At 69.0% G+C, this 57,671-nt stretch carries 44 protein-coding genes, 5 pseudogenes and 4 CRISPR repeat arrays (1 of these 53 running past the window's edge); of the genes and pseudogenes, 29 read left to right on the forward strand and 20 right to left on the reverse strand.

Translation table 11 applies throughout. The features are described from left to right. Positions 1–195: 195 nt before the first annotated feature. The 12 genes from ACF07N_RS35320 to ACF07N_RS35375 all read left to right on the forward strand — a co-directional run bounded on the left by ACF07N_RS35320 (position 196) and on the right by ACF07N_RS35375 (position 10,901). Positions 196–567, forward strand: a complete 372-nt coding sequence (locus tag ACF07N_RS35320) for a hypothetical protein (RefSeq protein ID WP_392120857.1) — start codon at positions 196–198, stop codon at positions 565–567. Positions 568–607: 40 nt separating this feature from the next. Continuing rightward, positions 608–1,219 carry a cell envelope biogenesis protein OmpA gene (locus ACF07N_RS35325; protein WP_392120858.1) on the forward strand — a complete coding sequence of 204 codons (612 nt, stop codon included), beginning with the start codon at positions 608–610 and terminating at the stop codon, positions 1,217–1,219. Positions 1,220–1,247: 28 nt separating this feature from the next. Next, positions 1,248–2,051: a hypothetical protein gene (locus ACF07N_RS35330; RefSeq protein WP_392120860.1), complete on the forward strand. Its 804-nt coding sequence runs from the start codon at positions 1,248–1,250 to the stop codon at positions 2,049–2,051. A gap of 44 nt (positions 2,052–2,095) precedes the next feature. After that, complete coding sequence (locus ACF07N_RS35335; RefSeq protein ID WP_392120862.1) at positions 2,096–2,644, forward strand: single-stranded DNA-binding protein; 549 nt, start codon at positions 2,096–2,098, stop codon at positions 2,642–2,644. A gap of 221 nt (positions 2,645–2,865) precedes the next feature. After that, on the forward strand, positions 2,866–3,711 hold the full coding sequence (locus ACF07N_RS35340; protein WP_392120864.1) for a DNA-processing protein DprA: 846 nt from the start codon (positions 2,866–2,868) through the stop codon (positions 3,709–3,711). A 198-nt stretch (positions 3,712–3,909) separates the two neighbouring features. Then, the gene (locus tag ACF07N_RS35345) at positions 3,910–4,875 is read left to right on the forward strand and encodes a DUF6884 domain-containing protein (RefSeq protein WP_392120866.1); all 966 of its coding nucleotides are present in this window, start codon (positions 3,910–3,912) and stop codon (positions 4,873–4,875) included. Positions 4,876–5,001: 126 nt separating this feature from the next. Continuing rightward, entirely contained in the window at positions 5,002–6,222 is a 1,221-nt protein-coding gene (locus ACF07N_RS35350) for a hypothetical protein (protein ID WP_392120868.1), read from the forward strand. Positions 6,223–6,422: 200 nt separating this feature from the next. Then, positions 6,423–7,319 carry a hypothetical protein gene (locus ACF07N_RS35355; RefSeq protein WP_392120870.1) on the forward strand — a complete coding sequence of 299 codons (897 nt, stop codon included), beginning with the start codon at positions 6,423–6,425 and terminating at the stop codon, positions 7,317–7,319. A 41-nt stretch (positions 7,320–7,360) separates the two neighbouring features. Next, complete coding sequence (locus tag ACF07N_RS35360) at positions 7,361–8,374, forward strand: phosphoadenosine phosphosulfate reductase (RefSeq protein WP_392120871.1); 1,014 nt, start codon at positions 7,361–7,363, stop codon at positions 8,372–8,374. A 40-nt stretch (positions 8,375–8,414) separates the two neighbouring features. Beyond that, positions 8,415–8,756: a hypothetical protein gene (locus ACF07N_RS35365; protein ID WP_392120873.1), complete on the forward strand. Its 342-nt coding sequence runs from the start codon at positions 8,415–8,417 to the stop codon at positions 8,754–8,756. A gap of 123 nt (positions 8,757–8,879) precedes the next feature. After that, positions 8,880–9,569, forward strand: coding sequence for a hypothetical protein (locus tag ACF07N_RS35370; protein WP_392120875.1), 690 nt, complete (start codon positions 8,880–8,882; stop codon positions 9,567–9,569). Positions 9,570–10,061: 492 nt separating this feature from the next. Then, positions 10,062–10,901: a replication-relaxation family protein gene (locus tag ACF07N_RS35375; protein ID WP_392120877.1), complete on the forward strand. Its 840-nt coding sequence runs from the start codon at positions 10,062–10,064 to the stop codon at positions 10,899–10,901. A gap of 120 nt (positions 10,902–11,021) precedes the next feature. Here the strand turns inward: ACF07N_RS35375 and ACF07N_RS35380 are convergent, their stop codons facing one another. The 3 genes from ACF07N_RS35380 to ACF07N_RS35390 all read right to left on the reverse strand — a co-directional run bounded on the left by ACF07N_RS35380 (position 11,022) and on the right by ACF07N_RS35390 (position 12,430). Next, positions 11,022–11,399 carry a toxin Doc gene (locus tag ACF07N_RS35380; protein ID WP_392120954.1) on the reverse strand — a complete coding sequence of 126 codons (378 nt, stop codon included), beginning with the start codon at positions 11,397–11,399 and terminating at the stop codon, positions 11,022–11,024. Between the two features lie 2 nt (positions 11,400–11,401). Continuing rightward, positions 11,402–11,650, reverse strand: coding sequence for an antitoxin MazE7 (locus tag ACF07N_RS35385; protein WP_392120879.1), 249 nt, complete (start codon positions 11,648–11,650; stop codon positions 11,402–11,404). Between the two features lie 72 nt (positions 11,651–11,722). Further along, entirely contained in the window at positions 11,723–12,430 is a 708-nt protein-coding gene (locus ACF07N_RS35390; protein ID WP_392120881.1) for a hypothetical protein, read from the reverse strand. 56 nt (positions 12,431–12,486) lie between these two features. On the opposite strand from ACF07N_RS35390, the gene ACF07N_RS35395 reads away from it, so the two are divergent. Continuing rightward, positions 12,487–12,843, forward strand: a complete 357-nt coding sequence (locus ACF07N_RS35395; protein ID WP_392120883.1) for a hypothetical protein — start codon at positions 12,487–12,489, stop codon at positions 12,841–12,843. On the opposite strand, the gene ACF07N_RS35400 is transcribed toward ACF07N_RS35395, so the two are convergent. Further along, positions 12,833–13,653 (reverse strand): IS5 family transposase gene (locus ACF07N_RS35400; RefSeq protein WP_392120885.1). Its coding sequence is split into 2 segments (ribosomal slippage): positions 12,833–13,296 and positions 13,296–13,653, totalling 822 coding nucleotides; the frame shifts between segments, so codons are not numbered across the junction. The genes ACF07N_RS35395 and ACF07N_RS35400 overlap by 11 nt on opposite strands. A 71-nt stretch (positions 13,654–13,724) precedes the next feature. On the opposite strand from ACF07N_RS35400, the gene ACF07N_RS35405 reads away from it, so the two are divergent. Both ACF07N_RS35405 and ACF07N_RS35410 read left to right on the forward strand, forming a co-directional pair. After that, positions 13,725–14,516, forward strand: a complete 792-nt coding sequence (locus ACF07N_RS35405; RefSeq protein WP_392120887.1) for a hypothetical protein — start codon at positions 13,725–13,727, stop codon at positions 14,514–14,516. A gap of 39 nt (positions 14,517–14,555) precedes the next feature. Further along, a pseudogene (locus ACF07N_RS35410) lies at positions 14,556–15,327 on the forward strand (transposase). A gap of 598 nt (positions 15,328–15,925) precedes the next feature. Here ACF07N_RS35410 and ACF07N_RS35415 read toward each other — a convergent pair. Beyond that, positions 15,926–16,189: a DUF6300 family protein gene (locus ACF07N_RS35415; protein ID WP_392120889.1), complete on the reverse strand. Its 264-nt coding sequence runs from the start codon at positions 16,187–16,189 to the stop codon at positions 15,926–15,928. 472 nt (positions 16,190–16,661) lie between these two features. Then, a complete protein-coding gene (locus tag ACF07N_RS35420) occupies positions 16,662–16,967 on the reverse strand; it encodes a hypothetical protein (protein WP_392120891.1) in 306 nt (101 codons plus the stop codon). A 460-nt stretch (positions 16,968–17,427) separates the two neighbouring features. Here ACF07N_RS35420 and ACF07N_RS35425 point away from each other — a divergent pair, with 460 nt between their 5' ends. Beyond that, positions 17,428–18,069 carry a hypothetical protein gene (locus ACF07N_RS35425; RefSeq protein ID WP_392120892.1) on the forward strand — a complete coding sequence of 214 codons (642 nt, stop codon included), beginning with the start codon at positions 17,428–17,430 and terminating at the stop codon, positions 18,067–18,069. Between the two features lie 83 nt (positions 18,070–18,152). Here the strand turns inward: ACF07N_RS35425 and ACF07N_RS35430 are convergent, their stop codons facing one another. The 3 genes from ACF07N_RS35430 to ACF07N_RS35440 are packed head-to-tail and all read right to left on the reverse strand — an operon-like array spanning position 18,153 to position 26,647. Next, entirely contained in the window at positions 18,153–22,889 is a 4,737-nt protein-coding gene (locus ACF07N_RS35430; protein WP_392120894.1) for an RHS repeat-associated core domain-containing protein, read from the reverse strand. Further along, entirely contained in the window at positions 22,846–24,672 is a 1,827-nt protein-coding gene (locus ACF07N_RS35435) for a UvrD-helicase domain-containing protein (protein ID WP_392120896.1), read from the reverse strand. Before ACF07N_RS35435 ends, ACF07N_RS35430 begins: the two co-directional genes overlap by 44 nt. Continuing rightward, a complete protein-coding gene (locus ACF07N_RS35440) occupies positions 24,659–26,647 on the reverse strand; it encodes an ATP-dependent endonuclease (protein ID WP_392120897.1) in 1,989 nt (662 codons plus the stop codon). The genes ACF07N_RS35435 and ACF07N_RS35440 overlap by 14 nt, the downstream gene beginning before the upstream one ends. A gap of 184 nt (positions 26,648–26,831) precedes the next feature. On the opposite strand from ACF07N_RS35440, the gene ACF07N_RS35445 reads away from it, so the two are divergent. Continuing rightward, positions 26,832–27,449 carry a hypothetical protein gene (locus tag ACF07N_RS35445; protein WP_392120899.1) on the forward strand — a complete coding sequence of 206 codons (618 nt, stop codon included), beginning with the start codon at positions 26,832–26,834 and terminating at the stop codon, positions 27,447–27,449. Then, positions 27,446–28,646 (forward strand): annotated as a pseudogene (gene tgmC / locus ACF07N_RS35450) (ATP-grasp peptide maturase system methyltransferase). The gene ACF07N_RS35445 and the pseudogene tgmC overlap by 4 nt, the downstream one beginning before the upstream one ends. A 140-nt stretch (positions 28,647–28,786) precedes the next feature. Continuing rightward, positions 28,787–29,626: a CRISPR direct-repeat array (repeat unit 27 nt; unit sequence GAACACCCCCGCGTCGGCGGGGAGGAC). A gap of 17 nt (positions 29,627–29,643) precedes the next feature. Here tgmC and cas2e read toward each other — a convergent pair. The 9 genes and pseudogenes from cas2e to ACF07N_RS35495 all read right to left on the reverse strand — a co-directional run bounded on the left by cas2e (position 29,644) and on the right by ACF07N_RS35495 (position 39,716). Then, positions 29,644–29,961, reverse strand: coding sequence for a type I-E CRISPR-associated endoribonuclease Cas2e (gene cas2e, locus ACF07N_RS35455; protein ID WP_392120901.1), 318 nt, complete (start codon positions 29,959–29,961; stop codon positions 29,644–29,646). Continuing rightward, positions 29,961–30,868: pseudogene (gene cas1e / locus ACF07N_RS35460) on the reverse strand (type I-E CRISPR-associated endonuclease Cas1e). Before cas1e ends, cas2e begins: the two are co-directional and overlap by 1 nt. Before the next feature lie 540 nt (positions 30,869–31,408). Continuing rightward, a complete protein-coding gene (cas6e, locus tag ACF07N_RS35465; RefSeq protein WP_392120903.1) occupies positions 31,409–32,053 on the reverse strand; it encodes a type I-E CRISPR-associated protein Cas6/Cse3/CasE in 645 nt (214 codons plus the stop codon). Beyond that, positions 32,050–32,622 (reverse strand): type I-E CRISPR-associated protein Cas5/CasD, encoded by a 573-nt coding sequence (locus tag ACF07N_RS35470; protein ID WP_392120905.1) that lies wholly within the window; start codon positions 32,620–32,622, stop codon positions 32,050–32,052. Before ACF07N_RS35470 ends, cas6e begins: the two co-directional genes overlap by 4 nt. Further along, a complete protein-coding gene (gene cas5e / locus ACF07N_RS35475) occupies positions 32,619–33,443 on the reverse strand; it encodes a type I-E CRISPR-associated protein Cas5/CasD (protein ID WP_392120907.1) in 825 nt (274 codons plus the stop codon). Before cas5e ends, ACF07N_RS35470 begins: the two co-directional genes overlap by 4 nt. After that, the gene (cas7e, locus tag ACF07N_RS35480) at positions 33,440–34,615 is read right to left on the reverse strand and encodes a type I-E CRISPR-associated protein Cas7/Cse4/CasC (protein ID WP_392120909.1); all 1,176 of its coding nucleotides are present in this window, start codon (positions 34,613–34,615) and stop codon (positions 33,440–33,442) included. The genes cas5e and cas7e overlap by 4 nt, the downstream gene beginning before the upstream one ends. A 23-nt stretch (positions 34,616–34,638) precedes the next feature. Next, on the reverse strand, positions 34,639–35,313 hold the full coding sequence (casB, locus tag ACF07N_RS35485; protein WP_392120911.1) for a type I-E CRISPR-associated protein Cse2/CasB: 675 nt from the start codon (positions 35,311–35,313) through the stop codon (positions 34,639–34,641). Between the two features lie 28 nt (positions 35,314–35,341). Beyond that, complete coding sequence (gene casA, locus ACF07N_RS35490; RefSeq protein ID WP_392120913.1) at positions 35,342–36,952, reverse strand: type I-E CRISPR-associated protein Cse1/CasA; 1,611 nt, start codon at positions 36,950–36,952, stop codon at positions 35,342–35,344. A 64-nt stretch (positions 36,953–37,016) separates the two neighbouring features. Beyond that, the gene (locus tag ACF07N_RS35495) at positions 37,017–39,716 is read right to left on the reverse strand and encodes a CRISPR-associated endonuclease Cas3'' (protein WP_392120915.1); all 2,700 of its coding nucleotides are present in this window, start codon (positions 39,714–39,716) and stop codon (positions 37,017–37,019) included. A gap of 1,108 nt (positions 39,717–40,824) precedes the next feature. After that, a CRISPR array of direct repeats spans positions 40,825–42,313; the repeat unit is 24 nt; unit sequence GTCCTCCCCGCCGACGCGGGGGTG. A gap of 3,041 nt (positions 42,314–45,354) precedes the next feature. Beyond that, positions 45,355–48,009: a CRISPR direct-repeat array (repeat unit 31 nt; unit sequence CGTCCTCCCCGCCGACGCGGGGGTGTTCCGC). A gap of 1,187 nt (positions 48,010–49,196) precedes the next feature. Next, a CRISPR array of direct repeats spans positions 49,197–49,465; the repeat unit is 23 nt; unit sequence TCCTCCCCGCCGACGCGGGGGTG. Between the two features lie 411 nt (positions 49,466–49,876). Between ACF07N_RS35495 and ACF07N_RS35500 the strand changes: the two genes are divergently transcribed. After that, positions 49,877–50,410 carry an NUDIX hydrolase gene (locus ACF07N_RS35500; RefSeq protein WP_392120917.1) on the forward strand — a complete coding sequence of 178 codons (534 nt, stop codon included), beginning with the start codon at positions 49,877–49,879 and terminating at the stop codon, positions 50,408–50,410. Here the strand turns inward: ACF07N_RS35500 and ACF07N_RS35505 are convergent. Next, the gene (locus tag ACF07N_RS35505) at positions 50,388–51,728 is read right to left on the reverse strand and encodes a helix-turn-helix domain-containing protein (protein WP_392120919.1); all 1,341 of its coding nucleotides are present in this window, start codon (positions 51,726–51,728) and stop codon (positions 50,388–50,390) included. The genes ACF07N_RS35500 and ACF07N_RS35505 overlap by 23 nt on opposite strands. Positions 51,729–51,852: 124 nt before the next feature. Here ACF07N_RS35505 and ACF07N_RS35510 point away from each other — a divergent pair, with 124 nt between their 5' ends. From ACF07N_RS35510 to ACF07N_RS35525, 4 genes and pseudogenes are all read left to right on the forward strand, one after another. Further along, a complete protein-coding gene (locus ACF07N_RS35510) occupies positions 51,853–52,083 on the forward strand; it encodes a hypothetical protein (RefSeq protein WP_392120921.1) in 231 nt (76 codons plus the stop codon). Positions 52,084–52,405: 322 nt separating this feature from the next. Beyond that, positions 52,406–52,570, forward strand: a pseudogene (locus ACF07N_RS35515) (acyl-CoA dehydrogenase); the annotation flags it as partial. Positions 52,571–52,710: 140 nt separating this feature from the next. After that, positions 52,711–53,190, forward strand: a complete 480-nt coding sequence (locus ACF07N_RS35520; RefSeq protein ID WP_392120923.1) for a DNA-binding protein — start codon at positions 52,711–52,713, stop codon at positions 53,188–53,190. A gap of 80 nt (positions 53,191–53,270) precedes the next feature. After that, the gene (locus ACF07N_RS35525; RefSeq protein ID WP_392120925.1) at positions 53,271–53,837 is read left to right on the forward strand and encodes a hypothetical protein; all 567 of its coding nucleotides are present in this window, start codon (positions 53,271–53,273) and stop codon (positions 53,835–53,837) included. Between the two features lie 133 nt (positions 53,838–53,970). Here ACF07N_RS35525 and ACF07N_RS35530 read toward each other — a convergent pair whose 3' ends face one another. Then, on the reverse strand, positions 53,971–54,162 hold the full coding sequence (locus ACF07N_RS35530; protein WP_392120927.1) for a hypothetical protein: 192 nt from the start codon (positions 54,160–54,162) through the stop codon (positions 53,971–53,973). Between ACF07N_RS35530 and ACF07N_RS35535 the strand changes: the two genes are divergently transcribed. The 6 genes and pseudogenes from ACF07N_RS35535 to ACF07N_RS35560 form a co-directional block, all read left to right on the forward strand. Further along, on the forward strand, positions 54,073–54,408 hold the full coding sequence (locus ACF07N_RS35535) for a DUF6624 domain-containing protein (RefSeq protein ID WP_392120956.1): 336 nt from the start codon (positions 54,073–54,075) through the stop codon (positions 54,406–54,408). The two genes, ACF07N_RS35530 and ACF07N_RS35535, sit on opposite strands and share 90 nt — an antisense overlap. A gap of 71 nt (positions 54,409–54,479) precedes the next feature. After that, entirely contained in the window at positions 54,480–54,947 is a 468-nt protein-coding gene (locus ACF07N_RS35540) for a DUF6082 family protein (protein ID WP_392120929.1), read from the forward strand. Between the two features lie 129 nt (positions 54,948–55,076). Further along, entirely contained in the window at positions 55,077–55,256 is a 180-nt protein-coding gene (gene fxlA, locus ACF07N_RS35545; protein WP_392120930.1) for an FxLD family lanthipeptide, read from the forward strand. A gap of 94 nt (positions 55,257–55,350) precedes the next feature. Further along, the gene (gene fxlM, locus ACF07N_RS35550; protein ID WP_392120932.1) at positions 55,351–56,586 is read left to right on the forward strand and encodes a methyltransferase, FxLD system; all 1,236 of its coding nucleotides are present in this window, start codon (positions 55,351–55,353) and stop codon (positions 56,584–56,586) included. A 53-nt stretch (positions 56,587–56,639) separates the two neighbouring features. Then, positions 56,640–56,831, forward strand: coding sequence for an FxLD family lanthipeptide (fxlA, locus tag ACF07N_RS35555; RefSeq protein WP_392120934.1), 192 nt, complete (start codon positions 56,640–56,642; stop codon positions 56,829–56,831). A 143-nt stretch (positions 56,832–56,974) separates the two neighbouring features. Beyond that, positions 56,975–57,671: pseudogene (locus ACF07N_RS35560) on the forward strand (lantibiotic dehydratase family protein) (its annotated part continues 1,273 nt past the right edge of the window); the annotation flags it as partial.

Below are 57,671 nucleotides of genomic sequence, written 5' to 3' on the forward strand. Positions count from 1 at the left end.
ACCCCCCCGGGCTTGTCACTTGTCGCCCACCGCTCCGGAAAGGGCCCTGGGCGGCCCGACCGGCACAGGGGCGGGATGGCCCGCGCGGTTCATCCGACTCCCGCCTCACCTCTGACTTCCGTCCCCGATGTCGAAAGCGACCCGTCCGCCATGCCCAACTCAGCTCCAGCACCTCAAGAGCAAGCGTGGACGCCGGTGCTGATCATCAGCGACCGTCCCGACGAGGACCCGCTCGGTCTGCTGCCCTGCGCGGTTCCGCTGCGGCGGCTGCCCTCACCGCTGTTCAGCGCTGAGGAGTACCAGCTCGCCCCGCTCGTGATCCTGGACGACCGCAGCTACAGCGCCTTCACCCTGCGCCACATGCCCCACCGCCCCGGACTGATCCTCGCCCTCGCCGACCCCGGCGACGACACCGCCCACCCACGGGCCGCGGCCATCGGCGCCGAAGCCGTCCTCCACACCGGGCAGGGCCTTGCCTGGCTGCACCTGCGCCTGCACGAGGCGACCGGCTGCCGCTACATCCGCTGGGAGGACCTCCTGACCGACCCTCCCACGCCCGGCACCTGACGCCCCGTGGCCCGCTCCTCGATCCGATGGGAGAAGACAGATGCACGCCATACCGCAGCGCTGTGCGCGCCGGCCGCTGGCGGGCGGGCTGGTCGTGCCGTGGGTGTCCCTGATCCACGGCGGGCACGCCGTCTTCGGCAGCCTGGACGCCGACCGGGCCCGCACCGCCTTCCTGCGGCGTCTGTGCCAGATCTGCGGCCAGCCGCTCGACGAGCGGTGCTACCTGGTCGTCCGCCCGGCCGACACCGTCCGAGGGCATGCGCCGGAACCGGCGCTGCACCCCGAGTGCCTGCCCTACACGGCCGCGCACTGCCCCATGCTCAACGGCACCGCCACCCACTACCGGCGCACCTCCGTCCTGGCCACCCACCCCGCCGGGCGCCCCTGCACCGACCCGTCCTGCCCGTGCCCGGCCCGCACCCCCGACGACGGCCACACCGCCCGCAGCGGCCACCCGGCCGACCGCTACGAGGCCTGGATGATCCACACCTCCAGCTACCGCATCGTCTGCGCGCCCGACCGGCCCGATGCGCCCATCGGCATCAGCGTCGACGTGCCCGTCCTGCGCCGGCGTCTGCTGCGCACCGCCACCCTCACCCCCCACCAGCAGCACCTGATGGACCAGTTCAACGCCCTGTGGAACGAGTCCTGACCACCCCGCCCCATGAAAGGAGACTCCCGTGCGGATCACACCGGACGCGGCCACGCCCGAGGGCGCGGCCATCATCGAGCTGGCCGAGCTCATGGACAGCCTCCAGCTGCGCACCGGCGAATGGCCGGGCGCGGACACCGCCGACATCCTCAGCGAGTGGTTCAGCCACTTCAACTTCGCGACCTCCAAGGACGTCGCGGTACAGGTGAACGGCCGGGCGTGGGTGCTGCGCCAGTGGGACCGGCACGGCGACGACATCACGCTGTGGGCCGACCACGCCTCCGCCCTGGCCTCCCTCGCGCAGCACGTGCGCGGCTGCTGGGACAACGTCAGCGACCAGGACGGTGTCCCCTACCGCCCTCCGGCCGACGACCAGACGGCGGTGGACCTCTACTACGGCAACGACCGGCACCGCGGCGACGAGGGCTACACCCTCTACACCGACGACATCTCCCGCCACATCAGCACACCCTCCCCGCTCAACCTCACCGACCCCGACGCCTGCGCCGAAGCCAACAGCGCGGCCGTCTTCCACCCCATGGCCGGCCCCGACGACGAAGGCCTGCCCTGCATCGAACTCGCCGGGATCCTCGTCTTCGCCTACCTCGACCCCGACATGCGCGCCGTCCGCATCTCCGTACACCTGGACACCACCCACGAGCAACTGGTCCGGCCCGACGGCACCGTCCCGCTCCAGGTGGAAGTCGAGGACGCCACCGTCTTCAGCACCCTCGGAGCACGGTCGGTCCCGGCCCGCATCCCTGCCTGGAAGGCCCGCCTTCGACGGCTCGCCAACCGCACGGCCATCACGATGCAGCGCAAGGGGGGTTGACCCCACACTGACTCGCACTATTATTTGACTTAGGAGGTGTTCGCATGGCCCCGTCCGTCACCCACGTGTCCGGCACCGTGACCGGCAGCGTGGAAGTCCGATTCACCGACTCCGGTGTCGCCGTCTGCCGCTTCCGCCTCACCCAGACCACCACCCAGTGGGACGCCGCCGCCCAGCAGTGGCGCGACGGGGCCCCCATCCGCTACGTGTGCACCGCCTGGCGGGACCTGGCCCGTAACGCCACCGAGTCCCTCGTCGACGGCGTGCGCGTGCTGGTCACCGGGCGCGTCACCGAGATCCGGGACAACGCCGTCTACCTGAGCGTCGACGACCTCGGCATCAGCCTGCGCCAGCGCATCGCCTACACCGAAACCAGCCTGCCCAGCCCGGCCGCCGCCGCCCCCATCTCCCCCACCGCGCCGGTCGCTTCGGTCGCTGCCCCGGCGGCGCAGCCCGCCGCAGCCGGTGCCCGTGGCCCCGCCGGTCAGACGGGAGGTCCGCCCGCCTGGTGGGAGCAGCGTCGGGCCACCGGATGGCACCGCACCACCGCCCGTACCCCGGCCGACGCCCTCTCCCCGAACGCCGGTCGCTGACAGCCCGCTCCTCGCCGCGCCATCCGGTGCGGAACCGGTTCGCCTGCCGGGACCGCACCGCCACTCCTCCCCCTTTTTGCCCGCACCACCTCGCGGGGCGCCGGTTCGCCTGCCAGCGCCCCGCTGCCCCCCGCCCCTGCCCCTGCCCCTGCCCCTGCCCCCCTGCCATGCCCTACTGCGCCGCTCCACCGCTGGCGCCGCCTTCCCTCCGGAGAACCGTCATGCCTGCTGCCCGCACTCCGTCCGAGCGGTCCGCGCTCGCCGCGCTCGCCGCCCACTTCGCCCCCGAGGAGGTTGCCGAGGACCTCGCCGCGCACAGCGCCGCCGACGTGTGGCAGCAGCGCGTGCAGGCAGACGCCAGCGGGCGCCTGGCGCGGTACCGGCCCGAGGAGGAACTCAACAGGTTCCTGCTGTACTGCCAGTTCATCATCCGCTCCGACGAGGGCTGGCCCACCGCCCTCACCGTGCTGGGCGAACGCCAGCCGCTGGGGCTGTGGGTGCTGGGCCGTGAGCACCTGCCCGAGCTGACCGCCAGCACGGTGGCCGTCACCGGCAACCGCAACGCCACCGCCCACGCCCTGACTGCCACCCAGGACTACGCCCACGCCATCGCCGAAGCCGGACACACCGTCACCGCCACCCTCGCCTTCGGTGTGGACGCCGCCGCCCACCAGGCGGCCGCGCTCACCGGGCGGGCCACCTTGGCCGTCCTGCCCCGCGGCCTGGACCGCGCCCACCCCTACGCCCACGCCGCCCTGATGAAACGCATCCCCACCGGCGGCGGCGCCGTGATCAGCCTTTACCCGCCCGGCACCCCCGCCAGCGGCGCCACCCACCAAGCCAGCGCCCGCCTCCTGGCCGCCCTGTCCAAGGCCGTGGTCCTGATCGAGGCCCTGGACCACAGCCACACCCTGCGCACCGCCCAGGCCGCACTCGACCTGCACCGTCCGCTGCTCACCGCCCCGCCCGCCGAAGACGACATCCGCGCCGGCGGCACCGCACGCCTGATCGCCGAACAGCGCGCGGTGCTCTGCCCGCACCCCGCCCAAGCGCTCGCCCTGCTCTGACACCTCCGGCCGCACCGCGCCCCAGCCCCACGCAGCGCCCAAGAGGCTTCCCCACGCCTCAGCCCGCCGGACCGCCGCAACTCCGTCGGCACTGGTCCGCGGGACGCCCGTCACGCCCCAAGGACGCTGCCGCATCTCTCCACCCCCTCACCACTGCACCCTGCTCACTGCCCGGGCCGGGCAGGAAGGAAGTCACCCATGTCCCAGCTCACCCCGCAGGGCGCACGCGCCCTGGACCAGAACGACAACGGCGTCGTCTCCGGCCACCCCGCCACAATGGCCAAACTGGTGGCAGACGGCATGGTCGCACCCCACACGGGCGACGGCGGCACCCACCGGATGACCGAGCAGGGGCAGGCTGCGCTCGAGGAGTGGCGGCAGCAGCACGGCCGCACGCCGGACACCCCATCCGCCGAGCCGATCCTGCCGAAGCTCCCCGGGGTGCAGCACGAGGCGGTCGTGACGGCTGCCGGGCGTCCCGACCAGCGCGTGCCCGGCCGCGACGACCACGACGTGTACTGGGCCGGCCAGAAGTGGTTCCGCGCACCCACGCTGCGCGCCGTCCGGGCCGCCGGGTACGCCACCAAGTTCGGCCGATGCAGCTCGCTGTACCTCACACCGGCCGGCCGGATGTACGCCCGCCAGCGCGGCGGCATCGACGTGCAGCGGCGACGGCTCGTCATCATCGCGTGCGGGAACGGGAAGAAGCCGCACCCGGGCTTCAACGACTACGGCAACGTCAACGCCGGCTACCCCGCGGGGGAGCTGTACACCGGCCTGTACCACCGGTCGCTGCGCCTGGCGGCCGACGCCCTCACCGACCCCTCGCTGATCCGGATCATGTCCGCACTGCACGGCTTGGTCGATCTCAAGCGTCCGCTGCTGCCGTACGACGTGACGATCGGCGACGAGCGGGCCGTCACCCCCGAGCGGATCGCCGACCACGCCGCGGGACTCGGCACCCACGACGCCGACGTGATCTTCCTCGGCGGTCAGGACTACGCCGCACTCCTGCGCCCCGCCATCCCTCACCTGCACACGCCCCTGTCCGGCGGCATGGGTGAGCACCGCGGCCTGTGCAAGCAGACCCGCGAGGATCCTGCGCTGCGCGAGGCGTGGTGGGCGGCGGCCGCCGCACTGCACGAGAGGCACGCCGCAAGGTGACCACCGCCCGTCCCCGCCCGGTTATCCGCCGTGGCCCGCCGACGACCAGGTCCTCATCATCCCCGCCCACCGCCTGCCCGAGCCCACCGCCTGCCCGAGCGCACCGCGAAGGAGTGAACAACCGCCATGCCCGCCGCCGTCCACACGCCGCCGCTGCCCGGCCTGAGCCGGGACGAGGAGGTGGACACCGTCATCAACTGGGGCCTGGGCGCCGACTCCACCGCCTACCTCGCCCGCATGCTCACCGACCCCGCCGCGCACGGCATCGACCTGGAGCGCACCGTGGTGCTGTACATGGCCACCGGCAGCGAATGGCCCGAGACCCGGCTGCTGGTCGAGGAGTTCATGCTGCCGCTGCTGCGCGAGCACCGCGTGCGCTTCGTGCAGCTGTCCCGCTCCGGGCAGCTGAAGGCGGCCGGCATCACGGTCCTGGACGACTCCCGACATCCTCAGCGGCTCTTCACCCGCGGGCCCTGGACGCTGTGGGACGAACTGGAGTCCGTCGGCACCGTCCCCCAGCAGGCCGGCACCCGCAAGTGCAGCCTGCGCGCCAAGGGCGAAGTCGGGGACCGCTGGCTCGTGCCGGTGATGGGCGGGCGCCCGTTCCGGCAGATCATGGGCTTCAACGCCGACGAGCCCGGGCGCTGCTTCGGGGACGCGGCCGCCTCGAAGATCCCCGGGCGCACCGGGGTCTACCCGCTCCGCGACTGGGGCTGGCACCGCCGGCAGTGCGAGGACTACCTGCTGGAGCGGTTCGGCGTGCACTGGCCAAAGTCGTACTGCACCTTCTGCTGCTTCCCCGTCTCCATGGGCTCGCTGCCCGCCCACCTCGAGCGCATGCGCGCCCACCCCGACATCGCCGGTGAGGTGCTGCGCCTGGAGTACACGGCGATGAGCCTGAACCCCAACGCCAAGCTGTACGGCAAGCGCAGCCTGCTCGAACTCCTCGATGCCGACCGGCCCGAGGACCGCGCCTGCCTGGAGGCCTTCGAGCGCGAGCTCGACATGCCCTGGGCGCTCTACCACGTGCGCCGCCTGTTCCTGCTGTCCGAGACCGGCAAGCGCCGCCCGGTCATGCGCTCCACCGAACGCATCGACCTCGGCCGCCCGCAGCGACTGGCCCAGCGGCTCATCAGCGTCTCCGAGCGGCACGGCATCGACGTCGAACGCGACCCGCTCTACGGACGCGCCCGCGCCTGGCTCCGCCCCCGCCGCGAGAACTGGCCCATGGCGGAGGAACTGCTCGTCACCGCCCCCGCCCGCGTGATCGACAAGCAAGACGACGCCTTCGAACGCGAATGGCACGCCCTGCTCTCCGGCACCCCCACCCCGCTCCCCCTCAACTGAACTTCCCGGCCGCCCGCCCGGCCGCCCGGCCCGACGAGGACCGCACCGTTCCTAGCCGCACCCCCTCCCTCTCTGCCCGGAGATGACGCATGACGACCTTCCCGCGCCTTGCCGGCGCAACGACGACCACGTCCGCAGCCACCGTTCGCCTCTGCCCGCGCGCTGCAGGCGCACGTAGCCGCGGACCGGAGGGAGCGGTGATGGCCGCGGTCCAGCAGGCGCTGCCGTTCGACGGCCTCCCGGAGGTGCCGACCTCGTCGCCCTGGTGCCAGCGGTGGCGTGAGCGCACGCACTCCTGGCGGCACGTCAGCGAAGGCGGGTTCGACGCTCGCCACTACGAGGTGGAGCAGATCAGCGAGAAGGACGCCGAAGCGTTCGTCCGCACGCATCACTACTCCGCCTCCTACCCGGCAGCCGTGCGCAGGTTCGGCCTGTACGACGTCTCGGCCGGTGAGCGGCGGCTGAGCGGCGTGGCGGTGTTCGGCGTACCGGTGAACCAGGCCGTGCTCACCAAGGCACTGCCGGACCTGGCCCCCGTCACGGAAGCGCTCGAATGCTCGCGGTTCGTGCTCCTGGACGAGTGCCCGGGCAACTCCGAAAGCTGGTTCCTGGCCCGCTGCCACACCGAGCTGCTCGCCGCGGGTGTGCGCGGAGTGGTGTCCTTCGCCGACCCCGTCCCCCGGCGCACCGCCTCCGGCCGTCTGATCATGCCGGGACATTGCGGCCGGATCTACCAGGCCACGAACGGGATCTACGCCGGCAGGGCGACCGCGCGGACCCTGAAGGTCCTGCCCGACGGCACGGTGCTCAACGACCGGTCCGCGCAGAAGGTCCGCCGCCAGGAGCAAGGTCACCAGTACGTCGAGTCCCGGCTGATCGCGTTGGGCGCCCCCGTCCCGCGAGCCGGGTGCGATCCCGCGGTGTGGCTGCGAGAGGCCCTGGAGGCGGTCGGCGCCCGTGCCCTTCGCCACCGCGGCTGTCACAGGTACGTCTTCCCGCTCGGCCACAACCGGCGACAACGCGCCCGCATCAAGATCGGCTTCGATGCGCGACCGGCCTACCCGCGCCGTCCCGACCCCGAGCCGGCCGCCCGGTGACAGCCACCCACCCCCTCCCCCGGACCCTGCCTGGAGCAGTCATGCCCGCCTTGCCCACCGTCTGCCCCTCCCCCAGCCCCGACCTGGCCGCCTACGACCTGCTCGCACCGCAGCTGTCCGGCGGCAAGGACAGCAGCGTCATGCTGTGGTCCTTCATGCAGGACGCCGCGGCGGCCGGGGTCACCGACCGGGTGATCACCTACCACGCCACGCTCGGGCCGCTGGAGTGGCCGGCCGTGCACATCGACGGCACGCGCTACCCGTCGATGTCCGAGCTCGCCGCCGCCCAGAGCGCGGCCTGCGGGATCCCGCCCGAACGGCATGTGGAAGTCGCACGGCCCGCGTTCCTACTCACCGAGATCGCCGCCTACGGCCGCTTCCCCCGCATGGGCAGCCCCTACTGCCGCAAGTACGCCAAGGAGTCGATCATCTCCAGCGCCTGGACACCCCTCGTGCGGCGACTGCGCCGCGAGCTCGGCCGCCCCGTACGCATCCTCAAGGTCATGGGCCTGCGCGCCGACGAAAGCCGCGACCGGGCCGGCCATCCCGCCTACCGCAACGTCCTCACCAACAGCGCCCGCATCGTCGACGAATGGCTGCCGGTCAAGGACTGGCCCACCGCCGCCGTCCTCGAATGGCACCAGGACGCGCCCGTGCCCCACCACTGGACCTACGACTCCCACCCGGGCGCGGACGACTGGCGGGGGACCAGCCGGTGTTCGTGCTCGCTGTGCGTGTTCGCCTCCAAGCGGGACCTGCTGCTGGCCATCGCCCGCCGGCCCCGGCTCGCCGCCCTGTATGCCGAAGTCGAATCCACCCGCGGCGACAGCTTCCGCCCCGACTGGCGCATCACCGACCTGATCGAAGCCAGCCGCAGGCCCGGCGCTCCCGACCCCGGCATCGTCCTGCCCGACGACGGCGCCGACATGGACCTGCTCGAGCAGCAAGTGCGCCATGCCCTGCAGAAGCCGCCCCGCAAGGCCGTCAACTTGGCGGCCCGCCCGCCCTCCGGCCCCACCTGCGACGGCTGCAACGCAGGCATTACCGCCCCCTGACTGTCCCTCCCCGTTCCTCCAGAGAGGCATACTGACCATGATGACGACCAGCACCCAGCGCCTGTTGGAACTGTCCGCAGCCGCACCGGCCGCCGACGGCGAGGACCTCCTGAACCTGCTGCGCGAAGGCAACGTGCTCTACCACCAAGGCCTGCAGGAGACCCACCAGGCGACCGCGACCCGCCTGCAGGGACTGTCCACCGCCAACCTCGCATCCGCAGCCGAAGCAGCCAACGTCCCCTACGACGCCTCACGGGACCGGGAAGAGATGGTGCTCCTCCTCGCCCTGGCCGAATGGGACATGACCCCCGCGGCACTCGCCTACTCCGCCATGGTGGAAGACGCCGCCCACCGAGGGATCAGCCTCCTCCCCGAGGAGTGAGCACCGGCATCCCTGGTGTCCGGAAAACGGGCGTCGAGCTGGACACCCGAATGAAACTTGGGCCATTATGCGTGTTGCGGGTCGGGGAGGCCGACTCGCGACACACGAGGGGACGTCCACACTATGGCCCGCTCCGCACGGCGTGTCGTCGAGGCCGCGGACATCGCCGCGAAGTACGGACTCACCCCGGCGCGCATCAGCTCGCTGTACCTCGATCGGGAGACCACCGGGTTCCCGGATGTCGTCGGCCACCGTGGCCGCGCTCGGCAGTGGGACGAGGTGGACGTGGACAAGTGGTTCACTCAACGCAAAGCGTCTCGCCTGCAGGAGCACAAGCCCCCGAAGCTCGACCCGGACCAGCTGCTCACCAGCGCTGAGGCCTCGAAGTTCCTCGGTTACAAGAACACTCAGCAGGTCAACCACTACCTGCGCGATCACCCCGGCTACTTCCCCGAACCCGACGTCGTTGAGGAACTCGGCACCGCGGAGAGGCCCTACCAGCGACGCAGGTGGCGCGTGCAGACCCTGCTGGACTGGAAGGCCACCCGCCCTGGCGTCGGCAGACGCAAAGTGACCGGGCGTCCGACGCGGCCGCTGCCGGATGTCCCCGTCGACGGAGATCCCGACGAGTTGCTGGGAGCAACCCAAGCCGCTGCCCTGCTCGGCTTCAAGAGCATCGCCTCTTTCAGCAGCAGCCTCGCCCAGGGCAACCTGCCGCTGCTGAAGACAGCGGATGCGCTCACCGAAAGTGGCGGAAAGCGCCGGTGGACCCGCCGGCGCATCCTCGAGCAGAAGGCTGCGCGCAACAGGTAACACCCGGTGGTGGCCACGAGGCCACCGCCCCAACGGACGCGGTACCCGGCTATGGGTTGTTGATCCCTGCGGGCCGGATGCCGCAGGCGATGGCCGGCATGGCGTAGCTCGCCACTACGCCCCGCAGCAGCCCATGCTGCTGCGGACCGGCCATCGTCCACGTTTCAAAGCCTTCAAAATCATCCTGTGATCGAGGGCGCAGCCCCTGCGATGCGATCCTCGCGATGCTCCATGCGCACCCGAAACTCGGGGACCGGCCACGGCGCCGAGCAGCAGGATGTCTCTCAGTCGTGACTCTGGTCGGGCCTTGGTGGTCGGTGGTCTGGTCATGGTGCCTGGGTTTTCTGATCGGTACCTGATGCCGTCGGTTGAACGGCCCGTGTTTGGTTGGGTCCACATGGCGCGTGCCGAGAAGGAAGCCGCATGTCCTGCTCCCCTGCAGCAACACACGATCCCCATCCGTCTCCCAGCGAGACCTTGAGCCACCAGCTCATGACAGCTCTCGCCCAGCACCGCATCGCCACCACCGGCCAACTGCGCCGGATGCTGCGCCCGGACGGCACACGGCAGCTGATCTCCCGCGCTCTGAACAAGCTGCGCGCCGACGGCCTCGTCGACTACACGGTGCTTCCGGGCTCCGACCGCTCCCGTACCCGAGCCTGGTACCTCACCCCCGACGGGGCGCGCCTGACCCGGGACCTGCCCGTCCTGCGAGGCCGGCCGCCGTACCCCATCACCTCCACGACCGCGGCCTCGCTGAAGACGGCGCACACCCTGACCGTGGTGCGCGCCCATCTGGCGTTCGCGGCTGATGCCCGTCGGCTCGGGCACGAGCACGGCCCCTGGGACTGGACACCGGAGGTGTCGCACGCCATCGGTGAAGGCGAGCGGGTGGTGGCCGACGCCGTCCTGTACTACACGGCCGTCGAGGGCGAGCAGCGGCGTAAGCTGCGCGCGTTCGTGGAGGTCGACCGCGCCACCATGAGCGGTGAGCGTCTGGCGGTGAAGCTGATCGAGTACGCGCGGCTGCATCAGTACGAGGCCCAGCCGGTCGGCCGGCGTAGGAACGCCGCCGCGGAGCCCGGCTGGATGCGCTGGTACCCGGTTTTTCCCCGGCTGCTGTTCGTTCTGACCGGCGCTACGCGGACCAGGCTGGAGGGCAGGATCAGCGACCTGCAGGCGATGGCCGCGCAGCACCCGCTGGTCGCCGCGCTCGCCCGCCAGGTGCCACTCGGGGCGGCCGTGCTCGAGGACCTCGAACAGCACGGCCCCGCCGCGGATGTGTGGACGCCGCTGGCCGACGGCGAACCCCGCCCCTGGACAGATCTGTGACGATCTCGCTTGGCTGGCGCAGCCAGTGTGGCAGGTTCACCTCGGCGCCCCGGGCATTGCCCGGGGCGCCGAGGTGTTCGCCGCGTCAGCCGCTGGTCCCGAGGTGCGGGTGCTCCGGGGTTACGGCGCGGTCAGTGAGCGCAGCCGGTCGGCGATGTCGTAGACGGTCAGGCGCAGGGCGCGGATGTCGGTGATCAGGTCGCGCCACGGGGTGTAGGAGTCGTCGATGGTTTCGCCGGAGGCTCGGATGTAGGCGATGGCGACGCCGTAGGCGAAGTACTCGTTGCGTGCCGGCAGCGGCCGCAGGAGGACGATCTGCTCCAGGAGGGCGGCCGCGCGCCAGAAGGCGTCCGGCGCGCCGACCTCGATGCTCGGGGTGTTGACGCGGTGGCGGGCGACGGCGGCGACGAGGCCTGAGTAGTCGCGCACGGTGAGCTGTTTGCCGAGCAGGTCCTCCTGCCGGTCTAGGAGCCAGCGGATGTCGATGTGCAGGTCCAAGATCAAGCCGCCCGGCGTGCGCTGTCGACGCCCTCGGGCAGCCCTCCGAAGTCACGGTCGAAAGCCTCGGCGATGCCTGGCCGGGCGACCACCTCGCGGAACGCCGCGGTGGCATCGGCCAGGCGCAGCTGGTTCTCCTCCTGGACCGCGAGGTCCGCCAGGAGCGCCCGCACGCTGGTGCCCCGAGCGGCCGCAATGTTGGCCAGCCGGTCCCTGGTCTCCGTGTCGATCTTCACCGTCGTATCTGCCATGCCACCGAGTATGCACCCACGACTACCTTCACGAATACTCTTCGCGGCATCGTGCTGGGGGTGAAGACGGCATCAGTCCCGCTCTGCAACGCTGGCGCGCATCAAGCTCGCGCTGCCGGCCGACGCCGTGGCGCAGGTGGTGCAGCGGCCGTCGCCATCGGGGTGGGCGCGCCGGGGCGTGGGGCCGGGGCAGGTGCGGCAGGGCGGCCAGCCCAGGCAGGCCGGGCACAGGTCCTCGCCGGGTGCCGTCCCGGGCACGCCGCAGCCGGCGCATTCCACGAGCGCCCGGTAGGTCAGGGCCTCTGTCACTGTGCGGGCGGCGGCCGCGGCCGAGGAGCGCTCCGCCGCGTGCTTCTCGTGGGCCGGGTCGGGCGGCTGGGATGGGGTGTGGTGACCGGTCGCGGTGGCGGGCGGCGGGTAGGCCTGGGCGGCGCGCAGGCGGGCGGCGATGATCGCGCCGACCGAGGTCCGCACCGGTGTGGGCAGGGGCCGGCCGGCGATGACGTGCCGCAGTTGCTCGGTGCTCCAGCCTGCTTCCAGCATCACGGTGATCACGCGTCCTTGATCGGTCAGTGCCTTGCCCGTCAGCAGCAACTCCGGGCGGCTTCCTCCGATCTCCAGCAGGAGCCGGATCCCCGGATGCAGCTCATCGGCAGGCGGAGCCGGGGCGGGAGCGGCCGGCGGATGCGGCTGGTCCGGGCCCGCGACCTTGCGCGGTGCGTCGCCGTGGGCGCACGGACGGAAGGGGCTGGTGTTCTGCTTCTCAGTCTTCTTACTCATGGTGTTCTTAGACGTCGTTTCTTATGGCTGTCAGAGCGGCGTGAGAGTCTCCTGGCATGAGCTACGACCTGGCTGTCTGGGAAGGCGAGAGGCCGGCGGACGACAAGACTGCCGGCCGAGTCTTTAACGAGCTGTACGACCGCTACATCGACGGCGGGGTGGAAGAGCCTCCATCCGAACGCATAGCGGCCTATGTGGCTGCGCTGCTTGAACGGTGGTGCGACATCACCGAGGACGACGAGGACACCTCGCCCTGGTCGACCGGCCCGTTGATCAGCGAAGCCAGCGGCCCGCTGATCTACTTCCCCATGCGCTGGAGCATGGCCGAGGAGGCATCGGCCTACGCAGCAACCGTGGCGGATTCCATGGGACTGGTCTGCTTCGACGTGCAGCAGAACCGGCTCAGGCCCTGAGCGGGCCCACCACTCGGCGATAGCCGATCAGGGTCGCGGCTATGCCGACGAAGGCAAGGAAGTGTTCGGCCTTGCGTTCGTAGCGACGGTGGAGCCTTCGGCAGCCGGCCAGCCAGGACACGGTTCGCTCGACCACCCAGCGATGCCGGCCCAGCCGCTGCGAGGACTCGACGCCCTTGCGGGCGATGCGGTGGCGGATGCCCCGCCGACGGAGCCATCGACGCAGATGGTCGTAGTCGTAGCCCTTGTCCGCATGCAGCTTTGCCGGCCGTCGGCGCCGAGGGCCGCGGCGGGACCGGACGGGCGGGATGCCGCGCACGAGCGGTTCCAAGGCCAGGCTGTCGTGCATGTTCGCACCGGAAATGCCCAGGGACAGCGGCAGTCCGTTCCGGTCGCAGATCAGGTGGATCTTCGATCCCAGCTTGCCGCGGTCGGTCGGATTCGGTCCCGTCAGCGGCCCCCTTTTGCGGCCCGCAGACTGACCGAGTCGATCGCACACCGCAACCAGTCCAGCTCGCCCCGTGCCCCGAGTTCGTCGAGGATCACGCGGTAGAGCCTGGCCCAGACCCGGTCCCGGCTCCACTGGGCGAACCGGCGGTAGACCGTGGGCCATGCGGGACCGAACACCGGCGGCAACTGCCGCCATGTGCAGCCCGACGTCGCAACGAAGATGATCGCCGCCAAGGCTTCACGGTCACCCGCTCGGCGTCGGCCACCGCCCTGCGGACGTTCCACCACCGTTGGCGGCACCACCCGTCGGAACAGCACCCACAGCTCGTCTGGCACAAGCCGCTCAACCAGGTCCGTCATGCACGGTTCAACGAACGATCACGCCATAAGAAACGACGTCTAAGGGCTGTCCCGCAATGACTCGGGAGCTCGTGGCCCTGTTCTTCTGCAGGTTGGCAGCGTGGCTGTGGGAACAGTTGAATGCCCTCGTGACGGACTGGACGCAGGTGGTCGATGCTCACGGGGCGGTTGGGCGAGTGCCACTGCTCCTGGATCAGGTGGAGCGAGAGGAAGCAGCGGAGGCATGGGACGAGCTGTGGGACCGTCTCTGCCTCCACGGTGAGACGGTCTCCGCGGCGAGCTTCGCTGCTCTCCCGCGCTTGGCAGCTCTCGCTCCCGCGTGTGTCCAGGCACTCGAATTGGCCAGTGCCATCGTGCGTGGCACATTGCGGCACCCCGACGGTGAAGCTCTGCTCGCGGGTTGTCCGAACGAGGTCACTCGGTTGCGGGAACTCGTGGACCAGAGGCTTCTGACGCGTCCGGCCGACTACAACCGGCTCTTCGGTGACCTGCTTGCCCTTGCAGGGCAGTACCACTGGAGCGCCTCCTTGGGAGACTTCGCCGACGACTTCTATGCCGTGTCCTGCCCCGGCTGCGAAGCGGAGGTGACCATCGCCGTCGGCGACTACGGCTGCTACGCGGCCATTCGAGACTGGGATCAGGGCGACATCGAGCAGCGGTCACTGCTGCCCGCCCCGGCCGAGGAGCTTCGCGACCCGGGCCGATGGATGCACGCCACAGCCGGCCGGGACGGGCAACAGCGGCTCGCCGAGGGGATCAGATACGTCTTTGGCCGGGCAGAGTGTCCGGCTTGCGCCAGTGTGTTTAACATTGCGGAAGCGCACACGGCCGCGAGCCTTCCTCCAGCCCTTGAAACGTACTGAACAGGGAGAGGCACCCCGGCCACTTGCGATGATCTTGAAATGGCTGGCGTCATCACGGCTTCGGACCCCGCGTGGATATCCCCGTTCAGCGGGCTGAGCCCGAGGCAATTCGGCAAGCTTGATCACCGCGCTCCGGCGCGAGGGCGCCGACCCGGTTCGCAGGGGCCGGCCGTGGAGCCTGCCGCTGGAGGACCGGGTGCTGCTGGTGGCCGCCTACTGGCGCACCAACCTCACCCTGCGCCAACTGGCCCCGCTGTTCGGGGTGTCCAAGTCCGCGGCCGACCGGATCATCGACCACCTCGGACCAGCGCTCGCACCCCAGCAGCGCAAACGGTTCCGCACGGACACCGTCCTGGTCGTGGACGGCACCCTTGTCCCCACCCGCGACCACAGCATCGCCGAGCAGTCCAAGAACTACCGGTACTCCACCAACCACCAGGTCGTCATCGACGCCGACACTCGGCTCGTCGTCGCCGTCGGCCGACCGCTGCCCGGCAACCGCAACGACTGCAAGGCATGGGAGCTGTCCGGCGCCAAGGCCGCCGTCGGTCGAGCCACGGTGATCGCCGACGGCGGCTACAGGGGCACCGGCCTGGTCATCCCGCACCGCCGCGCACCCGGCCAGGCCGGCCTTCCAGCCTGGAAAGAGGAGCACAACCGTTCACACCGCAGGGTCCGCGCACGCATCGAGCACGCCTCCGCTCGCATGAAGACCTGGAAGATCCTCCGCGACTGCCGCCTCAAAGGTGACGGCGTCCACCACGCCATGCTCGGCATCGCCCGCCTCCACAACCTAACCCTCGCTGGGTGACCGGGGAACGACACTGGTCACCCAGCATGCCGCAGATCATTTACGGGACAACGCTTAGTTCGATGGTGGCGCGAAGGCGCAGGTCGCAGGTCCACAGATGCTCGTAGACGACCAAGCTATCTGCCGTGATGATCAAGTTGCTCGACACGGTCGGATGTACCTGCCGCTGATCGCGCAGCGTCATCGCGACACCAACTGCGTACTCAGGGTGCGGGCGAATGTCCCTCCGCTGGCTGTGGGATCGCTGCCGCAGAGGATCAGGCAATCTGCCGTAGGTGGAGGAAGCCATAGCCGGAAGCTTCCTGTCTCCTCAGATGCTCACCAGCACTTTTACATGGACGCGCCAGCGGCCTGCGCACGGGCGACGACCATGCGTCTCACAGCTCCCCGCCCCGCGAGCGCGGGCGGAACTGGCCGCACCAGCTCCCATGGACGCACCGCGCTCGCGGGTTCCCCGAAAAGGCGCGATCCGTTCACGACCAGCAAGGCTCCCTGCGCCGCACAGTCACCAGGGCCGATGAAGTTCACCTGTGACGCTACACTCTCCGGTGCGGCAGGCGCGTCATCCAACGCCCCCTGGGGCGGGTGGCCGGTAGGCCTACGCCTGCCGCACCTCACGCGCCCTGGCGTCAGCCGGGTCCGCGTGGAACAGGACGCCGGTGGGCCGCTGGGCTGGGTGGTGGTTCAGGCTGCGGGCCCGTGTCCAGCCGTGAGCGTGCATGGTCCCGGTCTCCCAGTCCTCAAAGAGCTTCGGCAGCGCCTTCGGGGCGCGGTCGGGGTCGCGGTGCCACTGGATGAACGCGCGGGCGGCGGGGCGGTGGGCGTCGCAGGCCGGGCAGAGTTCCATCCAGACGCCGGTCATTGGCGGGCCGTGCCGGTGCAGCAGGGGTTTCGTGCCTCAGCGGGAGCAGGGCCGGACCGGCTGTTCGTCTTCGTCCCGCGCGGGATGGAGCCGGGCGAGTTCTTCGTCGGGAACGTTGTCGAGGCTGCTGATCCGATTCTGACGACACCACCCGAACGCGTCCGTTGGATTACCGAACCCGCCACGTATTCCATCGGCCTGAGGCAGCTGTTCGCGGGAGGTGGTCATAACTGGTCTTCGTGCAGGGGCGAGGTACCCAGTACGCCTGCCCCGCACCGGCACGGCAAGACGCCCTCAGCGCAACGCGAAGAGCACACGCAGTGCAGGGAGGGGCTCCTCACCGACCACGGCCGACGAAGAGCCCAAGACCTTGTCTCTCCTGCCGAGTCGCCCTCGCATCCCGGCTCACACTCGCTCCGTACAACCACGTCCGCGTCGATCGGGACAGCCGTCAGACGGCCCCGTGCGGTCATCACCTCCAGGAGCCCTGGGGGTCACGTTCGGGCATGAGGCTGGGGTGGGCGAGTGGGCCGGTCGCCGCCTGGGCGAGCCAGTCGGCCCACCGGTTGATGAACTCGTTCAGGTCTCCCATGACGAGCCGGGCAAAGGGTTGAGCCACCTGGTGCATCATCGTCCCCGGGCTGACGGCAGCGCGGGATTCATGGTGAGGGTCGAACGCGAAGGGCTCCATGGTTCTGCTGGTGGCGTGCAGCGGGGTGTCCATGAAGGCGGTCTCGAACCACTGGCACTGGTTGCCCGTGGACGGACGTCGCGACAACGCCCTTCTTGTAGGTGTCGTAGACCTTGACGATCGGGTTGGGATCCTTGGGGTCGGGGGTTGCCGTCCATGTCGTTCGACCATTGGATCCTCGCGGCGGCGTACGCCTGGCTCTGGGTGTTGTGACGGCTCGAGGAGCCGCCGGCGCCCGCGGAGTTCTCCAAGGAGCGCTCCGCGTGCTGCTCGGGGGCTGGCTCGGGCGGCTGGGGGGGTGGTGGTGTGGTGGCCGGTCGCGGTGGCGGGCGGCGGGTAGGCCTGGACTGCGCGCAGCCCAGCTGCGATGATCGCGCCGAAAGCCGCACCGGTGCGGGTAGTGGCCGCCCGGTGATGACGTGGCGGAGCTGCTCCGCACTCCAGCCTGCTTGCAGCATCACGGCCCCGATCGGGCAGAGCCTTGGCCGTCAGCAGCAACTCCGGGCGACTTCCTCAGTGACCCCATCAATTGTGCCATAATGATTGCATGATTGACCCTTCCAGTATCGAATTGCATCAATTTCTGGCCGCATGGTACGGGCCACCCCTCAGCCAAGGAGTAACTACATCCCGCGAGTACCTGGCTCTACCGGAACCACTGCAAGGGTGGCATGCGCTCGAAGCAAGATGGCCCCAACCCCTGGTACGAAACAAGAAATTTCTGACGCCGGGAGAAATGGCCATCAAGGGCGGCAAGGTAGTCTTCATGACCGATCCAGGAGATGCACTTTGGGGTTTCGACCCTATCAGACCGGACACTGTTTACGAGGGACGACTCTATGGGGAGTGGAAGCGACTCACGGAAACCCTCGCGGAGTTTTTGGTCCACAATGCAATTAACGAAGCTGCCTCTAATGCGCCGCACACAAAGTCATGCGAGTCAGTGAAGAACGAGCACGTGAACCAAATCATCTCACCACTGACAGAAGTGGCCTTTGGAGAATGGCATTGGCCTCGCCCGGGCCATCGTATTTTCATGAGTGATGAAGTAATTGCAGACGTCGGGCCGGCAATGGAAGACCATGAGCCCTGGGGAGACAAGCCTGGATACAGTGAAGTTCAGGTTGGCGCTACGAACGCCTCCGCGCTCACCTATCTGGAAGATGTACCGGATACTGAGTGGTACTGACTGACTTCAATTTCACAGAAAGAAAAGGCCCAGCGCTTTCCCCAGACACCTTGATCCAGAGAAAGCGCTGGGCGCCCTTCTATCTACTTCCCGATGAACGAATGAGTTTCGACATCACCGAAGGTATTACGCCAGGTGACGCGCAGTGTTGCATCTTTCGGCAGCATCCTCGGAAGATGATCGAAGCAACGTCCACATATGTACGTTTGATCGATGTAAAGATGGGCGTTTGCCCAGCTCTTGTCACGCATCAGGGCAGCAGCCTGAGCCTCCGCATGGTGATAATTTGACGTGTTTGCTCCCGGCGGTCTTATATAGCCCCTAGGGAGATTATTCGCTCCAGAAGACAAAGCAACGGTGTCATCATATCCTTCCACATAGAGTGCCCCATTAGTGCCGCCAGGTTGCGTGAACTTCCTCGCCGCCGCCTTCGCTGCGGCGAGTCCTTCCTCATCGGTAAGTCGAACCCCTCCGCTTGCGGCACCATCGGCCTCACGAAACGCGCGCCCCATTTTATCCGAGCCGGAGTCGATCAACCCGCCGCCGGCTACGGCAAGTCCTGCGCCGCCAGCCACGGATGGGACACCCGCTACACAGAGGACACCCACTGCGCATTCCACAACCCCGGAAACAACAAGTGAGCCTCCTAGGGCGCCTCCGAAACCTCCCCCCACCGTTTCCAGGAGACCAGACCAGAAGTCTTGGTTTGACAGCAGACTAGAGAGATAGTTTCCTGCGTTGCTACTCGAGTCCCCCGGGCCGGTTTTGGGCTTGCAGATGAGGCCGACACCAGTGCAGGTGTAATTACCACTGCTGGTGCTACCGGAGCTATCGGCGCTCGCCGTTCCGCCGCCGAGGCCAACACTTTCGCGTGTCCCGTCGTAGGGGCCGTCGTAGGGCGGCGGGCCATAACGCTTGTCCGGCTTCTGGTGCCCCAGCTTTCCGCCATCGTCAGGCATGCAATGACCGTTGCCAGGGTCTATGCACAATCCTGTCGGATCGCTGGATGTGACGGGCGTGTTGTTCGCGTAGGCGTAGCCGTTGAGGGACTGGTGCTGATCGAGCACAAGTACTGGATCGACGCTGATGAACTGGCCGATCGATGGGTCGTACTCGCGGGCGCCAACGTGAGTGAGGCCCGTGGACGCGTCTGCCGGCTTGCCGAGAAAGGCTTTGTCGTCGGGCCATGCGTTCGCCTTCGTGCCCCGCACATCGCCGAAGGGCGTGATGTAGCGCTTGGTGACCCCGTATGTGGTCGCGTCCAGGGCAATGCTCGACGTGCCATGGTGGTCTGCGGCCAGGAAGTTGAGTTTCGTACCGGTGGTACCCGAGACGGCTGTGCGCACCGCGATGGTTTGGGCGTTGGCGGTGTAGTAACGGGTACCGGAGAGGGTCTTCGTTGTTCCCTTGATGGTGAGACGGACCTCATTGCCGCCTGGCAGATAGAGGACGGTGTCACCGTCACCCTCAGCCCTACGCAGCAGCAACTCGCCTGCCGGGTCGTAGAGGTAGGTGGTTTCCTTCGTGTTCTCGGTGAGCTTGGTTAGTTTACCTTCGGCGTTCCAGGTCAGCGTCTGCTGCGTCGTGGGGCCGCCTGGGCGGGATGTTGTGTTGCCACTGGCGTCGTAGGAGTAGCTACTGGCCCGGGCGCCGCTGGTGGCGTCCAGCGTGTGGGGCTTGTTGTCCTTTGTCGTGTCGTCGTAGGTGTAGTTGGTGGTTTGGTCGCCTGTCGACGTGTGCTTGGTTTCGGTCTTGCGTTGCCCCGCGGAGGTGTAGGTGTAGGAAGTCCAGTAGGGGGCGGAGCCGTCGATATTAGACGTCACGCGCCCTGTTGCTGCGCAGTCGGCGGTCTTCGGCGTCCAGGCTTCGGTCATGCGGCTGTAGCCGTCGTAGGCGAAGCACTGGTAGTCGGGCTTGGTGGTGCCGCCTTGATTGGTGGCGTCGAAAATGGACGTGACGTTCCCGGCGTCGTCCTGCGTGAACTTCAGCTCCTGTGGCATGTAGCCATGCACGTCGTCGGTGACCCAAGCTCGAGTGAGTCGACGTGTGCCTGACTCGTATGCCCAGTTGAGGTAGGCCTTTTTCGCTGAGTCTCCCGGGTCCATGCCAAGGGCGAGTTGGTTGAGGTCGCCCTGAGGAGAGAACCGCGCGCCTTGCAGATAGCCGGTGGTGCCGGTCGAACTGATCTGGTGGCCGGTCGAGTCGTACTTATAAGACACGGTCTCAGCGGGCAGACCGGCGACGGCTGGTGAGGCGTACTGGCTGGTCGTACCGTCAACGTTGTAACCAGTGCTGAACGACAGCGTCTTGGGAATGCCCGCGGTCACCAAGGGGTCCGTGTCGGGCAGGAGCAGTTGGCTACCGGTTGCCTGGTACAGCGCGTCGTACGAGGTAACCTTCTGGGTGTAGGCCTTTCCGGTCAGGCCTCCGTCGTAGCGGATGGAGCTGTCCGGCTGGCCCTTGGCCAGGGTGTCGAAGGTCCAGGCCGCGAGCTTGTTGGCGTCCGTCTTGGCGATCTGCCACATGCCTGTCTTGCGGCCGAGATCGTCGTATTCGTAGAGCAGCTTCTTGTTCGGGTCGTCGTTCGGGGTGGTGCTGATGACCTGGTCGAGGGTGTTGTACTCGGTAGTGCTCTTGCCCTTGTCCGGGTCGGTGGCCGTGACCTGGCGGCCTATCAGGTCGTAGGTGTAGGACCACTTGCTTTGGTCGGGTCCGGTGATTGTCTTCTGTTGGCCGGCCGGCGTGTAGGCGTAGCTGGTTGTGGTGTAGTCGGTGCCGGTGGGCTGTGCTCCGCCGTATTCGCGGCGTTCTGTGAGCTGACCGAGGGCATTGGTCACCGTGGCGGTTGCTTGGCCGCCTTTGGGGGCGCTGGTGCTGACGGTGTCACCGGTGTAGGACGTGGTGGTGGTCCAGCGGGTGGTGCCGTGTGTCTTGGTGACTGCTTTGGTCGGGCGGCCGCCGCCGTCGTAGGTGGTGTCCGTTTGAATCGGTGCCTGGCCGGCGGAGGTTTCTACTGGTGTGGACGCTGGTGTTGAGGTGCTGTCCCAGATGTCGGACTGCTGGCTGACAGCCAGGCCTCTGGTGTCGTAGAGGGCCAGCGAGATGAGGCGGCCGCCCTGCGGGGTTGGGGTCTGGGTCTGCCGGGTGCGCAACAGGGAGTCGTAGAAGGTGTAGGAGGTGTTGTAGCCGGAGCCGTCGCCCTTAAGGGTTGCGGTGGATACCCAGGACATGGCCGAGCTGGTGACGTTGTAGGCGTAGACGAAGTTCGGTGTTTTGTTCAGGACTTTGAGCCGGTTGGGCAGCCACACCTTGGTCAGGCGGCCGAGGCTGTCGTACTCCGTCTCCGTGACCTTGCTGTTGGGGTCCGTCACCTTCAGCGGGGCACCCGTGGCGAAGTCGACAGTGGTCGTCGACTTGTACAGCTTGGCGTCCTCGACGGCAGTCGCCGTCAGCGGACCCGCCGCTGCTGGGGTGTAGGTCGTTCGTGAGATTTGCAGGTCATTGGTGTTCTTGAGAGTGAGGGGACGGCCGAGTGTGTCGAACGTCGTGGTCGTCTGCTTTTGCCAGATGGGATTGTTGGCCGCTGTGTATCCCTGGACGCGGCCGGTCCACTGGGCCTCGCCCTTGGTCGGGCTCTGGTTCGAGGACCAGGTGGTCGAGTCGTAGGCGACGGCCGTGTCGGAGACGACGTCGCCGGGCCTGCTGGCGTCGGCCGGCAGATCCAGGGCGTCTTCCGTGGTGGCGCAGGGCTTGCTGGTGACGCGGGTGCGGGAGACGAGTGTGTTGATGCCGTTGGTGTCGTTGCGGGCGTACCAGAGGCGGGTGCATTTTTCATCGCCGTCGGTCGCGGTGTCGCCTTGGTCTTCGACGGTGGCGGTCATGCCGTAGTCGTCGTAGGTGGTTTTGACCGTGTGGATGCGGTCGTAGGGGTCGACTTTGCTGGTGATGTTGGTGCGGGAGTGGCTGGCTCCGGTGCGGACGTAGTAGGCCTCGATGTCCGCGTAGGACTTGTGCTGTGTTGCGGTGCGCTTTGACCAGGGATCGTTAATCGTGCCGGCGACTTCGGCTGTGCCGTTATAGGTGACGGTCTCGCGGGTGAATCCGGCGTACTGGTCGGAGTCGGTGATCGGGCCGGCTTTGACGCCGGAGACTTCTGCCGTTTTACGGCCGTCTGGGTCGGGGGTCTTGCCGTCCGGCCCCAGGACGCGGTCGCCGTGCATGCCGCGCAGGTAGACGGTGACGGTCTTGCTCTGGGTGCCGGTGGAGATGCCGGTGAGGTGAGTGACCTTTTCGAAGCCGCGCCAGATGGACCAGGTGCGTTCCTTGGTCGGGGTGAGCGGGTCTTCGTTGTAGTGCCAGGCCCCGCCGCCGGAGTACTGGTAGGCGTGCTGCACTGCCTCCGAGCCGCCGCGCGGGTCGGTGGTCTGCACTGAGCTCACGGGGTACTTCTGGAACCAGTCGAGAAGGGGTTCCTTCTCCCCGTTGGGAGACCAGTACACCGGGTAGCAGCGCTTGGTGTTCTGGTCGGCCTTGGGCATGGTCTGGCCGACGGCGCAGTCGGCGTCCAGGTAGGTGACGATGGTCTGCGCGCCGGTTTCCGAGGTGACGGTCTTCAGGCGTGGCTTGTTCAGGGGCAGGATGTCGTCGGTTCCGTCGACCCGATTGGCGTGCATTTCGTGCGTGAATTTGACGGGGTCCAGCGCCAGGTCGGTGCCGCGTTTGCCGGTGTGCTTTATTTCGTCCAGCCACAGCGACTGATCGGTCGAGTCTCCTGTGTCACCGGGGTCGAGGTAGTTCTGCTTGAGGGACCAGACGTCCACCGGGTCGAAGTTGGGGGTGGTGGCCGCTGCGTTCCATGCGTAGGTGGTGAGGGTGGTCAGCCGCTTGCGGGTGAAGAATGTCGGGCCGGTGTTGCCGGTGCACTTGTCGCCGTCCTTGCAGACCGCGTCGAACGGTACGTCCGGCCAGTTGTCCCGCGTGTTCTCGGTCAGCGAGTCGCAACCGGTGCCGGAGGCGAGGCAACGCTCCGCGTAGTCGAGTTCCCGACGACTTCTCGCCGCGCGCGAGGTCCTGCAGCACAAGATCCTTGGACCGGCACAGACCGGCCAGGTCGTCGAGGCTGCTCGTGTTGTCCTGATCAGGGTGTCCTGCGGCTACCTCGTCAAGAGCCAAGCCGGCGCGCAGTTGCTCCAGCCAGGTGAGGGCCGGAGCGTCGGCGGGGTAGAGCTTCCCGGGGTCGAGGCACTGTTGCAGAGCCCTGGGCAGGAAGAGCCGCGAGGGAGGCGGGGCGAGCTGAGCCTCGGTGCGCAGTGTGGTGAGGGCGCGGGCCAGGGAGGCAAGGGACGGCGCTTGCGCACGTCGCAGCATGTCGGCGCGGTCGGCGCCGGATGCGGCGTGGATCTGGTAGTTGGTGACTGCGCGGGCCGCGCAGCGCTGGACGAAGCGGGAAAGGCTGCCGGCGGGCAGCTTGTCGTCGCCCTCGTGCCGGAAGTCCAGCTCGCGTCGGGTGAGCTCACGGCGTACGTCGTCGAGCAGGCGACCGCGAGCGGGGTAGAGGATGGCGATCCGCTCAGGGCTGATGCCCTCACTCTGCGCCTGTTCGACAAGATCGCAGGTCACTCGGGCGTGGTCTTGGAGGCCGCCCTCGACCTGTTCGAGGTTCACGTCGCCAGGGGGTGCGCCTTCGGGGGCGAGGCGGCCTCGGTAATGTCCGAGGGCGGCTTCGGCGGCGGTGATGATGTCCTGGCCACTGCGGTAGTTGACCTCGAGTTCGAGATCACGGAAGTCCTCTCGGTCTGCCAGTTCGGTCAGGTACTTGGCGTCGGCACCGGTGAAGCCGTAGACGGACTGGTCAGTGTCCCCGACGGCGAAGACGGTGATGCCGGCCATGTCGCGCAGGGCGAGGACGAGCTCGTGAAGGACTCCGCCGAGGTCTTGGTACTCGTCGACGACGAGGTGGGGGAAGCGGGCACGCAGGAGGTCGCGGACATGTGCGTGCTCCCTGACGAGGTGCACGGCCCGGATGACCATGGCCTCGAAGTCGATCTCGCCTCGGAGGACGAGTTGTTCGTCGTAGAGGCGTGCGGCCTGGACTTCCCGCGGGTCGAAGCTGTCCAGGGCCTCGTTGCAGGCCAGGGCCCGGCGGATCTTGGTGTTCTGGGGCACGCGGTGCTGCGCGAGGACCTCGCTGATGCCGACCTGGTCAAAGCAGCGCTGCAGGAGCGCCTCGATGGCCGCCTTGCTGAGGACTTGTCCCGCTTCAGGCGTCGGCTGCCCGGTCAGGTGTCCGAAGGCGCGCAGAATCTGGTTCAGGCAGAAGGCGTGCACGGTGGAGCAGGTGATCCGCCCCTCGGCGCGCACGCCGCTACGGTGGACGCGGCGGCGGATCTCCTCGGCCGCCGGGTTGGTGTAGGTGATGCAGGCCACGCCGCGGAAGGACGAGATCTGCGTCTCGAGGACGTAGGCGATCCGGGCGACGAGGGTGCGCGTCTTACCGCTTCCGGGTCCGGCCCGTAGAACGACGTTGCCGTCGTGGAGAACGGCGGCCCGCTGCTTGGGGTGCAGACTGTCGAGCTCCGCGAGCAGGGTGTCACTGACCTGCATCACTACCCTGCCCGTTGACGTGTGGCGTCGTGGGGCCGGGGAACAGTGACGTTCCACGGGCCGCAAGGCTGATGTGTTCCATTGCTAGGAAGATGTAGGAAGCCGTGCCCAGGCGGCGCAGGGCCTGCTCGTCGAGGGGGAGGTTCCAGGGGGTCTGGGTTGCGGCTCGGATGCGTCCTTGCAGGTCGACCTGTGCGATGTGTGCGGCGAGGCGCTGTGCGAAGCGGCCCTTGCCGAGGGCGCCGATCCGCTTGAGCATCTTCTTCCGCAGCTCGGGGTCGACGGTCGTGTTCCGCTCGTTGGCGACCCCGCGGCTCACGTCGTCTCGCGCGGTGGAGTTGCTGTTCAGCTCCTCGAAGGCCTGGATGATCTGCTCGCCGAACAGAGAGCACAGGTCGGTCTCCAAGGTCTGGGCACCGATGTAGATGCCGTGGCCCTGGAACTCTGCCGCGAGGGGATCGCGGGTCGTTTGGTAGTCGGCTGCACCGACTTCCGGAAGAAGGGCAATCTGCTCCAGTAGTGCCTTGCCGCGGGACGCCTCCGGGTGGAGTTTCGCGCCCCGCTTGAGGCCAGCTTCCCGCACACCGCGCTTGTCGCCGGCGGCGTCTCCGTCGGTGACGACCACATGGGGGGTGTCAAGGCCCTTCGGGCCGAGGAGCGCCCGGTAGGGCTTGAAGTCGGTGCCATGGGCGCTGGCCACCACGGTGCCGTAGGCATCGAGGTCGAACCCGGCGGCTTCAGCCAGGGCGGGGAGGATGTACAGCTCGGCCAGTCCTTCGACCAGCACCACGGCGGAGGCGAAGAGGACCTCGGCACGGCTGACGTCGAGGTAGCGCTCCAGATCCTCCGCTTCCTCGTCGCTGACGGGGAGGGCGGCCGTGGTGGCGCCGGTCGTGCCGTTCTCCGTGGCGCGCAGCACGATGAAGGAGCGGACCGGGGCGACGGCGGCGATGTGCGGGCTGTGGGTGGTGAGGATGAGCGACGGCCCGGTGCGCAGCAGGTACCCGAAGAGGTGTCGCTGGAGGGTGACGTGGAGGTGGGCCTCGGGCTCTTCCACGGCGACCAGGGTGGCGATGAACTCTTCGTCGAGTCGCTGCTGGCTGAGGGCCTCGAGGAGCAGGCCGAGGTAGATGACGTTGGCGCTGCCCAGGCTGGTGTCGGAGATGCTCCTGCGGCGGGCCGTGTCGAAGAACAGGCGTACGGCGCGGATCAGTTCGTCCGGCTTGGAAGAGGCGAAGCCGAGGGTGGGCTGGACGGCCAGGCGCGGCCCGAACATCTCTCCCAGCCGGTCCGTCAGGCGCCCCTCCAGCTTGGCGACGTTTTCGTCCTTGGTGAGCTGGTCGACGGCGGTGGCGATCGCCGAGGCGGTGGCTTCCAGGTTCGCCGGGGCCAGGGGAAGACGTTCGAGGAGGTCCCGCATCGGGCTGCGCCGCCAGTTGTGCAGGTCTCCTTCGGCGTCGCGCAGGGCCGGCAGGACGCGCAGGGCCACTTCGCGGCGGATGGCGCGCACGTCGTTGGTCTCGCGGTCGCCGGCGAAGACGACGACGTCGTAGTCCTTCGCGGTCAGCGGCCGACTGGTGGGCTGCACCTGGGAGTCATCGGCGGTTGTTACTTCTCGACGCGGGGCGAAGCGGTAGGTCAGCCGGGCTACGTAGGGGTCGAAGTCCACCGTGGCGCTGGACAGGATGCTCTTGGCGTCAGCGTCGTCGTCGAAACCTCGCAGCTCGACCACGATGGTCACTTCGGCTCCACCGGCGAGGCCTGCGGGATCCCCTTCCCAGATGTCTTCCTCGCGCAGCATGCGCCGCGCGTCGGAGATGGACGGGTCGAGGACCAGGCGGATCGCTTCCAACAGGTTCGACTTGCCGACACCGTTCTCGCCGACGATCACCGCATGGGCGGGGAAGTCATCGACGACCAAGTGCCGGAAGTTGCGGAAGTTACGTATCTCGATCCGCGAAATGTGCAGGCCCATGCGTCCCCTTTGGCCATCTGATGCGATGTAGTGATTCATCATTCCAGGGCCGCCTGTGTCGGCGGGCGGTTTCCCGGCGTCCGGGAGCCTCCGTCCGCCTGATAGGCGATCTTGCCGTGCTCACAAACTCGGCGGAATCCTGAGCCACCTGCACAGCGCGGCGTACGTCAACCACCCTGGCGCCGTGACGGCAGCGGACTTCAAACCCGCCCAGCTCCAGACCGCTGCCCAGCTCGGGCTGGCAGTGCCGCCGACGCTGGTCACCAACGACGTGGAGCACGCCCGCGAGTTCGCGGCCGAGCATGGGCCGGTGATCTACAAGACGTTCCGCGGCCTGCCCCGCGACGAGGACGGGTGCGCCGGGGCCATCTGGGCCCAGCGCGTGGCCCCCGACACGTTCGACGACTCGCTGAAGGTGACCGCGCACCTGTTCCAGGCTGAGATCCCCAAGATTGGTGACGTGCGCGTCACGGTGGTCGGTCGGCGGGTCTTCGCCCAGCAGATCGCCGCACCGGACGGCGCGCTGGACTGGCGCCGCGGTGACTGGGACGCCCTCCGTCATGCGCCCATCGCCGTCCCGGCCGCCATCGAGGCTGCCCTGCACAGCTACCTGAACGCCTTCGGCCTGGTCTTCGGCTGCTTCGATTTCGCCCTGACCGGCGCCGGCGACATCCCGCAGGACTGGGTGTTCATCGGATGCAATCCGAATGGCCAGTGGGGCTGGCTGCCCGACGCCGCAGACATCACGACGGCGTTCGCCGACATCCTGAGTACGAGCACGGAAGGAGGCGGGGCGCGATGACGAGGCCCACCGAGCTGGAGACCGATGCCGCCCGGCTTCGTGAGGCGATGGCCAAGGCCCTCACCGAAGACGGTGTGCTTACCGATCCCGGCTGGCGGGCGGCAGTCGAAGCGGTGCCCCCGACACCGGTTCGTGCCGGCCTTCTACCTGCCCGCCGAAGAGCGCGACGGGCAGGGGCCGACGGTGTGGGAGCCGGTCACCGCCGAACTCGACTACGGCCGGTGGCTGGGCGCCGCGTACTCCGACACGACGCTCATCACGCAGTTCGACGGCGACGAACCTGATTGGAAGGCCCCGCTGGTACGGCACGGCGGGGCGCCGACCTCATCGTCCACGTTGCCGTCACTCGTTGTACGGATGTGGACGGACGCCGACGTGCAGGAAGGACACACGGTGCTGGAGATCGGCACCGGCACCGGCTACTCCACCGCGCTCGCCTGCGAGTGCCTCGGCTCCGCCGCAGTCACCTCGATCGAGGTCGACCCGCACCGGCTGGAACAGGCCGCGAGCGCGCTGTACGGCTGCGGCTACACCCCGACCCTGGCGGTGGCGGACGGACTGTACGGCTACTGGCCGGAGGCGTCTTTCGACCGGATCGTGGCCGCCTGCTCCTTCCGCGCCGTGCCGCCCGCGCTGCTGGCGCAGGCGAGGCCGGGCGGGAAAATCCTCCTCACCCTCTCCGGCTGGCTATACGGCTACGCCCGCGTCCTGCTGACCGTGAACGGTGACAGCACCGCCGAGGGACAGCTGCTGGGCGGCACCGTGTCGTTCATGTCCGCCCGTACGCACGCGGCGCCGGCGTTCGGCAACCCCGCCCACTGGGCCGCCAGGCTCCCGGAGACGGGACGGGCAGCCCGGTACTCACCGCAGCGCATCACGGCCGGGACCGAGGAAGCGTTTCACCTGAGGTTCCTCGCCCAGTGCGCCGTTCCTGACGCGCAGATGACGACGATCGGCGATGTCGTGCACCTGGTCGACGTTACGACCGGCTCCGCCGCCACCCTCACCCCGCACGAGGGCCGATGGGAGGTGCGCGAGGACGGCCCGATGCGGCTGTGGGAGCAGATCGAGCGCGTGCTGTCCGCGTACGACGAAGCAGGCCGGCCCGGGCCGGAGACGTTCACCCTGCACGTCTACGACGGCGGGCAGCACCTGCGGCGCCCACAGATGCCTGGCCTGCCGCTCCCCAAGCCCTGACGAGCCAAGGAAGAACCTCAGGCGCCCGGGCGGGCCGTCGACGGCTCCCCGCCCCGGCACCTGGCCGTGATCACCACACGCACCCGCTCGTACTCGTCGTCCGCGTCCCATCCGACGTCGCAATCACCGATCTCCCCTCCCAACACCCCCGCGTCGGCGGGGAGGACATCAGGGACTCCGGCGTCTCCGTCCGGCCGGTCGGAACACCCCCGCGTCGGCGGGGAGGACCCGGACGCCTTCGGCTCCTGCGGCTTCTCCGCCCGCACACCCCCACGTCGGCGGGGAGGACGCCGCCGGCTCGGGCTGCCTCGTGCGCGACGCCGGAACACTCCCGCGTCGGCGGGGAGGACTCACTCCGGTGCAGCGCCGTTGGCTGCGCACCGCCGCCGCACACCCGGAGGGCAGAACACCCCCGCGTCGACGGGGAGGACGCGATCTGCGCCCGGTCGGCCGGGTCCTTGACCGGAACACCCCCGCGTCGGCGGGGAGGACCCCGTACGTGTGGGGCGCGACCGGCCCGAACTCGGAACACCCCAGCGTCGGCGGGGAGGACTCGGTGAGCAGGCTCGTGTCCGTGGACAGCGTCGGAACACCCCCGCGTCGGCGGGGAGGACGCGAGGAGGCCCTGTCGGTGGGTGGCCGCACGCGGAACACCCCCGCGTCGGCGGGGAGGACCCCCGGAGGCGGATGATGAGGGTCTCCAGCGCCGGAACACCCCCGCGTCGGCGGGGAGGACCTCGTGGGCTCGCTGTCGGTCATACCGCGAGTCGGAACACCCCCGCGTCGGCGGGGAGGACTCGGCGAGGGTGGCGTGTGGGGTGCTGGCGGGCGGAACACCCCCGCGTCGGCGGGGAGGACGGCGACCATTCGACGGCTCCGGATCGGGGCCGCGGAACACCCCCGCGTCGGCGGGGAGGACGAACCCGCCGCGGAGCTCCCCACCATCCCCGACGGAACACCCCCGCGTCGGCGGGGAGGACACTTCCTGACCTGGACCTTAAGAGAGGGTTTGCCTTTCCTTTACTTTCGGTGCAGCAGTCATGCGGATCAAGGTAAGGCCGTCGAAGTCGTCGGGGATCCGGCGTCGGGTTCCTGCGGTGCGGATGGCGTAGCCCTGTTCCGTGGTGGCGGGGTGGACAAGGACGGCGGCGCCGTTGCCTACGACTTCGGTGACGGCGCGCCAGAGTTGATCGCGGACGCGGGCTGAGACGCTGCCGATGAAGATGCCGGGTACTACTTCGCTGGTCCATCGGCTGAGGGCGCCACGTAGGTGGTCGGGGACTGCGGTGGTGGCGATGACGACCATGGAGGGCATCAGGTGTCCCCGTTGGCGTAGTTGACGCCTGCTGGGAGGATTCCGCTCTTGGGGTCCCAGAGGTTAACCAGCTGCACGTCACGTCGTTCGGAGCGTTCCTCGTCGGCGTCGTCACCGGCTGTGGCCGCCTGGGGGTGGGGCGAGGTCAGCAGGGACTGGACGTCCTGGACGATACGGGGCAGGAGGCGCAGGAGTCGGAGGTCTTCGCGGAAGCGGCGGCGGGCTTGTTGTTCGGGGTTGTCGGAGTTGTGGAGGGCGAAGGCAAGGGGCAGGGTGACGTCGGCTTTGTAAAGATCGGCGACGTCGTAGACGAAGGCGTGTTGGGTGCCGGTGTGGACGTAGCCGAGGGCTGGGGAGAGGCCTAGGGCAAGCAGTGCGGCGTGGACCACGCCGTACAGGCAGGTGTTGGCGGCGGACAGGGCGAGGTTGACGGGGTCTTGGCTGTCCCATTGGCCGGGCCGGTAGTTGCGGCGGAAGCGTCCGATGCCGTGCTGCTGCGCAAGGATTTGTAGAAGGCTTTCATGCGCTGGCCTTCCAACCCGCGCAGTTGTTCCAGGGTGACGGATTGGGGCACCTCGGCGTCCTTGAAGCGCATCCGGTACATGCCGACGGCGATCTCGAGGCGCCGCGTGGGGTCAGCCCATGTTGCAACCTGTTGTTCGAGCCAGTGGGTGGTGAGGGAGTCGGGGAGGATGCCCGCATAGGCGCGGACGCCGCCCGCTCCGACGCAGACGACGCTGGTGCCGTGGCGGGCGAGGGTGGTCAAGGCTGGGGTGGTGATGGAGACGCCGGGGCCCAGGAGTAGGCAGGACAGGGCTGCGGTGGGGATGTAGACGAGATCGGTGCGGTGCTCGTCGATCTGGATCTGCGCGCATACTCCGGTGTCGTCCTGCACCACGCGCACCATGTCCAGGTACAGAAAGGACAGTGAGTCGAAGTCCTCCCCGCCGACGCGGGGGGTCCGCCCGGATCGCTGCACCACGCCATCGCCGCGCCCCGGGTGTCCCGCCCAACTTGGGTGGCGTGTGGGTACTGAGCGTCCTCCCCGCCGACGCGGGGGTGTGCCGTCGTTCTGCTCGTCCGTGAGCTGGAGGGCCGAGTCCTCCCCCACCACTGGGGTGCTCTGCCGACCAGCGACGCCGTCCCCTTGGCACTGCGGTCCTCCCCGCCGACGCGGGGGTGTGCCGTCGTCCCACTCGTACGAGTTCGCACCGTGGGGTCCTCCTCACCCACGTGGGGGGAGCCCCTCCCCACAGGTCGCCCCCGGCACCAACAGGGGGGACGGGGGACCGGCTGAGCGATCCGCATGCGGGGTCCGGACATTCTCCCTTCGGCGAGAAGGACGTCGAGGCAAACGAAGTACAGGAAGTCGGCGACGCCGGAGAGTGCAAGGCCAGGGCCGTCGCGGCCAGGCGCTTATGGGTCTGGCCGCTGTCCGAAGGTGGGCTCATGCGGCCGCGCGGGCAAGGCTGAGCAGTCCAGCGCCGTAAGACTTGGCCCGCCCGATGCCGACCAGGACGGCCTCGGCCAGGGCGTCAGGGTCGGTGACGGTGGCGGTGCCGTCGTAGCGCACCAAGTGGTGCCGCACGGTGGCGCCGTCGCGGCTGCCGTGCACCGCAGCGACCGGGGTGGGCAGCGCTGTGGTCAGCTGCAGTCCGGCCTCGTGGGCACGGCGTGTCCACCATTGGTCGGCGTCCGGTCCGGTGAGTGCGATGCGTTTGCCACGTCGGCCCTTGTTCTCCAGTGGCAGGCGTTCGGTTTTGACCGGGTTGACGACGATGCGGTAGCGGACGGCCAGGCCCTTCTCTAGGGCGTTGAACACGGGGGCGAGGTCTTTGACGTCGGCGTGGCCGTAGTCGTCGGGCAGGCGTTTCAGGTCGAGGGTGGCGGCCTGGACCAGGAGGGTGCTGAAGGTGTCGGTTACGTCGAGGCGGTACAGGAGCCCGGCCGCCTGCCGGGGACTGCCGCCCAGGCCGTCGGGGACCAGACGCATAAGGGTGCGGTGCATGTCGGTAGCATTGCGCAGGTCGCGCTGGACGGCGCGGCTGTGGGGATTGAGGCGGATGCGGGCGAGAGCCGCGCGGGGGCTCATGCGGCGGCCTCCTTCATGGCGTAGTGGACCAGCTTCGTTGGCAAGGTGTGAGGCCGGTAGCCAGGTGCCGGGAGTAGCGTTCCCTGGTGCGGTGGAGCTGGCGTCAGGCGTAATTGCGCCCGTGCAGGGCGAGGCAGAGGGGAATGGCGTACGCGGTGTGCACGTCTGCTTCGCCGGCCGCCTGGCCGGTCCACCCGAACGGTGAACTCCAGAGCCTCGTACCGGTCGAGTGCGGCTGTGTCCTGGTGGGTGATGCTCTGCGCCGCGGCAAGCGTGCCGAGTAGCCCGGAGCGTCTGGGGAGCGGGGCGGTGTCCCCGTCGGGGGTGAACGCCTTGCGTTCGCCTCGGGACTGCATCGGGCCGGCCAGCCGTAGTACGAGCCTGTTCGCGGCCGCGCTGTGGCGGAGCAGGCAGCGTCGATGAGGGTGTAGCAGGAGTCGTACGCCGCTTGGAGCGTGTCGGGGAACATCTGCACCATGCGCTGGCGCAGTCGGATGCCTTGCACATTGCCGCTCAGTTCGGCGGGCCTCGCGAGAGCAGGGCACGATGGGGTCCGGCCATGCAGTCACCGGGTGCTCCTTTCCGCCGTCGCGAAGTGGGTGTCGATGTAGCTCTGGAGCGTCTCCAGGTAGCGGGTGCCGAAGCCTTTGTAGGCGGCGTCCGGTAGGTGCACGGCACGCCGATACAGCGGCCGAGGCCGGTACTGGCGTGCCAGTGGTGCGAATGACATGGGCTCGTCGGTGACCTCGCCGCTGTGGTGATCCCCGTCGCCCTTGTCGGGGGCGTCGGAGTTCACGGGGAGCGCACCGAGCGGTCTGTCGCCGTAGAACTCAACCGGCTGCCGGCCGCTGCGCGGCCTCTTGGCCGCTAAGGGCAGCTGTACCAGGTGGCGCAGCGGATCTTCCCCGTAGCCCAGCAGGATCGGGCCTTCTGGCGGGCATGACCGGCGGCCGAGGAAGAGCGGCCAGTACGGGTCACGCAGGGCGGCGGCGCAGGCGTGTAGCAGCGCTTCATCATCGGACGTCAGCGCGAGGGTGAAAGCAGCGTCGGCTAGGTACTGGCGTCTGGATACCAGAGTGCCCTTACCCTCGGGGCGGTGTTTTCCGTCGACGGTGATCACTGTCTCATCGGCGGGCAGTCCACCGCCGACGGTGTGGAAGTCGGACAGTACGACACCGGGTCGGTCGACACGTACGGTCATCGACAGCTTGGTGAGGTCGTCCAAGGGCGCCTGGCGCCCTCGTCCGAGAGCTGCGGCTAGCATGCCCACGATGCCCGACCGGGTGGGGAATCGGGCTGTGTCACGTCGTGCGTACTTGCTGTGTGTGCCCCAGGACTGGAGTGGGCCTGCCAGACGCAACAGCAGCCCTTGGGAGGGGCGGTCGGTCACTGCGGGGCCTCGGCGAGAGCGTAGTCGACGGTTGCGGTGACGAGAGCCTTGAAGGACGAGTGGCGCTCGCCGAGGTGCTCGAGCTTGTCGAACTGGAGGGAAGCATGTGCCGCGTGCAGAACTCGGTCGGGGCCGAGGAGGGTGTTCGCGGCCTTGGCGTACGCATCGATGCTCTCCACGGAGCGCGCGACGAAGCCGCCGTGTCCGGCTGATCGTACGGGTTCTTCGAAGGCTGCGGCGAACGACAGCGGCCGGTCGGAGCGGACCGCCACGTGGACCAGATGCGGGATGGTGTGCGGGGCGGTGGAGTTCTTTTTCGCTTGCGGCAGGGACTCGATGAAGGAGAGCAGGAACTGGCCGGCGAGCTCGCGGGCGGCATCGAGTGCGATGTCGCTGTCATCGCTCAGATTCTTGACGAGTTCGTTGAGATCGACGGTGGCGAACCGGTAGAAGGTGCCGGTGCTGAATTCGGCAGTGCCCATGTGGCCACTGCCCGTTTCATCATCCTTCGCTTCGGTGACATCGTCGACAGCTGCGAAGTAGTCGAGTTCGACTTCAGTGGTGTGTGTGGTGAAGGCGTGCGCGACCTGGACGGCACCGTCGACATTGGCCTGGTCGACCTCGGTGAGCATGCGTCCGAAGAGGTTGATGACCCCGTTCCTTTTGACAAGGATCTTGTCGATCTTCCCTTTCAGGGCGCTTTCGGGCTTGTTCTTTCCTTTGCCGGTGAAGTCGGTCGTGAGCGCGTCCTTGTTGGCTTCGGCGATGTCGGCCAAGTCCTCGACAGCGTCTTCGGGAAGATAGACGAGCGCGTTGGTCAGGACCTTGTTCGTGATGGGTTGCTTGTCCTTCCCTTTGGCCACCTCCCACTTGATGCTGCTCCCCGCCGCAACATGCGCGCCCGCGCGTTCGGCGAGCGCCTTGTCCCACCCACGCTCGCGAAGCACCTCGGCGACCCGCTCGCCGATACGGCGTGTGCGCAGCGCGTTCTCGCCGAGCGTGTCCTGGAAGTGCTTGCGGGTGGCCCGCTTCCAGGACTGGCTGGAGATGCGGGTACGCAGGGCGTCGCCATAGAGCATGCTTTTTACCGAATTGGTGTCGTCCCGGTTCAGGTTCGCGTAGGGGACTGGTTGGACGACGTGGATGTCGATGAAGCGTGGCTTGAGGTTCATTGGGGATCTCCTGTGGGTGAGGGTCAGTCCTGGTCGGCGCCGGCCGTGATCCGGTAGAAGTCCTGCAGCCAGCGGCGGCTGATACGTCCCGACTGGTACGGCCAGTCGACGAGGTCTGCCAGCAACTGTTCCCAGTCGATGGAGGCGTCGGTAGTGCGTACCTGATTCACCGCCGCAGGGAGGTGCAGGTGGATACCGCGCAGGCTCTGCCGCGTCAGGAGGTTGATACGGCTTTCTGCGGCGCCCATCCGCATCGAGGTGCCCTTTGCGGTGACGGCTTGGCCCAGGGTGGCACCGAATGAGGAGCCATACGGGGTCGGCCCGGGCGAAGTCCCCCTCTCGTCCGGTTCTCCCTCCTCTCGAGGAGCCTGCTTCTTTGCCGCCTCGTGTTCGTCTGCGGTGTCTTCGTCGCCTTCCGGGTCGGGTGAGAAGGCGTGGCGGGGCTGAGCCGCGATCAGCGAGGCTACTGTGTAGTGAGCTTGCGCTGTCTTGTCGTCGCACCCTTCCGGCAGTCGCGGCGTCAGTAGCCGGTGCATGGGGCGTGTGCGCGGGTGGTCCAGGTCGCGGCGCAGGCCCGCGCGCAGCGCCGCACGGGCACCGGGGTCTGTGCGGCACAGATGTTCAATGTGTGCGGTGAATGCGGCGTACGTGGCGCCATTCCTCTGCCGCTTGCTCGCTTCGGAAGCTTGGAAGGTCACAGCTTGTCCTCGGGTCGGCGGGCGACGGTCACGGCTTCTTGGCCGCACTTTTCGTCGCCGGTTGCTCCATCGCTTTGTGCGGGTTTTTCAGGGCGGCCAGAATGATGGCCTTCGCCTTGGTGACGGCCTTGGCGCCTCGTGGTGTGCGCGTCACGGAGTCGGTCACTGCCTCGTAGGCGTCGAGCGCGTGCCGTCCGAAGGCTCGGCATGCGGCCTCGAAGTCGAATCCGGTGGTCATGGGGCCGCCGGAGCGTGTCAACTGTCGGAAGCGCGACCAGAACTCGTCCTCCGCCGATGGCCAGTACCGTGCCGCGACCGCGTCCAGCCAGGCCCCCGGGTCGTTCTTCTTGTCGTCCGTGTACTTCAGCCAGGCTTCCTTGGTGGCCTGCTCCAGCCGGTGCCCGAAGAGCTCGCCGAGTTCGCGGAGCTGGCGTACGGGTCGCTCGGTGCTCGCCGCATCCTCTTCCACTCTGGAGAGGAGCACTGGGGTCACGGAGTCGACGTACTGGTGGTTGGCCGCCTGGCTGGCGTCCTGTTCGAAGCCGAGGGCGCGTACCCGTAAGTACTCGCTGACGTCGAAGGCATGGTCCATGACCTTCGGCTGGATGGGGTTTGCGTCGTCCAGTTGCTTGAGCAGGAGGGCGTCGATGTCGCGCCACAGAGAACGGGAGGAGCATGCGAGCCGGGGGGATGTCTTCCCGTCCTTGGCGATGTCCCAGATCAGGTAGTCGTCTTCCGGCCGGATCCGCTCGGCGTCATAAGCCCAGGTGATGTACGCGTCGGCCGTATGCTCGCCGTCCGGGGCGGGGATGAGACAGAGTGCGTGCTGTGAACAGGCGGTGAGCCGTGAGCAGGGGCCCTGCGGCTCGGGCATCGGCTTGAGTGGGTCTGGGAGGTCTTCGCGCTCCCATGGGCACAGGTCCGTGTGCCGGCTGACGTCGCCGTCCGGCGGTGTGAGACCGGCCAGCAGAGTCAGGAGCAAATTGTCGCACTGCGGGTGGTACGACAGCGCGGCTCGCAGTGGTGAAGCTTTCGCATAGTGGCTCCTCACGTGCCCGACCGCACGTCGCGAAAGGGCGCCGGGGTCTCCCCAGTAGTGCCAGGTCAGCAGCGATAATGCCGTCTGCGAAAGATCGAGGGGCACGGGAGTGTCGTGGCTCCAGTGCTCGAACCAGGAGTGGTTGTTGCCTGCTGCCCGGCTCATGACCAGCTTGTGGACGCCGGCAGTGTTGTTCCTGTCGCACTGGTCAGGGAGGCGGGGGTCCTGGAGCCACGGACGATCGCCGTCGAACAGGTTGAAGCGGTGGCTCCACTGACCGAAGTAGCCTTCGATGCCGGCTTTGCGACCGTCAGACAGGTCGATGCTCTGCTCAGGAAACCCTTGTTCGAGGACCTGTTCCCGCCGGTCGCCCCAGCTTCCGGGCCCTGCCTCGTCCAGAGCGGTGATCCTGGCGGTCAGCGCGTACAGCACGCGCAGCAGCGCCGAGTGAGCCGGAGCCTCCAGGATCAGCAGAGTGCGGATCTTTCGGGCGTGCACAAACAGATCCCTGAGCCCCACTTCAGGTGGGCCCGACTGCCCCTTCACCCATGCGACCGGAATCCATGGCTGGTCGATCAGATTCGACGCAGACGTGTTCACGCCCCTCCCCCCATCGTTGCGCGTCACCAGATCCTAGAAGGACAACCGGTAAGGATGTGGGCCGTTACGGCAACCGGTCGACCATCAGGCCCAGTTCGTCTACTTGGAACCGGTGCCCCTCGCCGGTTCGCACCCACGTACCGTCTTCCCAGGTCATGTTCAGCCGGAGGACAGTCTTGAGGGCGGCCATGTCGCGCCAGACGCTGTTTGCATCGCCCGCCACGCCGTCGACGAGTCGCTGCGGTACTGGGATCAGGTAGGGGACAAGCTGGCCCGGCTTCGGTCTGCGCTTGGAATCGCGTGCAAGCTTCTCCGTGAGGACCCCGTCCTCCAGCAGAGACCCCGGGTACAGGCACACCACATGCACCATCTCCTCGCCGAGCACGGAGGCGAGCAATTCGGGCTCCATACCGGGGTGGTCGCGGCTCAGCAAGCCGAGATCGCCATCAAGCTCCCGCGGCCCCGGCACCTGCAGCCAACCTGCAGTACCGGTGGCCCTTCGTTCTCGGACCGTCCGCCGGTTGTCCAGCTGCTGAAGCTCACGCGCCGCAGCCTCCCCCAGCCTGTCGACGAGTTCGTCGCCGTAGACCTCATCCAACAGCAGGGGCACTTCCTCCGGCATCGAAATCGTCCTGCCGGCCCCCAGAACCATGTCCGTACGCCGCACCAGGGCGATGTCATCCAGTTCGGATTTGTTGTCCGCTCGGAGCACCACGAGCCGCGGCTGGTCACCCGCGCTCTGTGCCGCACGGGCCAGCAGGTCCGCGAGCGGCGCCGGCCCCGATACGACGAGGTCGAATCGCAGACCTCTGACGTGTTGCAGCATCGGCGTCGTCACCAGCGCGGAAGGGCCGCTGATGCCGCCGTCGGGAGAGAAGGTTTTCCGGCAGGCCGCGAGACGCCGCCATCGGTCCTTATTGCGCATCTGTTCATGAAGCAGGGTCACATCGAGGTCGGGCAGGTCCTGCGAGAGCTGACGGAACGTACGGATGGCTTCCGCAGGCGTTGACCGGTAGACGACGGCCCGGCCGTTGCCGGCCTCGACCAGGGGCCCAAGAGCCGCCTGGATCTCGTCGTACGGTGCACCATCAACGACTTTGATACTGAGCGTGCTGGCGCGAACGGCTTGCGCAGGCTGCCGAGGCAGGTGCCCGCCTGCGGACTGGGCATCCACGAACGACCACGCCGGCAGCCGGCGAGGCTGCATCATCGGCTCCCTACCTCCTCCAGCGCCACGGCGATAGGCCGCCAGCATCGCATCAATCGACTTGTCCGCAGACATCGCGGCCAGGACAACTGGAATGCGCAGCGCAGCGGCCCACTCCAGAAATCGGAGCATCAGCTTCTGCCCCCAGGCACCGCGGGCATGGGCCTCGTCCACCACGACGACCTTGCCGGATAAGGCAAAGAGTCGCATCACGTTGAACCTCACCGGCAAGACCGCCTGGAGAAGTTCATCCACCGTCCCCGTGCCCAGCGCAGCAAGCAGTGCGCGATGATGGGAGTTGAGCCAGCTGTTCGCTGCCAGGACCCACTCCTCACCAGGCTCCGCGCTGACATCACCGGCCGCATGGGACTGCGCCCACTGCTTCGCGGCTTCCGCCGGCTTCAACCGCGAAGAGCTGTGAAGCAGAAGCGACCGCCAGGGTCCCGTCAGGGCCCGCTCAGCGAAAGCATGCACCTGCGCCATGTGGCTGTCGGCCGATGAACCGGTCGGCAGGGCATAGAAAAGACCGCGCGCTCCCGCCGCATGCCCGAGGACCGCCGCTGCGCGAAGAGCCGCTTCCGTACGCTCCTCCGACGGCAAAGACGTCACCACCACCAAGCCCGGACCGTGTTCGGTCACCACATCAGGCAACTGGCCCTCCATGCTGGCCAGAAGGCTGGTCTCCCCCGCACACCGGACCGGATTCGGCCGGGCGAAACCCGTCCCGAGCAGGTCGGTCTTGTGCACCAGACGCAAAGCCGCTTCGCGGGCGATCTGCCAGTAAGCGTCCAGGTCTTCAGGAGCCCCAGCCCATCCCTGCTCCCTGAGCCTGGCCCGGATCTCCACTTCGATGCTGGCCAGCCAGTCCGACAGGGTCACCAACCCCGTCAGAACGACAGCCGCTCCCGGCGTCATCCGCCCTTGCGGAACCGAGGTCGCCCCTGTCACTCTGCGCACCTCATCGAAGTGGACCCGCCGCTGCTCCTCCCAACTACCCGTGCCCAGACCGGGGTGACGGGCGACCGGGCACCTGTAATCCTTGCCGTAGACGGCCGGGTGGTAGCGACCGCCGTGCCCACCGAGCATTTGGGCCACCGCGTGACTGAGCTGGGACTGCGGACGCCGCTTCGACGACGGATATCCGATCTCCTCGAAGATCCCCGTCAGCCACCAGTGCGCCGCCGCCTCGTGCGACAGCCGGTCCTGCGCGGCGTCAGCCGCGAATCCGTACCCCTGCTCACCACCCAACTCCTGCGCCAGCAGCACTCCATCCGCGCTCTTCGGGCCGCTGCGGTGGAGTTGGAACGGCACACTGATCTTGCCGATGTCGTGCAGACCCGCCCAGAACGCCGCGAGCGCCCGCGCCTCCTCGTCCGGAACCTGCAGCGCCCCGACCACCATGCTCCGCTGATGCGAGGTCAGCAGTTCATCCCAGACGACCTCCGTGACGGCTGCCGTATCCAGCAGATGACAGATCAAAGGGTGCGTGCGGTGCGCCCCGCGGGCGTTCTTACCCAGCCCGGCAGCCTTGCCCCACAGGCGGGAGTCCAGGGACATGGGGGTGCTCCTTGTCGCGGATGCAGTGCAGGCGTCCTCAAAAGGTCGCGGCAAGACGACTTGACCACAACTCCCCCCATCCTGCTGCACCTCTGCGGAGACCGGAGGGGGGAAATTCCTCAAGTACCGCCACACCAACGTGTATCCGCCGTAGAGTACATACCGCTGCACGCCTCCCTGGGAGGTGCGCGGAACCTCATTGATTCTCCAGGCGACGACAACGCCGAGACGAACGCACGACCCTCTCGAGGGATGTGGCGCAACCTCGGCCCAGTCTGCGCTCTGGAGATGCAATGTCCCGGTTCCTGCACAAGTTCGTCCTGCGCCGTGAGGTACTTCTCGGTACCTCACGCGTAGTGGTCAGCGCGGTGATCCGTGCTCTGATCAACGAACTCGTCAGCTGGCTCTTCTGAGCCAACGGTGACGGACCCCAGGGGTCCGTCACCCCTTCCTATGTGCAAACACTGCCGCTTGCCGAACACATCGTGCGCAGCCGGGTCACGCCGCAAGACAAGACGCCCGGCTACAAGCAGCCGATGCCGACTCCACGCGAGCGGAAGCGATCCGGCCCTCCCTGCTCCGCCGGACGGCACCCGTCGCCCCGAGCGCGTCGACGTATGAGGGCGTAGGCGTGCAGCAGACCCCCAACAGCACCCTCGTGCCCCACTTCAACACGCTGGCCAGGTGCGCGCCCCACCAAGACTTGCCCTCCCCGCCGACACAGGAGTGCTCCGTCTGGCAAGCCTGCAAGCATCAACCCCGGCGCCCGCATCCGGCCGACCACCACTTCAACCGCCCCTTGCACCGGATGCGGCCGCTCCCCCGAGGAAACAACGCCCGAAACCCCGCCTCTCGTGGCAGCCGCCACGGCCGCCACGCCAACCGCTCAATCTTGTGCAGCCCATCCCGGCGCGCCTGCCGACATTCTCATCCTCGACAACAACCGGTCCTCCGGCCACAGCCCAAGACTTCGCAGCCCACCGATAAAGTCACAACCAGCGAGCCCGCATCGCACGCACCTTGACACCACAACATGTAAAGCGCGCCGCCTGCTTCCTGCTCGCCGCCGCAGGAGCGTTCCGGAAGAGCTATGGAAGTGGTTCGTCACGCCCTTCCCACTGACGCGGGGGTGCTCTGTCATCGAGCCAGTGGATGACGTAGACGCCGTCGTCCTCCCCGCCGACGCGGGGATGCTCCGCCAGGTGCTCCACCAGGGCTCGCCGCCGCCTGGTCGTCCCCGCCGACGCAGGGGTGTTTCAGCTCCCGTCGCCGCCCAGGCCGCAGCCCAGACGTCCTCTCCGCCGACGCGGGGGTGTTCCGCGGACCGGTATCTGCGGAAACGGAGCGACGCCGTCCTCCCCGCCGACGCGAGGGTGTTCCGCGCACCGAGGTGGAGGCGGGCGTCATGCTCGTGTCCTCCCCGCCGACGCTAGGGTGTTCCGAGGTTGCCGAGGGTCCTGATAGGCGCGCCGAGGTCCTCCCCGCCGGCGCGGGGTGTTCCGCCCTGCAGCCGGCCGGCTTCGGAGGGAGTGAAGTCTTCCCGGCCGACGCGGGGGTGTTCCGCGATGCGCTCCCCCGAGATGGAGCCGGTCGCGGTCCTCCCCGCCGACGCGGGGGTGCTCCGTTGTAGCTTCCGTCGTTTCCACCGGTGCCTTGGTCCTCCCCGCCGACGCGGGGGTGTTCCGTGGCCGAAGACGGGAGAGCAGGAGAAGGCGGCGTCCTCCCCGCCAACGCGGGGGTGTTCCGTAGGCCTCGTATTCGTCGTCGTCCCAGGTGGCGTCCTCCCCGCCGACGCGGGGTGCTCCGCGCAGGACGGCCCACACGGGGCGGGCGACGCCGTCCTCCCCGCCGACGCGGGGGTGCTCCGGCGGTGGCGCGGCGGTGCAGGAGGGGCAGGTGGTCCTCCCCGCCGACGCGAGGGTGCTCCGGTCACCGGCAAGAAGGTGGCCGTGCGCCGCCCGTCCTCCCCGCCGACGCGGGGGTGCTCCGGACATGCGCCTGCACGACCCAGAGGTCCTCGCGTCCTCCCCGCCGACGCGGGGGTGCTCCGCCCCGTCACGGGGACGTGCACTCTTACCCGTGGGTCCTCCCCGCCGACGCGGGGGTGTACCGCTGGGGTTCACGCCGGCCGCCGTGTAATAACGGTCCACCCCGCCGACGCGGGGGTGTTCCGGAAGAGACGGAGCGGACCGCCCGGACGGTGCTGTCCTCCCCGCCGACGCGGGGGTGTTCCGTGGCCGCAGCACGCCAGGACCGGGCCGCGCTGGTCCTCCCCGCCGACGCGGGGGTGTTCCGTCACGTCCCGACCCGCCGCGGCATCGCCGGTCGTCCTCCTCGCCGACGCGGAGGTGTTCGTCTCCGGCCGCCCCGGTCCCACCATCCCGAGTCTTCCCCGCCGATGCGGGGGTGCTCCGCGGCCGGTACCTGAGCGGCTGGCGACGTATCGGTCCTCCTCGCTGAAGCGGGGGTGCTCCGAAGTTGATCTCGACGTCGTAGCCGTTGAACGGGTCCTCCTCGCCGGACGCGGGGGTGTTCCGCCGTCCAGGCCGTACCGGACGGCGTGCAGGTCGTCCTCCCCGCCGACGCGGGGGTATTCCGAACGCCGGCCCCGCGCTGAAGGCGGGCCTCGAGTCCTACGCCGATGCGGGACGTTCCGTAGCCGGTCCAGGAGCGGGCGTCGCGGACGGTGACCTCCCCGCCGGCGCCGGGGGTGTTCGTAGACGGCGCGCGGGGTGCCGGTGCGGATGAGGTCCTCCCCGCCGACGCGGGCGTGTTCCGATCGTTGGGTCGCCGATGGTGGTGATGTGCCCATCCTCTCCGCCGACGTGGGGGTCAGCCGGCCCCGGTCATCGACTCGGTGCGTGGGGTCCTACCCGCCGACGCGGGGTGTTCCGTCATCACGGGCGCCACCATGCGGACGTCGAGCGTCCTCCCCGCCGACGCGGGGGTGCTCCGCGGGCATCCTGCACCGGGCGCGTAGGGGCGTCAATCTCCCCGCCGACGCGGAGGTGTTCCGTCATCGACGGACCCCAGGCCCGGGAGAAGCGCGTCCTCCCCGCCAACGCGGGGGTGTTCCGGCGATGGAGGGCGCATTCTCGTATTCCCCGCCGACGCGGGGTGTTTCGGTGGGAGTCGGTCATGATGGTGGGGCTGTCTCCCTTGCCGACGCGGGGGTGTTTCGACGTCCGCGCAGATCCAATGCGCCTCGGGCACGTCTTCCCCGCCGACGCGGGGGTGTTCCGTACCGCAAGGCGATGGACGACTTCCTGTCGCTGTCCTCCCCGCCGACGCGGAGGCGTTCCACAGGCGATGGCCAGGGCCTTGATGACGAGCATGTCCTCCCCGCGGACGCGGGGATGTTCCGACGGCGGCCGGCCTCACGGTCTTCCGCTTCGAGTCCTCCCCGCCGACGCGGGGGTGTTCCGCCACCAGCCAGTCCTCGACCTCCTGCCGGGAAGTCCTCCCCGCCGACGCAGGGGTGTTCCGCGAACATGCTGCGCAAGGTGGCGTGCATCTCGGTCCTCCCCGCCGACGCGGGGGTGTTCCGGGGGAGGTCTGCGCCGGTAACGGTCTCCAGCGGTCCTCCCCGCCGACGCGGGGGTGTTCCGTCCGGGCGCCACCCACGACAGAGCAGCGCCTCGTCCTCCCCGCCGACGCGGGGGTGTTCCGTAGATCGCAGATCGATGACGCTCTCTTGATGCGTCCTCCCGCCGACGCGGGGGTGTTCCGCCGTCCAGGTACCGCTTGCGCACCTCGGAGAGGTCCTCCCCGCCGACGCGGGGGTGTTCCGGACGAGCGGGAGCGCGAGGAGGAGTGGATCGCGTCCTCCCCGCCGACGCGGGAGTGTTCCGGATCCGTCCCTTGACCTAGGAGGCGTCATGCCGTTCTCCCCGACGCGGGGGTGTTCCGCCGATCCACTGGGCGTCCGCCCGGGTGGTCGCGTTCTCCCCGCCGACGCGGGAGTGTTCCGCTCACTCGCCACCGCCGCCACCTCCCGTCTTCGTTCTCCCCGCCGACGCGGGGGTGTTCCGCCCGCATGGCGGCGCACTTCGGGATCGCGGCCGTCCTCCCCGCCCACGCGGGGGTGTTCCAGGTCAGCTCCTAGAGCTGGTCGGCATGGTGACGTCCTCCCCGCCGACGCGGGGGTGTTCCGCTCGCACATCCCCCTGTCCGCCTGCTCGACTGGTCCTCCCCGCCGACGCGGGGGTGTTCCGCGGACGGTGCCGGCGGTGGCGGAGCCGGACTCGTTCTCCCCGCCGACGCGGGGGTGTTCCGGCCCCCGCCACCAGTGCGAGTCCGACGCAGAGGTTCTCCCCGCCGACGCGGGGGTGTTCCGGTCTGCAAGGGCACGCACCGGCCGGAGTGCCGGTTCTCCCCGCCGACGCGGGGGTGTTCCGTCCCGGACGAGTCACCACTGGGCTGAGGTGGCGTTCTCCCCGCCGACGCGGGGGTGTTCCGTCGGACCCGACCACGGTGACGTCCGCTCCACCGTTCTCCCCACCGACGCGGGGGTGTTCCGCACCCCACCAGGGAGCTGCGCGAGGCTGTGCCGTTCTCCCCGCCGACGCGGGGGTGTTCCGCGTGCGCGTCGATCGGCGGCCTCGTCGCTGAGGTTCTCCCCGCCGACGCGGGGGTTTTCCGCAGCCAGCGCGGCGGCAGCGCGCATCGGAGTTGTTCTCCCCGCCGACGCCGGGGGTGTTCCGCGGCCCAGCATCCGCAGCGCGGCGTAGTCCTCGTTCTCCCCGCCGACGCGGGGGTGTTCCGTAGTCGGCACGTGGCGGGGCGCCATTCGGACCGTTCTCCCCGCCGACGCGGGGGTGTTCCGCCCGAGACGTGGGTGCTGCTCAACCGCACCGTGTTCTCCCCGCCGACGCGGGGGTGTTCCGGCGCCGGTCTTGAGCGCCATCTGCCCGAAGTGGTCCTCCCCGCTGACGCGGGGGTGTTCCGCCCTTGGACGCGTTCTTGCCCGAGTCGTACAGGTCCTCCCCGCCGACGCGGGGGTGTTCCGCACGAGGAGATCCGCGCGATGCTCGGGGCTCGGTCCTCCCCGCCGACGCGGGGGTGCTCCACGAGCCTCGACGCGGGCGCCGAACTCCGTCAGGTCCTCCCCGCCGACGCGGGGGTATTCCGTCGCTAGCCAACGTCGAGAAGAAGATCAAGGAGTCCTCCCCGCCGACGCGGGGGTGTTCCGTAGTCGACGAGGCCGAGGATGGAGTCCGGACCGTCCTCCCCGCTGACGCGGGGGGGGGTTCCGATCCGGGCGGCACGGTCCGAGGAGATCGACACGTCCTCCCCGCCAGCATGGGGCGTTCCGGGGGCGGCCTCGTCGCCGGTCAGCACCGCGCTGTCCTTCCCGCCGACGCGGAGACTCTGAAGGCGGAGCGGCGGATCCGCCGGTTCTCGGCGTCCTCTCCGCCTATGCGGGGGTGTTCCGGTGTGCCGGAACTGGTGCGGGTGCAGCCGGGGGTCTTCCCCGCCGACGGGGGGTTCGGCGTGTACTCTCGCCCTCCTTGACCAGGCGCGGTCCTCCCCGCCGACGTGGGGGTGCTCCGAAGTTCGAGTCCATGCCTGCCGCACAGCTGCGGTCCTCGCGGGGGTGCTCCGCCGCCCGCCTGATCCGCGAGGCCTACCAGCCGGTCCTCCCCGCCGACGCTGGGGTGTTCCGGAGCCGTCGGCATACGGGACGACCGTGCCGGCGTCCTCCTCGCCGACGCGGGGGTGTTCCGGTGGCGGCCCAGTTGTCGAAGGCGTCGAGCCCGTCCTCCCCGCCGACGCGGGGGTGTTCCGGAGCTCGCGCTCGACAAAGCGATGGCCGCACGGTCCTCCCCGCCGACGCGGGGGTGTTCCGCGTGCCCGGACGTCGATGATGACGCCCGTGCTGTCCTCCCCGCCGACGCGGGGGTGTTCCGTCCCCCGGCACCGCCGAGTGCCCCGGCGTCATGTCCTCCCCGCCGACGCGGGGGTGTTCCGCCGTACACCCCGCCGTGGCTCGTGACCGGTGGGTCCTCCCCGCCGACGTGGGGGTGTTCCGGTGTCCGGCATGCTGCGCTGCGTGTCCGAGACGTCCTCCCCGCCGACGCGGGTTGCTCCGCTCATGCTGCACGTCGCGGCGCACCTCGACACGTCCTCCCCGCCAACGCGGGGGTGCTTCGGTTCCCGGGCGCTGGCTCGTCGACCTATCAGGGTCCTCCCCGCCAACGCGGGGGTGTTCCGGGCACCTGGCTTGCGGGCGCTGCGCTCGCGGCCTCCTCCCCGCCGACGCGGGGGTGATCCGTCCCGGCAGGTGCACTGCAGGGTCGCGCCGTCGTCCTCCCCGCCGATGCGGGGGTGTCCGCGCATCACCTGGTCGAGCTGGTGCACGTTGAGGTCCTCCCCGCTGATGTGGGGGTGTTTCGATGCCTGCGGCTAAGCCAGCCACCTCCGGGAATGTCCTCCCCGCCGATGCGGGGGTGCTCCACATGAGGCGGTCCGCGATCGCACCCAGCCGGGGTCCGCCCCGCCGATGCGGGGGTGCTCCGTCGTCGACCCGGGTCCCTTCAGTGCCGCCCACGTCCTCCCCGCCGACGCGAGGGTGTTCCGACTTCTCGCATGGCTTCCCTTCCCCGTACCGAGTCCTCCCCGCCAGCGTGGGGGCGTTCCGGGGGCGGCCTCGTCGCCGGTCAGCACCGCGCTGTCCTTCCCGCCGACGCGGGGGTGTTCCGCCGGAGCCGCAGCCTGGGGTGCGGGAGTTCAAGTCCTCCCCGCCGACGCGGGGGTGTTCCGCGCCCCGGTGCGCGTCCCCCGAGTGCACCGCCGTCCTCCCCGCCGCCGCGGGGGTGCTCCGTTCGCCGAGGCCCTGGAGAAGCTGTCGCCGGCGTCCTCCCCGCCGACGCGGGGGTGTTCCGGTTCGGGCCTGTCATTCGGGGCTGCCATCCCCGTCCTCCCCGCCGACGCGGGGGTGTTCCGCCGTCTCCCTCGTGACCGGTGGACCGCAGTACGTCCTCCCCGCCGACGCGGGGGTGTTCCGCGGGCCTCGCTCGGCCTCTACCTCCCGGTCGAGTCCTCCCCGCCGACACGGGGGGCTCCGAACTCGGCCTCGGGCTTGGCCACGCCCCACTCGTCCCCCCTCCGACGCGGGGGTGCTCCGGCCCCAACGCCACCGTGCGGGACGCGCGGCTCGTCCTCCCCGCCGACGCGGGGGTGTTCCGATCTACACGACGACCAACCCGGACAACCCCGGGTCCTCCCCGCCGACGCGGGGGTGTTCCGTTCCTCAGGAGCCCGGTGGTGCCAGTGCTGCGGTCCTCCCCGCCGACGCAGGGGTGTTCCGCGTGCGGATCGGATCGTGGAGGCGGACGCGGTGTCCTCCCCGCCGACGCGGGGGTGTTCCGATCGCCAACGGGGCCGTCACCATCAACGCCCTGTCCTCCCCGCCGACGTGGGGGTGCTCCGTTGACCAGGTAGTAGTAGGCGCCGCCCGAGCCGTCCTCCCTGCCGACGCGGGGGTGCTCCGCCGACCGACCGGGCCTCGGGCCACAGCTCCTCGTCCTCCCCGCCGCCGCGGGGGTGCTCCGAGGGTCTGGCGTCTCAACGTCGTGGAGACCACCTTCTCCCTGCCGATGCAGGGGTGCTCCGTGCACAAGCAGCTCGAGCCCGCCGGTCGCCGTGTCTCCCCCGCCGACGCGGGGGTGTTCCGGTCCCGCCGCTCCCGGCGCGCTTCCTTCCCGGCTCCTCCCCGCCGACGCGGGGTTGTTCCGCGGACACGGCAGCGGATCCCGGCGGCTTCGTCGTTTCCCCCGCCGACGCGGGGGTGTTCCGGTGAAGGAGTGGGTGGGTGACTGGGGCGAGCCGTCCTCCCCGCCGACGCGGGGGTGTTCCGCTCACCCGGGTCCGGGCCCGGGCCCGCTCTCCGCCGAGTCCTCCCCGCCGACGCAGGGGTGTTCCGATCATGCGCAGCATGAGGGCGTCCGCCGCCACGTCCTCCCCGCCGACGCGGGGGTGTTCCGGTCTGCTTCGGCGCGTCGTTGATCGTGGAGCCGTCCTCCCCCGCCGACGCGGGGGTGCTCCGTCCGAGTCTCTGGTGATCCTCGGTGGCGACGCGTCCTCCCCGCCGACCCAGGGGTGTTCTGCAGTTCGTCCCCGGCGCGGGCCTCACGCACCAGTCCTCCCCCGCCGACGCGAGGGGGTGTTCCGCCCCGGCCGCCGCAGGGAACCACCGCGCGCGGGTCCTCCCCGCCGACGCGAGGGTGATCCGCCGGCGCCGATGATAGGGGTGCGGTGGCGCTTGTCCTCCCCGCCAACGCGGGGGTGTTTGCGGAGCCGGAATAGTGGTGCCAGAGTACGAACTTGTCCTCCCCGCGCGGGGGTGTTCCGCCCGCCGGGGTGTCCGACCGGGCCCAGTCCGCGTTCTCCCCGCCGACGCGGGGGTGTTCCGGAAGCCCCGCCGGGGATCCGGCGGGGCTTTGAGTCCTCCCCGCCGACGCGGGGGTGCTCCGCCGGCCGCCGGTGCTGCGACGGGCGAGCCCGTGTCCTCCCCGCCGACCGCGGGGGTGTTCCGGGGGCGGCCTCGTCGCCGGTCAGCACCGCGCCGTCCTCTCCGCCGACGCGGAGGTGTTCCGAACGCGGACCGGGAGCTGCTGGAGCTGGGGGCGTCCTCCCCGCCGACGCGGCGGGGGTCCGTCCATCCAGGCTGCCGAGTTCCTGTCGTACTTGTCCTCCCCGCCGACGTGGGGGTGTTCCGTCGTTCGAGGGCGCGTGGTCGATGCAGTTCGTGTCCTCCTCGCCGACGCAGGGGTGTCCCGAACGCCAGCACCACGGCGTACAGCCCGGTGGCGACCTCCCCGCTGACGCGGGGGTGTTCCCCTCGCGGAGACGCTGAGCGGCGTCCTGCTCAGGTCCTCCCCGCCGACGCGGGGGTGTTCCGGAGGCGGGCCCCGCACATGCATCCGCATCAGTCCTCCCCGCCGACGTGGGGGTGTTCCGCCCTGCACCCCGCCGTGGATTGTCACCGGCGGCGTCCTCCGCGCCGACGCGGGCGTGTTCCGGAGTGGTCCCGCGTCCTGGACGCCGATCCGCCGTCCTCCCCGCCGACGCGGGGGTGCTCCGGCCGAGACCTCCGCGGCGCAGAGCAGTGCCCTGTCCTCCCCGCCGACGCGGGGGTGTTCGGGCCTCGGCGACCTTCCGAGGAGGCACGTCCCTGTCCTCCCCGCCGACGTGAGGGTGTTCCGTCGTCATGTCGAGGCGCGAGCCCGGCATGTTCGTCTTCCCCGCCGACGCGGGGGTGTTCCGTCCGCCGACGCCGAGATGGGTCCGCAGCACATGTAATCCCCGCCAAGGCGGGGGCGCTCCGACTCTCAAGCTCGATGTCGTCCTGCGCCTCGCGGTCTCCCCGCCGACGAGGGTGCTCCGTACAGGTTGCCGTCCGGCGCCAGCTCGATGCGGTCCTCCCCACCGACGCCAGGTGTTCCGGTCGCGGCGGACGCGATCAGCACCTGAGAGCTGTCCTCCTCGCCGATGCGGGGGTGGTCCGCCGACCTCGCTGCCGCGCGGTCGTTGGTGCGCTCTTCCTCCCCGCCGACGCGGGGGTGTTCCGGGCACCTGGCTTGCGGGCGCTGCGCTCGCGGCCTCCTCCCCGCCGACGCGGGGGTGCTCCGACAGCGAGGCCCTGGACGCGGATCTCCGCGACGTCCTCCCCGCCGACGCGGGGGTGTTCCTTCGTGACGGGTCGGGGCGGGGAGGCCTGGGTGGTCCTCCCCACCGACGCGGAAGTGGTCCGCTGGGCTGGATGTATGTCTGCAGATGCGAGCCGTCCTACCTGCCGACGAAGGGGCTTCCACCTGGCCGTGTCCGGCTGACGTCCACGGACGAGTCTTTTCTCCGCAGACGCGGGGACATCGATCTGTCTGGCGACTCCGCCAAGACCATGCCCGTCTTGGTACGGGGCCGCCCGCGTCAGCGCGCAACCCGCAGTTGCGCCATCACATGCGTGAAAGCGGGTGCGTCGCCTGCCTGGCCCTCGCCCTTCCCTCCAGCATCCCGTTCCGGTTACGATCGCTGCCGCGATCGAGCGCGAGTTGTCCCCCCTGCAGACATCTCGTCAGGATGACGCAAAAATGCGCCGAACTGGCGTGCCCTCGGTGCCGGTCTGAGATCCTAGAGACCGAGCGAGAGGGGCCGCAGGTATGGAGTGGAAGACCCACGGTGAGCGCCAGATTTACACCAATCCTTGGGTGAACCTGTGTCTTGTGGACGTCCAGCAGCCGGATGGGCGCAGGTGGGAGTACCACGTCGTCCGTCTTCGGCACTTGGCCGTGGCCGCGGTGGTCAACGATCGTCAAGAGGTTCTGATGATGTGGCGCCATCGCTTCATCACGGACTCCTGGGCTTGGGAGCTGCCCATGGGGTTGGTTGAGGAAGGTGAAACTCCGGAGGAGGCGGTGGCCCGCGAAGTACTGGAGGAGACTGGTTGGCGCCCCGGCCCCATCAAGCCCCTGATCTACGCGGAGCCGGCCAATGGCATCACCGATTCTCAGCATCATGTCTTTCGAATCGACGGTGCGGTTCTTACCGGACCGCCCACGGAAAAGAACGAGTCCGACCGCATCGAGTGGATTCCCCTGACAGAGGTGCGCGGCATGATCGACCGCCGGGAGGTCGTGAGCAGTGGCTCGCTTGTGGGTCTGCTGTATCTGCTCATGGACGAAGCGAACCGCTGACAGGTGCGAGGAGTTCCCTCAGTCTGGCCTCGAAGGCGAGGGCTTCGGGCTCATTCCTATGTGGGGCCAACTGACCGTAGAATTCGCGCAGGTGTCCGGTTACCCGTTCCGAAGCCACGGCCGAGGCAGGCTCTAGAGCCTGTGTGGCGGTATGGCATGCCTGGTCAATTTTGCCTTGGTCTAGCTGCATCCGTGCCAGCCAGAATGAGTGGAAGGCACGGCCTCGCATATTGGTACGGGCCTCCCGCCGGAGAGCCTCCATGATTAACGGCTCCGCAGTTGCAGCTTCTCCCAGCCGGCCGTGGGCGATTCCCGTGTCTGCGATAAGTTTTGGCTCATCAAAGTATGTCACCCACGACGGGTCCGGGTCGCTGGTCTGGGTCTGCTCGAAATGGTCGTGAGCCTCGCTGATCGCGCGGTAGGTGGCGCCCCGGCTCCCGAGAGTGGCGTGGGCGAATGCTTCGCGCATGGACAGCATGGACAGCACTCGCGGGGTGGTGCTGGGGGTTGAGCGCGCCTGATCCTGTGCGGCGGTGACGAGTGCCAGTGAGTCTGCGGGTTTGTCCTGGTAGGTAGCTTGCAGGCTCATGCACGCAAGGACGTTGGCCATGAACTGGCGGTCGTCGATCTCCTTGGCCAGTTGCAGCGCCTCGGTGAAGTAGACGCGAGCCTGGCTGTATTGGCGGGCATCGAAGTAGGTCCAGCCGGTGAGCCGTGCCAGTTCAGCAGCGATCCGGTAGAGACCGTTCTGCAATGAGGACGGTCGGTGCTCCTTCAGTAACGCCACCACGAAACGGAGCTGTCCCACAATGGCCGGCCTCAGCGCTTCCCCTCCATGCTGGTCGTCTCGTCGCCAGTAGTCCTCAATGGAGGATTGGAAGGCTTCAAGGGTCGCTCTGCTCAATGGCGTGTTGGCGGCCATGGCCAGAATGCTGTCGACGCCGGGGCTCGGCAACGATGCGGGGGTTTCTTGCTCGGGCAGCGCTGCTGGGGGGAGCTCTTGCTCGGCAATGGCGAGCGTTGGCGGCGTCTCCCATGATCGGCGGGCCAGTCCCAACATGTGCCCCGGGATGCGCAGCCCGTCCGCGATGCGCTCGATGACGTCCATGTGCTGCAACCTGCGACTGCCTGTGATCACTTCACCGACACGGCTTGGCGTCAGATCGCAGCGCCTGGCGATCATCGACGGGTAGATGCCCGCCCTGGTCTTCACTAGCCGGAACACCCTGGCAAAGTCTCGGGCCCGGCAGGCATCGATCATCTGCGGATCGGTGAGCAACCTGGCAGGCAATTCTTGGGGCCGGTCGGCGTCGGGCATCGGTTGACTCCCCCGCTGCGGTAGTAACGCAACGTCGCTGGTGCTGTACCAGCCGCGATGTTACCCAAGTTGGGTAACCAGGCGGACCTTTTGGCGATGGTCCGGGTTTCGCGATGCTCCCTGCATGGCGAGCAACCAGCAGACCAGACCAGGCATCGGTGAACTTGCGAAGGACACCGTTAGGGGACGTATCGGCGTCGTCATGGGTGAGCTCGGTGGACGGGTGCACCTCAGGCCGATCGGTGGTGGGAAGGAGTGGGAGGCCGTCCCGGAGACCGTGAAAGCACCCAGCACGCGAGAGGAACTGAGCGCCCGCCTGGCCGTCAGGAACAGCAACAGTCGGTATGGGCTGTGAAGCGCGTCGTCGGACGGTACGCGGGAGTTCTGTTCATCATCATGATCAGCGGATCGTGCGGCCTGGTGATCGGCATGGCTCTCGCCCTCGACCCATAGGACCGACCGCCACTGAACGTGGGTCCCTCGCACCAATCCCTCACCTTCGGGATCCTCCACAGCTGTGTTCTAGAGCAAGCCGGGGCCCGCTCCCCGCGCCTGAGGAGGCACCGCACCGCACCGGTTCACGCTGCTGGCAATCAGCCAAGTGCCACATCAGGAACCGCCGCCCCAGCGGGAGGAGTCAAGTGCCGCCAGGAGAGCTCAGCTCGGTGATACGGCCCCAACGCCTGTGGCGCGACATCCAGCACACCTACCCACCGGCCGGAACCGGCGAAGTCCAGCGCATCCGCCTGGCCGACGCCGCCTACGGCGAGGACCACATCCAGTGGTCCGAACGCCTCGCCGCCGAAGACACCCAGGCACGCCCCGACCCCACGGCCGCATAAGCCCCCGTGCGCGGCGCCCGCGGATCCACAGACCGCCGCGCACGGGCCCCGTGCCGCCGGCCCCCTCACCCCGCGGGGACCGGCGGCACCCTCCCCGCGACCATCCACTCAGCTGAGAAAGAGACACCGTGACCCCGTCCATGACGATCAGCGCACCGATCACTCCCTTAACGCCGACCCTGCAGCGCCTCGCCCAGCACCTCGCCAACGGCCTCACACTCCCGGAGGTCGCCACACGCACCGGACTGTCGGCCGTGACCGTCCGCCAGTACGTGCGCGACATCCGGGAAAGCCTCCACTGCCCGCCCCGCTGCAAGCGCCCGGTGATCGTCCACCGCCTGATCACCGAACAGCAGGTCGCCCCGCCCACAACGGACAGGCCGGCACCGGAGTTCAGCTCGGACCAACTGCTGCTCCTTCGAGCCGTCGCCGAGCACAGCGACGCCCGCGACATCGCCCTCGCCGCCAAACTCGCCCGGGCCGACCTGCGCGCCGCGCTCGCCCAGCTCCTCGCCGACACGGGCGCACAGGACACCACCCAGTTGGTGATTCTGGCCCATGGCTGGAACCTGCTGACGGCCGAGCAGGCCCAGCCGACACGGAGCGGAGCCAGCCGGTGAGCAGGCCCCCAACTCCCGTAGCCGGGGAGCGACAGACTGCGGCGTCGGCCGCCCCGACGCCCCTGGCCTCCGCATACGAGATGCGCACGTTACACACGGACACCGAACGTGGAGAGGCAGCCGCCCTCGTGCAGGACCGGCAGCGCTGGCTCGCCCTGCGCCGTCTCCCGGTGCGCGCCCGGGCCGACATCCCGGCCCTCTTCCGCGACCCGCAGACGCAGCCGGCCGGGCTGTTCGAGGACGGCAAGCTGCTCGCCTGCATGATCCCCAAGCGCGACCCCGGGCTCGGATGGGGCAAGGGCCCCTACCTCTTCCTCGGAAGGGTCCACACCCTGCCCGACCAGCCCGACGACGTCACCCGGCTGATCACCCTGTGGGCATCCGACTTCGCCGCCCGGCTCGACCTCCCCCTCGTACGGGCTGAGGCACTGGCCCGCCACACCCTCGACGCCGAACCCATCGCCACCTTCCTGCGTCGGCTCACCAACATGGGCTGGGAGGTACAGGGATCCGGCCCAGGACAAGAAGGGGACCGAGTCGCCCGCCTCAAGATCGCCGCCGAACGTCGGCCCGGGCTGGGCGCACTGATCGGCTGCCGCGTCCACGAGCCACACGCCGCCACTCCGGAAGAACGGGGCAGCACGTGATGACCGCTCAACCCAGACGGCCCGACCTCGCTCGCGAGCTGATCGCCCGCGCCCAAGCTTCGGCCACGCACCGGGCCCAACGAGTGCGCAACCAGCTCGACGCCGTCCAACTCGGCCAGAGCCGTCACGCCGATCACGCCAACACCAAGGTGCTGCGCCGCATCCTGGCCGAACACAACTGGCCCGGCCACCGCCTCGTCGGCCGGCCGCCGCCCGCGCCGCCTGGAGCATCGCCCTGCACAGCGATGACGAACCCGACTTCCAGCGCGCCGCCACCACCCTGCTGCAGCGCGCGGTCCACGCCGGCGACGCGCTCATTCAGCACTGGGCACACCTGCATGACCGCGCCCTCATCACCAGCGGGCACGCCCAGGAGTACGGAACCCAGCTCCTCCTGCGAGCAGACGGCATCGAATTGTGCCCACTGCGGGCACCGGAATCACTGAACGAGCAAAGAGCCAGCGTCGGGCTGCCACCCATCGCGGTCGCCCTCAACACGGTGCGTCGCAGGTACACCTCGGTGCCGCATGTCGAAAGCACGCTGGCCGACGCGTTCCCGGAAGCCGCATGAACGAAGCCGCTGCCTGCTCACCATCCGAATACTCGTCCGCGCCCTCACTCCAGTCGAAGGACCGTTCGCGCATGAAGCTCACTACCGCCGTCATCGCTACCGGTGTCGCCGTGTCCCTCACCACCGCCGTGGTCGCAACCGCCCGGCTCAGGCAGGACGCGCGGCACCAGGCCGAGCGCAACGATGCAGTCCTCACACAGAACCAGCTCGGCTGGCTCGCGCACATGTCCACCAATCCGGACATCGCCAAGCTCTGGACGCCCCAGGACATGGACGTCGAGGAGTACATGCAGCTGCTGAAGGCCAACCAGCTCATCTGCATGCTCAGCCTGCGCGACCGCCTCGGCTTCGTCCCTGCCGGCCATCTGCCGTGGTACGCCGCTCAGCTGATGGACAGCGACGTCTGCCGGCGGTACTGGGCCCGCTTCGGGGACCTCCGCGCCCAGGAGGCCGAGGGAAACGAGCGCGCCGAGCACTTCACCCGGGTACTGGCCCAGGCCGCGAAGAACCACCCGCACGCGCAGGCCGCCGCGGCCTGACCGCACCACACACCGACTCCCAGGCGCGTGACCGCTTCCGGCGACTTCGCTGCTCGTCGCCGTCTGGTAACGGCACCGGGACCCGACCGGGCCTCGGCACCCCGCATCACCCGCTGCTAGGAGGCATGCATGACCGCCATCCAGGCCGAAAGGCCGACCGCTCCCGTGCAGGCGGACTCCGTGAAGACCGATGCCGGCCCGTTCGGGCTCGACATCACCTTCATCGAAGGCACGCCGGCGACCGAGACGGTGTTGATGTGCAGCACGGGTGACATCTGCGGCAGCTCCACCACACCATCCTGTCGGTGAGCCGGCCAGAACGCAGAGCGTTCGCCGATACCCTCCCAGCCCACTGGCACGGTGCCGGTCCACTCCCCCCAACATGTACGACCAAAGGAACTTCATGACGAACACGACCGTCGAGCCCGATGAGGCAACCCGCCTACGCAATGACGTGGTGGAGCAGCTGCTCGCGGACGGCACGATCCTCTCGGCGGAGATCGAGGTAGCGATGCGCAAGGTGCCCCGCCACGAGTTCACCCCCGACACGCCGCTGGAGAAGGCGTACGACCCGTATGCCGCCGTAATCACCAGGACGGACGAGCACGGCGTGCAGCTCAGCTCCGTCTCGGCCCCGCAGATCCAGGCCATGATGCTGGAGCAGGCCAAGGTGCAGCCCGGCATGCGGGTGCTGGAGATCGGCTCGGGCGGGCTGAACGCGGCGTACCTCGCCGAGCTGGTCGGCGATGACGGCGAGGTCGTCACCGTGGACATCGACCCCGCCGTCACCGACCGAGCATCCCGGCTCCTAGTCGAGCACGGCTACGACCGGATTCGTGTCGTCACCGCTGACGCGGCCGAGCCCATCCCCGGTCTCGGTGAAGTCGACGTCGTCATGGTGACCGCCGGCGCCTGGGACATCGCCCCGGCCTGGACCTCACAGCTCAAGCCCCACGGCCGGCTCGTGGTGCCGCTGCGCATGCGGGGCCTCACCCGCTCCGTCGCCTTCACCCAGATCAGTGGGGAGCACGGCACATACCTGGAGAGTGACTCGGCGCTGATCTGCGGCTTCGTGCCGATGCAGGGCTCGACCGCCCACCGGGAAGAACTCCTCCTCCCCAACGGCACCCCAGAGATCGGCCTGCGCTTCGACGACGGTCTGCCGGCCGATCCGCACCGGCTGGACAACGCGGTCACCACGCCCCGCCATGAGATGTGGACCGGCGTCACCATCGGCCTCCAAGAGCTCCTGGACACCCTGCAGATGACGATGGCCATCGCTCTGCCGGGCTTCTGCATCATGGCCGTCGACGAGGACCTGGACACCGGCGTGGTCGCCCCGTCGAACAAGCGGTTCGCCCTCGCTGCCGTCGAGGGCGACTCCTTCGCCTACCTCGTCACCCGCCGCACCGAGGACAACAAGCACGTCGAGTACGGCGTGCACGCTCTCGGCCCGAACGCCCAGCACCTCGCCAACAGGGTCACTGACGTGCTGCGCGACTGGGAGGCCAACCATCGCGGCGGCCCCAGCCCGATCATCCGGGTCTATCCGGCCAGCACCCCCGACGACCAGATCACCGCCGACCGAGTCATCGACAAGGTGCACAGCCGGATCGCACTCTCCTGGCCCCCGGCATAGCGCCGGGGAGTCAGGCCGTCCCGCACCACTCGAGGAAAAGGAAGGGAACCACCATGACGAGCGCCACCGTGACTCCGTCTGCCCTCGTGGGCGACCTGGACGACGACTTCGCGCCCCTGGACGTGAAGGTCGTCATCGCCCAGCACCCGCACGGCAAGCTCATGTGCAGCACGGGCGACGGCTGCGGCACCACCTGCGCGACCGGTTCCTCCGCCTGCAACTCCTTCGTGGAGGACCCGGCCTGACCCAAGCCAACCCGGGCTGGTGGGCCGGATACAGCGCTGCATCCGGCCCACCAGCCGCCCGCCTTCCCCTCCCGCGCGCAGCCCGAAAGAAAGGGCCCATGGCATCTCGAACAGTCCCCGAATATCAGTGGCAGGGCGCCGCAATGCTGCGCGCCACCACCAGCCCCGGACCGGCAGACGTACCCCGCACCCTCAACCTGGACGACGCGGACGTCACGCGCGGATGGCTGAACCGCATCTGGCAGCGCGAGCACTTCCGCAGCGCACTAGAACTGGCCACCCCCGCCCTCAGCAACGCCATCGAGGCCGTCGTAAGCGGCCAGCAGACCGGTCACCGGCACATCAGACGCACTGCGCTGTCGACGGTCACCTACCTGCTGCGGTGGCAGCACCGACCGACTCCGCTGGGCCTGTTCGCCGGCATCGCCCCCGTAGCCGTCGGACAGCGGGCGAGCATGCGCTGGCGGGACAAACACCGCGCACTGATCAGGCCGGACGCCGAGTGGGTCACCGACATGGTCCTGCGCCTCCAGCGCAGCCCCGCGCTGCTGGCGCGGTTACCGCTCACCGCCAACAACGCCGCTCGCGTCCGCGGGGACAGACTCGTCGCGCCGGGCCCGCCAGCCGACGGCCACGCCCTGCGCCTGGCCCCCGTCGAGGTATCGGTCCGCAACGCCCGGCCGGTGGCCGCCGCGATGGCCGCGGCCCGATCCCCCATCCTCTACGAAAATCTCCACGCCCACCTGCGTGACCGCTTCCCGCAGGCCACCGCGGAAAAGATCGACGCGCTCCTCATCGCCCTGATCGACCAGCAGTTCCTCATCAGCAGCCTGTGGGCGC

Source organism: Streptomyces sp. NPDC015242, from assembly GCF_043079125.1.
Lineage (GTDB): Bacteria > Actinomycetota > Actinomycetes > Streptomycetales > Streptomycetaceae > Streptomyces.

Excerpts from the sequence above, each read along its gene's own strand:
- ACF07N_RS35390 (WP_392120881.1), bottom strand. The coding sequence starts at position 12,430 with ATGAGTAAGAAGACTGAGAAGCAGAACACCAGCCCCTTCCGTCCGTGC.
- ACF07N_RS35335 (WP_392120862.1), top strand. The coding sequence starts at position 2,096 with ATGGCCCCGTCCGTCACCCACGTGTCCGGCACCGTGACCGGCAGCGTG.
- cas2e (WP_392120901.1), bottom strand. The coding sequence starts at position 29,961 with ATGCCCTCCATGGTCGTCATCGCCACCACCGCAGTCCCCGACCACCTA.
- ACF07N_RS35505 (WP_392120919.1), bottom strand. The coding sequence starts at position 51,728 with ATGCCCGACGCCGACCGGCCCCAAGAATTGCCTGCCAGGTTGCTCACC.
- ACF07N_RS35365 (WP_392120873.1), top strand. The coding sequence starts at position 8,415 with ATGACGACCAGCACCCAGCGCCTGTTGGAACTGTCCGCAGCCGCACCG.
- ACF07N_RS35510 (WP_392120921.1), top strand. The coding sequence starts at position 51,853 with ATGGCGAGCAACCAGCAGACCAGACCAGGCATCGGTGAACTTGCGAAG.
- fxlA (WP_392120934.1), top strand. The coding sequence starts at position 56,640 with ATGACGAGCGCCACCGTGACTCCGTCTGCCCTCGTGGGCGACCTGGAC.
- cas6e (WP_392120903.1), bottom strand. The coding sequence starts at position 32,053 with ATGAGCCCCCGCGCGGCTCTCGCCCGCATCCGCCTCAATCCCCACAGC.
- ACF07N_RS35340 (WP_392120864.1), top strand. The coding sequence starts at position 2,866 with ATGCCTGCTGCCCGCACTCCGTCCGAGCGGTCCGCGCTCGCCGCGCTC.
- ACF07N_RS35520 (WP_392120923.1), top strand. The coding sequence starts at position 52,711 with ATGACGATCAGCGCACCGATCACTCCCTTAACGCCGACCCTGCAGCGC.
- ACF07N_RS35345 (WP_392120866.1), top strand. The coding sequence starts at position 3,910 with ATGTCCCAGCTCACCCCGCAGGGCGCACGCGCCCTGGACCAGAACGAC.
- ACF07N_RS35540 (WP_392120929.1), top strand. The coding sequence starts at position 54,480 with ATGAAGCTCACTACCGCCGTCATCGCTACCGGTGTCGCCGTGTCCCTC.
- ACF07N_RS35435 (WP_392120896.1), bottom strand. The coding sequence starts at position 24,672 with ATGCAGGTCAGTGACACCCTGCTCGCGGAGCTCGACAGTCTGCACCCC.
- ACF07N_RS35525 (WP_392120925.1), top strand. The coding sequence starts at position 53,271 with ATGCGCACGTTACACACGGACACCGAACGTGGAGAGGCAGCCGCCCTC.
- ACF07N_RS35350 (WP_392120868.1), top strand. The coding sequence starts at position 5,002 with ATGCCCGCCGCCGTCCACACGCCGCCGCTGCCCGGCCTGAGCCGGGAC.
- ACF07N_RS35395 (WP_392120883.1), top strand. The coding sequence starts at position 12,487 with ATGAGCTACGACCTGGCTGTCTGGGAAGGCGAGAGGCCGGCGGACGAC.
- ACF07N_RS35385 (WP_392120879.1), bottom strand. The coding sequence starts at position 11,650 with ATGGCAGATACGACGGTGAAGATCGACACGGAGACCAGGGACCGGCTG.
- ACF07N_RS35325 (WP_392120858.1), top strand. The coding sequence starts at position 608 with ATGCACGCCATACCGCAGCGCTGTGCGCGCCGGCCGCTGGCGGGCGGG.
- ACF07N_RS35425 (WP_392120892.1), top strand. The coding sequence starts at position 17,428 with ATGATTGACCCTTCCAGTATCGAATTGCATCAATTTCTGGCCGCATGG.
- ACF07N_RS35415 (WP_392120889.1), bottom strand. The coding sequence starts at position 16,189 with ATGACCGGCGTCTGGATGGAACTCTGCCCGGCCTGCGACGCCCACCGC.
- fxlM (WP_392120932.1), top strand. The coding sequence starts at position 55,351 with ATGACGAACACGACCGTCGAGCCCGATGAGGCAACCCGCCTACGCAAT.
- ACF07N_RS35355 (WP_392120870.1), top strand. The coding sequence starts at position 6,423 with ATGGCCGCGGTCCAGCAGGCGCTGCCGTTCGACGGCCTCCCGGAGGTG.
- ACF07N_RS35495 (WP_392120915.1), bottom strand. The coding sequence starts at position 39,716 with ATGTCCCTGGACTCCCGCCTGTGGGGCAAGGCTGCCGGGCTGGGTAAG.
- ACF07N_RS35440 (WP_392120897.1), bottom strand. The coding sequence starts at position 26,647 with ATGGGCCTGCACATTTCGCGGATCGAGATACGTAACTTCCGCAACTTC.
- ACF07N_RS35370 (WP_392120875.1), top strand. The coding sequence starts at position 8,880 with ATGGCCCGCTCCGCACGGCGTGTCGTCGAGGCCGCGGACATCGCCGCG.
- fxlA (WP_392120930.1), top strand. The coding sequence starts at position 55,077 with ATGACCGCCATCCAGGCCGAAAGGCCGACCGCTCCCGTGCAGGCGGAC.
- ACF07N_RS35375 (WP_392120877.1), top strand. The coding sequence starts at position 10,062 with ATGACAGCTCTCGCCCAGCACCGCATCGCCACCACCGGCCAACTGCGC.
- ACF07N_RS35500 (WP_392120917.1), top strand. The coding sequence starts at position 49,877 with ATGGAGTGGAAGACCCACGGTGAGCGCCAGATTTACACCAATCCTTGG.
- ACF07N_RS35360 (WP_392120871.1), top strand. The coding sequence starts at position 7,361 with ATGCCCGCCTTGCCCACCGTCTGCCCCTCCCCCAGCCCCGACCTGGCC.
- cas7e (WP_392120909.1), bottom strand. The coding sequence starts at position 34,615 with ATGAACCTCAAGCCACGCTTCATCGACATCCACGTCGTCCAACCAGTC.